The organism is Pseudonocardia xinjiangensis, assembly GCF_012911925.1.
In the GTDB taxonomy this organism is placed as follows: Bacteria; Actinomycetota; Actinomycetes; order Mycobacteriales; family Pseudonocardiaceae; genus Pseudonocardia; species Pseudonocardia xinjiangensis.
Genome location: NZ_JAAXKY010000032.1, coordinates 1 through 55,229 on the forward strand (window position 1 = coordinate 1; position 55,229 = coordinate 55,229).

Annotated in this window: 54 protein-coding genes; 31 read left to right on the forward strand and 23 right to left on the reverse strand. The window is 72.2% G+C overall.

The annotated features are described in order from the left end of the window. Both HF577_RS12335 and HF577_RS12340 read right to left on the reverse strand, forming a co-directional pair. Window positions 1-1,415: sensor histidine kinase (locus HF577_RS12335; protein ID WP_169395947.1), on the reverse strand; the 1,415-nt coding region annotated here is incomplete at its 3' end. Next, complete coding sequence (locus HF577_RS12340; protein ID WP_407692202.1) at window positions 1,412-2,143, reverse strand: response regulator transcription factor; 732 nt, start codon at window positions 2,141-2,143, stop codon at window positions 1,412-1,414. The genes HF577_RS12340 and HF577_RS12335, both read right to left, overlap by 4 nt. Window positions 2,144-2,286: 143 nt before the next feature. On the opposite strand from HF577_RS12340, the gene HF577_RS12345 reads away from it, so the two are divergent. After that, window positions 2,287-2,964, forward strand: a complete 678-nt coding sequence (locus HF577_RS12345; protein ID WP_169395949.1) for a DUF2461 family protein — start codon at window positions 2,287-2,289, stop codon at window positions 2,962-2,964. A 38-nt stretch (window positions 2,965-3,002) separates the two neighbouring features. On the opposite strand, the gene HF577_RS12350 is transcribed toward HF577_RS12345, so the two are convergent. Further along, a complete protein-coding gene (locus HF577_RS12350; RefSeq protein WP_169395950.1) occupies window positions 3,003-3,746 on the reverse strand; it encodes a siderophore-interacting protein in 744 nt (247 codons plus the stop codon). After that, a complete protein-coding gene (locus HF577_RS12355) occupies window positions 3,743-4,354 on the reverse strand; it encodes a TetR/AcrR family transcriptional regulator (protein WP_312859096.1) in 612 nt (203 codons plus the stop codon). The genes HF577_RS12350 and HF577_RS12355 overlap by 4 nt, the downstream gene beginning before the upstream one ends. 88 nt (window positions 4,355-4,442) lie before the next feature. Here HF577_RS12355 and HF577_RS12360 point away from each other — a divergent pair, with 88 nt between their 5' ends. From HF577_RS12360 to HF577_RS12390, 8 genes are all read left to right on the forward strand, one after another. Beyond that, a complete protein-coding gene (locus HF577_RS12360; RefSeq protein WP_169395951.1) occupies window positions 4,443-5,915 on the forward strand; it encodes a flavin-containing monooxygenase in 1,473 nt (490 codons plus the stop codon). A gap of 55 nt (window positions 5,916-5,970) precedes the next feature. Beyond that, on the forward strand, window positions 5,971-6,081 hold the full coding sequence (locus HF577_RS38220; protein ID WP_246266280.1) for a cytochrome P450: 111 nt from the start codon (window positions 5,971-5,973) through the stop codon (window positions 6,079-6,081). 111 nt (window positions 6,082-6,192) lie between these two features. Further along, complete coding sequence (locus HF577_RS12365; RefSeq protein WP_312859097.1) at window positions 6,193-7,140, forward strand: o-succinylbenzoate synthase; 948 nt, start codon at window positions 6,193-6,195, stop codon at window positions 7,138-7,140. Between the two features lie 193 nt (window positions 7,141-7,333). After that, complete coding sequence (locus HF577_RS12370; RefSeq protein ID WP_169395952.1) at window positions 7,334-8,287, forward strand: NAD(P)/FAD-dependent oxidoreductase; 954 nt, start codon at window positions 7,334-7,336, stop codon at window positions 8,285-8,287. 49 nt (window positions 8,288-8,336) lie between these two features. After that, window positions 8,337-9,746: an FAD-binding oxidoreductase gene (locus HF577_RS12375; protein WP_169395953.1), complete on the forward strand. Its 1,410-nt coding sequence runs from the start codon at window positions 8,337-8,339 to the stop codon at window positions 9,744-9,746. Continuing rightward, complete coding sequence (locus HF577_RS12380; protein ID WP_169395954.1) at window positions 9,743-11,167, forward strand: AMP-binding protein; 1,425 nt, start codon at window positions 9,743-9,745, stop codon at window positions 11,165-11,167. Before HF577_RS12375 ends, HF577_RS12380 begins: the two co-directional genes overlap by 4 nt. A gap of 86 nt (window positions 11,168-11,253) precedes the next feature. Further along, the gene (locus HF577_RS12385; RefSeq protein WP_169395955.1) at window positions 11,254-12,789 is read left to right on the forward strand and encodes a CYTH and CHAD domain-containing protein; all 1,536 of its coding nucleotides are present in this window, start codon (window positions 11,254-11,256) and stop codon (window positions 12,787-12,789) included. 319 nt (window positions 12,790-13,108) lie between these two features. Next, window positions 13,109-14,131, forward strand: a complete 1,023-nt coding sequence (locus HF577_RS12390; RefSeq protein ID WP_169395956.1) for a PHP domain-containing protein — start codon at window positions 13,109-13,111, stop codon at window positions 14,129-14,131. 344 nt (window positions 14,132-14,475) lie between these two features. Here the strand turns inward: HF577_RS12390 and HF577_RS12395 are convergent, their stop codons facing one another. Continuing rightward, window positions 14,476-15,411: a carbohydrate kinase family protein gene (locus tag HF577_RS12395; protein WP_312859098.1), complete on the reverse strand. Its 936-nt coding sequence runs from the start codon at window positions 15,409-15,411 to the stop codon at window positions 14,476-14,478. Window positions 15,412-15,538: 127 nt separating this feature from the next. Next, on the reverse strand, window positions 15,539-16,534 hold the full coding sequence (locus tag HF577_RS12400; RefSeq protein ID WP_169395986.1) for a LacI family DNA-binding transcriptional regulator: 996 nt from the start codon (window positions 16,532-16,534) through the stop codon (window positions 15,539-15,541). Between the two features lie 182 nt (window positions 16,535-16,716). On the opposite strand from HF577_RS12400, the gene HF577_RS12405 reads away from it, so the two are divergent. Genes HF577_RS12405 through HF577_RS12425 form a run of 5 tightly spaced genes read left to right on the forward strand, consistent with a single transcriptional unit; the run spans window position 16,717 to window position 21,160 of the window. After that, window positions 16,717-17,595, forward strand: coding sequence for a polysaccharide deacetylase family protein (locus HF577_RS12405; protein ID WP_169395958.1), 879 nt, complete (start codon window positions 16,717-16,719; stop codon window positions 17,593-17,595). Between the two features lie 45 nt (window positions 17,596-17,640). Continuing rightward, window positions 17,641-18,972, forward strand: coding sequence for an MFS transporter (locus tag HF577_RS12410; RefSeq protein ID WP_169395959.1), 1,332 nt, complete (start codon window positions 17,641-17,643; stop codon window positions 18,970-18,972). An 11-nt stretch (window positions 18,973-18,983) separates the two neighbouring features. Then, entirely contained in the window at window positions 18,984-19,748 is a 765-nt protein-coding gene (locus HF577_RS12415; protein ID WP_169395960.1) for an SDR family NAD(P)-dependent oxidoreductase, read from the forward strand. A 12-nt stretch (window positions 19,749-19,760) separates the two neighbouring features. After that, window positions 19,761-20,477, forward strand: coding sequence for an SDR family NAD(P)-dependent oxidoreductase (locus HF577_RS12420; RefSeq protein WP_169395961.1), 717 nt, complete (start codon window positions 19,761-19,763; stop codon window positions 20,475-20,477). 17 nt (window positions 20,478-20,494) lie between these two features. After that, window positions 20,495-21,160: a hypothetical protein gene (locus tag HF577_RS12425; RefSeq protein WP_169395962.1), complete on the forward strand. Its 666-nt coding sequence runs from the start codon at window positions 20,495-20,497 to the stop codon at window positions 21,158-21,160. Between the two features lie 6 nt (window positions 21,161-21,166). Here the strand turns inward: HF577_RS12425 and HF577_RS12430 are convergent, their stop codons facing one another. From HF577_RS12430 to HF577_RS12495, 14 genes are all read right to left on the reverse strand, one after another. After that, complete coding sequence (locus HF577_RS12430; RefSeq protein WP_169395963.1) at window positions 21,167-21,610, reverse strand: SRPBCC family protein; 444 nt, start codon at window positions 21,608-21,610, stop codon at window positions 21,167-21,169. A 42-nt stretch (window positions 21,611-21,652) separates the two neighbouring features. Next, window positions 21,653-22,210 (reverse strand): hypothetical protein, encoded by a 558-nt coding sequence (locus tag HF577_RS12435; protein WP_169395964.1) that lies wholly within the window; start codon window positions 22,208-22,210, stop codon window positions 21,653-21,655. A gap of 108 nt (window positions 22,211-22,318) precedes the next feature. Further along, window positions 22,319-23,248 carry a WXG100 family type VII secretion target gene (locus HF577_RS12440; RefSeq protein WP_169395965.1) on the reverse strand — a complete coding sequence of 310 codons (930 nt, stop codon included), beginning with the start codon at window positions 23,246-23,248 and terminating at the stop codon, window positions 22,319-22,321. After that, window positions 23,245-23,544: a type VII secretion target gene (locus HF577_RS12445; protein WP_169395966.1), complete on the reverse strand. Its 300-nt coding sequence runs from the start codon at window positions 23,542-23,544 to the stop codon at window positions 23,245-23,247. The genes HF577_RS12440 and HF577_RS12445 overlap by 4 nt, the downstream gene beginning before the upstream one ends. Further along, on the reverse strand, window positions 23,541-23,894 hold the full coding sequence (locus tag HF577_RS12450; RefSeq protein ID WP_169395967.1) for a YbaB/EbfC family nucleoid-associated protein: 354 nt from the start codon (window positions 23,892-23,894) through the stop codon (window positions 23,541-23,543). The genes HF577_RS12445 and HF577_RS12450 overlap by 4 nt, the downstream gene beginning before the upstream one ends. 78 nt (window positions 23,895-23,972) lie before the next feature. Continuing rightward, window positions 23,973-25,835, reverse strand: coding sequence for an ABC transporter ATP-binding protein (locus HF577_RS12455; RefSeq protein WP_211174161.1), 1,863 nt, complete (start codon window positions 25,833-25,835; stop codon window positions 23,973-23,975). Between the two features lie 464 nt (window positions 25,836-26,299). Next, a complete protein-coding gene (locus tag HF577_RS12460) occupies window positions 26,300-26,443 on the reverse strand; it encodes a hypothetical protein (RefSeq protein ID WP_169395969.1) in 144 nt (47 codons plus the stop codon). Between the two features lie 235 nt (window positions 26,444-26,678). After that, the gene (locus HF577_RS12465; RefSeq protein WP_169395970.1) at window positions 26,679-28,511 is read right to left on the reverse strand and encodes an ABC transporter ATP-binding protein; all 1,833 of its coding nucleotides are present in this window, start codon (window positions 28,509-28,511) and stop codon (window positions 26,679-26,681) included. A 129-nt stretch (window positions 28,512-28,640) separates the two neighbouring features. Then, window positions 28,641-28,799, reverse strand: a complete 159-nt coding sequence (locus HF577_RS12470) for a hypothetical protein (RefSeq protein WP_169395946.1) — start codon at window positions 28,797-28,799, stop codon at window positions 28,641-28,643. A 1,254-nt stretch (window positions 28,800-30,053) separates the two neighbouring features. Continuing rightward, window positions 30,054-31,163, reverse strand: coding sequence for a malate/lactate/ureidoglycolate dehydrogenase (locus HF577_RS12475; RefSeq protein ID WP_312859099.1), 1,110 nt, complete (start codon window positions 31,161-31,163; stop codon window positions 30,054-30,056). Window positions 31,164-31,196: 33 nt separating this feature from the next. Further along, on the reverse strand, window positions 31,197-31,832 hold the full coding sequence (eda, locus tag HF577_RS12480) for a bifunctional 4-hydroxy-2-oxoglutarate aldolase/2-dehydro-3-deoxy-phosphogluconate aldolase (RefSeq protein WP_169395971.1): 636 nt from the start codon (window positions 31,830-31,832) through the stop codon (window positions 31,197-31,199). A gap of 39 nt (window positions 31,833-31,871) precedes the next feature. Next, window positions 31,872-32,804 (reverse strand): PfkB family carbohydrate kinase, encoded by a 933-nt coding sequence (locus HF577_RS12485; RefSeq protein WP_169395972.1) that lies wholly within the window; start codon window positions 32,802-32,804, stop codon window positions 31,872-31,874. Beyond that, window positions 32,801-34,015 carry a D-mannonate dehydratase ManD gene (gene manD, locus HF577_RS12490; protein WP_169395973.1) on the reverse strand — a complete coding sequence of 405 codons (1,215 nt, stop codon included), beginning with the start codon at window positions 34,013-34,015 and terminating at the stop codon, window positions 32,801-32,803. Before manD ends, HF577_RS12485 begins: the two co-directional genes overlap by 4 nt. Then, window positions 34,012-35,385 (reverse strand): MFS transporter, encoded by a 1,374-nt coding sequence (locus HF577_RS12495; protein WP_211174162.1) that lies wholly within the window; start codon window positions 35,383-35,385, stop codon window positions 34,012-34,014. Before HF577_RS12495 ends, manD begins: the two co-directional genes overlap by 4 nt. 89 nt (window positions 35,386-35,474) lie before the next feature. On the opposite strand from HF577_RS12495, the gene HF577_RS12500 reads away from it, so the two are divergent. Then, window positions 35,475-36,191 (forward strand): GntR family transcriptional regulator, encoded by a 717-nt coding sequence (locus tag HF577_RS12500; protein WP_312859100.1) that lies wholly within the window; start codon window positions 35,475-35,477, stop codon window positions 36,189-36,191. 168 nt (window positions 36,192-36,359) lie between these two features. Here the strand turns inward: HF577_RS12500 and HF577_RS12505 are convergent, their stop codons facing one another. Beyond that, window positions 36,360-37,406, reverse strand: a complete 1,047-nt coding sequence (locus tag HF577_RS12505) for a LacI family DNA-binding transcriptional regulator (protein ID WP_312859101.1) — start codon at window positions 37,404-37,406, stop codon at window positions 36,360-36,362. A gap of 247 nt (window positions 37,407-37,653) precedes the next feature. Here HF577_RS12505 and HF577_RS12510 point away from each other — a divergent pair, with 247 nt between their 5' ends. Genes HF577_RS12510 through HF577_RS12530 form a run of 5 tightly spaced genes read left to right on the forward strand, consistent with a single transcriptional unit; the run spans window position 37,654 to window position 43,280 of the window. Beyond that, window positions 37,654-38,937 carry an extracellular solute-binding protein gene (locus HF577_RS12510; RefSeq protein WP_312859102.1) on the forward strand — a complete coding sequence of 428 codons (1,284 nt, stop codon included), beginning with the start codon at window positions 37,654-37,656 and terminating at the stop codon, window positions 38,935-38,937. Continuing rightward, a complete protein-coding gene (locus HF577_RS12515; RefSeq protein WP_169395991.1) occupies window positions 38,934-39,875 on the forward strand; it encodes a carbohydrate ABC transporter permease in 942 nt (313 codons plus the stop codon). Before HF577_RS12510 ends, HF577_RS12515 begins: the two co-directional genes overlap by 4 nt. Continuing rightward, window positions 39,875-40,771, forward strand: coding sequence for a carbohydrate ABC transporter permease (locus HF577_RS12520; RefSeq protein WP_169395975.1), 897 nt, complete (start codon window positions 39,875-39,877; stop codon window positions 40,769-40,771). Before HF577_RS12515 ends, HF577_RS12520 begins: the two co-directional genes overlap by 1 nt. Window positions 40,772-40,806: 35 nt before the next feature. Continuing rightward, window positions 40,807-42,192 carry a glycoside hydrolase family 5 protein gene (locus tag HF577_RS12525; protein ID WP_211174163.1) on the forward strand — a complete coding sequence of 462 codons (1,386 nt, stop codon included), beginning with the start codon at window positions 40,807-40,809 and terminating at the stop codon, window positions 42,190-42,192. Further along, complete coding sequence (locus tag HF577_RS12530) at window positions 42,189-43,280, forward strand: mandelate racemase/muconate lactonizing enzyme family protein (protein WP_169395976.1); 1,092 nt, start codon at window positions 42,189-42,191, stop codon at window positions 43,278-43,280. The genes HF577_RS12525 and HF577_RS12530 overlap by 4 nt, the downstream gene beginning before the upstream one ends. A gap of 74 nt (window positions 43,281-43,354) precedes the next feature. On the opposite strand, the gene HF577_RS12535 is transcribed toward HF577_RS12530, so the two are convergent. Then, window positions 43,355-44,140, reverse strand: a complete 786-nt coding sequence (locus tag HF577_RS12535) for a TetR/AcrR family transcriptional regulator (RefSeq protein ID WP_169395977.1) — start codon at window positions 44,138-44,140, stop codon at window positions 43,355-43,357. Window positions 44,141-44,215: 75 nt separating this feature from the next. Between HF577_RS12535 and HF577_RS12540 the strand changes: the two genes are divergently transcribed. From HF577_RS12540 to HF577_RS12555, 4 genes are read left to right on the forward strand one after another with little or no spacing between them, the layout of a single operon-like run. Further along, window positions 44,216-45,082, forward strand: coding sequence for an alpha/beta fold hydrolase (locus HF577_RS12540; RefSeq protein WP_246266281.1), 867 nt, complete (start codon window positions 44,216-44,218; stop codon window positions 45,080-45,082). Window positions 45,083-45,110: 28 nt separating this feature from the next. Beyond that, the gene (locus tag HF577_RS12545) at window positions 45,111-45,758 is read left to right on the forward strand and encodes a TetR/AcrR family transcriptional regulator (RefSeq protein WP_211174164.1); all 648 of its coding nucleotides are present in this window, start codon (window positions 45,111-45,113) and stop codon (window positions 45,756-45,758) included. Further along, complete coding sequence (locus tag HF577_RS12550) at window positions 45,752-47,530, forward strand: ABC transporter ATP-binding protein (RefSeq protein WP_169395978.1); 1,779 nt, start codon at window positions 45,752-45,754, stop codon at window positions 47,528-47,530. The genes HF577_RS12545 and HF577_RS12550 overlap by 7 nt, the downstream gene beginning before the upstream one ends. Continuing rightward, window positions 47,527-49,536: an ABC transporter ATP-binding protein gene (locus HF577_RS12555; protein WP_407692203.1), complete on the forward strand. Its 2,010-nt coding sequence runs from the start codon at window positions 47,527-47,529 to the stop codon at window positions 49,534-49,536. Before HF577_RS12550 ends, HF577_RS12555 begins: the two co-directional genes overlap by 4 nt. A gap of 21 nt (window positions 49,537-49,557) precedes the next feature. On the opposite strand, the gene HF577_RS12560 is transcribed toward HF577_RS12555, so the two are convergent. Then, the gene (locus HF577_RS12560; protein ID WP_169395979.1) at window positions 49,558-50,013 is read right to left on the reverse strand and encodes a winged helix-turn-helix transcriptional regulator; all 456 of its coding nucleotides are present in this window, start codon (window positions 50,011-50,013) and stop codon (window positions 49,558-49,560) included. A gap of 93 nt (window positions 50,014-50,106) precedes the next feature. Here HF577_RS12560 and HF577_RS12565 point away from each other — a divergent pair, with 93 nt between their 5' ends. The 7 genes from HF577_RS12565 to HF577_RS12595 all read left to right on the forward strand — a co-directional run. Then, window positions 50,107-50,817, forward strand: a complete 711-nt coding sequence (locus tag HF577_RS12565) for an SDR family oxidoreductase (protein WP_169395980.1) — start codon at window positions 50,107-50,109, stop codon at window positions 50,815-50,817. A 57-nt stretch (window positions 50,818-50,874) separates the two neighbouring features. Continuing rightward, a complete protein-coding gene (locus tag HF577_RS12570) occupies window positions 50,875-51,492 on the forward strand; it encodes an MEKHLA domain-containing protein (protein WP_211174165.1) in 618 nt (205 codons plus the stop codon). Window positions 51,493-51,510: 18 nt separating this feature from the next. Further along, window positions 51,511-52,440 carry a TIGR03619 family F420-dependent LLM class oxidoreductase gene (locus HF577_RS12575; protein ID WP_169395981.1) on the forward strand — a complete coding sequence of 310 codons (930 nt, stop codon included), beginning with the start codon at window positions 51,511-51,513 and terminating at the stop codon, window positions 52,438-52,440. A 75-nt stretch (window positions 52,441-52,515) separates the two neighbouring features. Further along, the gene (locus HF577_RS12580) at window positions 52,516-53,043 is read left to right on the forward strand and encodes a sigma-70 family RNA polymerase sigma factor (protein WP_169395997.1); all 528 of its coding nucleotides are present in this window, start codon (window positions 52,516-52,518) and stop codon (window positions 53,041-53,043) included. Next, the gene (locus HF577_RS12585; protein ID WP_169395982.1) at window positions 53,040-53,678 is read left to right on the forward strand and encodes an anti-sigma factor family protein; all 639 of its coding nucleotides are present in this window, start codon (window positions 53,040-53,042) and stop codon (window positions 53,676-53,678) included. Before HF577_RS12580 ends, HF577_RS12585 begins: the two co-directional genes overlap by 4 nt. A gap of 96 nt (window positions 53,679-53,774) precedes the next feature. Next, window positions 53,775-54,671 carry an SDR family oxidoreductase gene (locus HF577_RS12590; RefSeq protein ID WP_169395983.1) on the forward strand — a complete coding sequence of 299 codons (897 nt, stop codon included), beginning with the start codon at window positions 53,775-53,777 and terminating at the stop codon, window positions 54,669-54,671. Window positions 54,672-54,716: 45 nt separating this feature from the next. Beyond that, the coding region (locus HF577_RS12595; RefSeq protein ID WP_211174167.1) for a YihY/virulence factor BrkB family protein at window positions 54,717-55,229 on the forward strand (513 nt) is incomplete at its 3' end.

Below are 55,229 nucleotides of genomic sequence, written 5' to 3' on the forward strand. Positions count from 1 at the left end.
GGCGGGACGCTGGGGAGGTGCACGGTGAACGCGGTGCGGCCCGGGACGCTCGACACCGACACCGATCCGCCGTGTGCCGCCACCACCGCGTGGACGATCGCGAGCCCCAGCCCGCTGCTGCCGTTCGCCCGTGACCTCGACGAGGAGCCGCGCGCGAACCGCTCGAACACGTGGGGCAGCAGTTCGGGTGGGATGCCCGGCCCGTCGTCCACCACGTCCAGCCGGGCGCCGTCGGCCTCCAGGGCGAGTGCGACGGTCACGGCCGTGCCGGGCGGCGTGTGGGCACGGGCGTTGGCCAGCAGGTTGGCCAGCACCTGGGCCAGCCGCGAGGCGTCCCCGGGCACCGTCACCGGCTCCTCGGGGAGCGCGAGCTGCCACCGGTGGCCGGGACCGGCGGCGTGCGCGTCGCTCACCGCGTCGACGACGAGCCGGGTGAGGTCGACCTCGCGGCGCTCGAGCGGGCGACCGGCGTCGAGCCGGGCGAGCAGGAGGAGGTCCTCGACGAGCGTGGTCATCCGCTCGGACTGCGCGGAGATCCGCACCAGTGCGTACTCCGCGTCGGCCGGCAGCTCGCCCCGCCTACTCAGCTCGGCGTATCCGCGGATCGCGGCCAGCGGGGTCCGCAGCTCGTGGCTGGCGTCGGCGACGAACTGGCGCAGCCGCGTCTCGCTGTCCTGGCGGGCCTCCAGCGCCGCGCCGACGTGGTCGAGCATGTGGTTGAGGGCCGCGCCGACCTGACCCACCTCGGTGCGCGGGTCGGCGGCAGGCACCCGCTCGACCAGCGAGACCTCGCCCCGGTCCAGCGGGAGCGTGCTCACCCGCCGCGCCGTGGCCGCCACCCGTTCCAGCGGCCGCAGCTCGCGCCGCACCAGCACGGCCCCGGCGAGGCCCGCCCCCAGCAGCGTCACCGCCGCGACGATCAGCTCGGTCGTCACGAGCCGCGCCACGGTGTCCTGCACCTGGCGCTCGGACAGGCCCGTGATGATCACGTTGCCGTCCGGGCCCGGCAGCGCCTCGAGCCGGTAGACGCCCAGTGAGCCCAGGTCGGCGCTCACCGGCGGGTGGTCCACGACGACGGTGGTCAGGTCCGGGAACTCCATCGGGGACACCGGCTGCACCGCCCCGTCACGCGTGTACACCCACGCCGAGACGACCTGGCCGTGGCGCAGTACGGCGCTGAGACTGTCGGGCGGCCGCAGGCCGGGCCGGTCCCCGAGGTTGGGCAGGGGCAGCGGGTTGCCCGCGGAGTCGACGCGGGCGAGCACCCTGCTCGACACCCGCAGGTCCCCGTCGAGCCTGCCGATGAGGAAGCCGCGCAGCGTGAGGACGGTGACCAGCGCGACCACGGCCGTCGCAACGGCGAGGAGCAGCAGCAGCGTCGCGACGAGTCGCGTCCGCAGCGAGCGGCTCCTCACCCCCCGGCCGCCGGTTTGAGCACATAGCCGGCGCCGCGCACCGTGTGGATCATGGGCGGACGCCCGGCGTCGATCTTCTTCCGCAGGTAGGACACGTAGAGCTCGACCACGTTGGACTGGCCGCCGAAGTCGTAGTTCCACACGCGGTCCAGTATCTGCCCCTTGGACAGCACGCGCTTGGGGTTGCGCATGAGGTAGCGCAGCAGCTCGAACTCCGTGGCGGTGAGCTCGACGGGCGCGTCGCCCCGGCGCACCTCGTGGCTGTCCTCGTCCAGCACGAGGTCGCCCACCACGAGCTCGGAGCCCTGCCGGGCCGCGGCCATCCCGGAGCGGCGCAGCAGCCCGCGCAGCCGGGCCACCAGCTCCTCCAGGCTGAACGGCTTGGTGACGTAGTCGTCGCCACCCGCGGTGAGCCCGGCGATCCGGTCCTCGACGGCGTCCTTGGCCGTCAGGAACAGCACCGGCACGTCCGGGGTCTCCGCGCGCATCCGGCGCAGCACCTCGAGGCCGTCGAAGTCGGGCAGCATCACGTCGAGGACGACGGCGTCGGGCCGGAACTCGCGCGCGCCCCGGACGGCCGAGCTCCCGTCGGCGGCTGTGCGGACGTCCCAGCCCTCGTAGCGCAGGGCCATCGACAGCAGGTCGGAGAGTGAGGCCTCGTCATCGACGACCAGGATCCGGATCGCGCTGCCGTCGGCCCGCCGCAACGCCGTGGCCTGGTCCCTCATCGTCGACATGCTAGCCAGCGTCGCGCGCGGGACTGTGGCGCCGATGGGCGAAACCTGTGTGCCCGCTGTGGAACCGGAACGGCCGTCGCGTCGTCCAAGTGCGCATCGATCACGTGCGATCGACCGTACCCGAGGAGGGCGAGATGGACGCGTTCGACGGCTGGCCTGCCGACGCCACCACGTTCCTGGCCGAGATCACCGCCGACAACAGCCGGGAGTTCTGGGCGGCGCAGCGCCGCCGGCACGCCGCCGCGGTGCACGCCCCGATGAAGGCGCTCGCCGGGGAGCTCGAACCCGAGTTCGGGCCGGTGCGTGTGTTGCGCCCGGTGGTCAACCGCCGGTTCCGGCCGGACGCCCCGCCGTACCGCACCGACACCGGTGGGGTGGCCACCAGCGCAGGGGGCTGCGCGCTCGCCGTCGTGTTGTCGGCCACGGCGCTGTCGGTGACGGCGGGGCACTGGTCGTTCGACGCGAGCCAGCTCCGGCGCTTCCGCACCGCGGTGCACGGCACGGCGGGGGAGGAGCTCGCCGGGCTGCTCGCCGGCGTCGGCGAGGGTGCGCTCGACCCCGGCCGTCCCCTGGTCGGTGCGCCGCGCGGCGTCCGGGCCGACCACCCGCGGATCGTCCTGCTGCGCCGGCGCGGACTGCAGCTCACCCGGTCGCGGCCGGCCGGCCCCTGGCTCGCCACCCGCGAACCGCTGGCGTGGGTGCGGGCGGAGTGGCACGCGGCGGCCCCGGTGGTCGCCTGGCTCGACGAGCACGTCGGTGCGGCCGAGCGCGTCGAGCCGCGGCCCCGGCCCGTGCAGCCGGCCCCGGCGTGACCGCCCGGCTCACGAGAGCGCCGGTGGCGGTCAGGGCGTCAGCGGGCGCGCCAGTAGCCCGTGGCGTACACCCGGCGGCGGTCGAGGCCGCGGTCGTCGAGCAGGTGCTTGCGCAGGTCGCGCACGCAGGCCGACTCGCCGGAGAGCCACGCCTGCCCGGCGCCTGCCGGGAACGTCGCGGCCCGCACGGCCTCGGTCAGCGGGGTGCCCGGCTCCCGGTCGCCGCGGTGCACCCACCGCACGTCGGCAGCGCCGGGCAGATCCTGCTCCTCGCCGGAGTCGGCCACCTCGAGGAACGCGAGCGCGGGCACGCCGGGGGGCAGGGCGTCGAGCACCGTGGCCACGGCGGGCAGCGCCGTCTCGTCGCCGATGACCACGTGGAACTCGGCGGCCGGGTCGGGCTCGAACCGGCCGCCCGGCTCCGAGACGCCCACCCACGAGCCCGGCCGCGCGTCCCGGGCCCACGCCGCCGCCGGCCCGTGCCCTTCGTGGAGCACGAAGTCCACGTCGAGCTCGCCCGAGCCGGGGTCGAAGCGCCGCACGGTGTACGTGCGGATCGCGGGGCGGCGCTCGCCGGTGGGCCACAGCGGACCACCCGAGGTGGCCCGGGGCACCGCGGGCCGGTCCTGCCCGGGCACGGGGAAGAACATCTTGATCCGGCGGTCGGGCCCCTCGCCGCCGAAGCCGGCCAGCTCCTCGCCGCCGAGCGTCACGCGGACCATCCGGGGGGTGATCCGCTCGCTGCGCCGCACCTGCAGCAGCCGGGGTGCCGTCGTCGTCATCGTGACGATTGTGCCGCTGCGCCGCCCAGGGCAGCGAGGCCCGTCCAGACGAGGTCCATCAGGTACTCCGTGGCCTGTTCGCTGGTCACGGTCCGCGCGCTGCCGCGCCACAGGGCGAGCCGTTCGCACGCGCCGACGATCACCTGCGCCCATCCGGTCAGCCGCTGCGGGTCGGCGTCGGGCGCCTGGGCGGCGAGCAGGGCGGCGATGAAGTCGGTCTGCTGCGCGCGGATGCCCTCCAGGGCATCGCCCGCCACCGTCGACTCCGAGTACAGGAACGTCCAGGCCGGCTCGCGCTGCTCCAGGTACGCGAAGAAGGCCAGCGTCCCGCGCCGGAGCATCTCCTCGGGGCCGTCCGCCGAGGCCGCGGCCGTGGTGGTCACCTCGAGCAGCTCGGCGCGGGCGCGCGCGATGCAGGCGAGGAGCAACCCGTCCTTGGACCCGAAGTGGGCGTAGAGCACCGGCTTTGTCACGCCCACCCGCTCGGCCACCATGTCCATGGAGGCGGCCTGGTAGCCGCGCTCGCCGAACACCGCGACGGCCGCGTCCAGGATCTGCCGCTCGCGGTCGGCGCGGCTCACCCGGCGGCGAGGTGTCCTGGGCTCCACGCGGCCAACCTACCGCAGGTAGGAAGGAACCTACCGGCGGTAACCTACTCGTGGTAACTTCCGGGGAGCCGTCGATCGGAGGAACAGGATGAGCGCGCCGACCGCTGACACCACCGTGGACATCGCGATCGTCGGCAGCGGTTTCGCCGGCCTCGGTGCCGCCGTCCGGCTCGCGCACGCCGGCCGCAACGACTTCGTCGTCCTGGAGAAGGCCGACTCGGTCGGCGGGACGTGGCGCGACAACACGTACCCGGGCTGCACGTGCGACGTGCAGTCGGCCCTGTACTCGTTCTCGTTCGCGCCCAACCCCGACTGGACCCACCGCTTCGCCCGGCAGCCGGAGATCCGCGCGTACCTGGAGGGCGTCGCCGACCGCTTCGACCTGCGCTCCCGCATCCGGTTCGGAGCCCGGGTCACGTCGGCCGAATGGACCGGAAAGCGCTGGACCCTGCGGATCGCCGACGGCTCCACCGTCAGCGCACGCGCGGTCATCTGGGCCCCCGGGGGGCTGCGCGAGATGTCGGTCCCGGACATCGAGGGGCTCGCGGAGTTCCGGGGCACCACGTTCCACTCCGCGCACTGGAACCATGACCACGACCTGCGCGGGCGCCGGGTCGCGGTGATCGGCACGGGCGCGAGCGCGATCCAGTTCGTCCCGGAGATCCAGCCCGACGTCGAGCACCTCACGCTCTTCCAGCGCACCGCTCCGTGGGTGGTGCCCAAGCCCGACGGCGAGGTCTCTCCCATGCTGCGCCGGCTCTACCGGGCCGTGCCGCTCCTGCAGAAGCTCAAGCGCGCCACGGTCTACGCGCGCGGTGAGGCCGTGGTGGCCTTCTTCCTCCGCACGAGCCGCACGAAGATCCTGGGGAAGGTGGCGCGCGCCTATATCGACCGGGTGTTCGCCGACCGGCCCGATCTCCGGGCGAAGGTCACACCCGACTTCGCGTTCGGCTGCAAGCGTGTCCTGCTCTCCGACGACTACTACCCGGCGCTCAAGCAACCGAACGTCGACGTGGTCACGGAGAAGATCGTCCGCGTCACGGAGTCCGGCGTGGTGACGGCCGACGGCGTCGAGCACGAGGTCGACACGATCATCTTCGGCACGGGTTTCAAGGTCGCGGCGAGCTTCCTCGACTCGATGGCGGTCACCGGCCGCGACGGCGTGAGCCTGAGCGAGGTGTGGCGCGACGGCGTCGAGGGCTTCCTCGGCACCACGGTTGCCGGGTTCCCCAACTTCTTCGTGATGACCGGTCCCAACACCGCGATCGGGCACACGTCGCTGGTGGTGATGATCGAAGCCCAGCTGAACTACGTCCTGGACGCGTTGCGGCTGCTCGACCGCACCGGCGCAACGGCCCTGGACACCCGCCGCGACCGGCAGGACGCCTACAACGCCGCCACGCAGCGGAAGTTCGCCGGCACGGTGTGGACGGCCGGTGGGTGCCAGAGCTGGTACCTCGACGAGGACGGCCGCAACCGCACCATCTGGCCGAACTTCACGTTCGTGTTCCGGCGCCGCACCCGCAAGGTCCGCCCGGCCGACCACGAACTGCTGGTGTGAGGCGCCGCCATCGGGAGGATCGCGGCGGACCGTCGCTTTCGTTCGCCTTCCCGGGTTGAGGCCGGCCGTTGCCGAGGAGAAGCTGGAGTGGCAGCCGGGTCTGCTGATGCACGGGGTCCAGCACCTGCCAGTGGTGTTCGAGAAGGCGGTTGCGACGCAGCAGTAGCACCGATCGCTCCGTCCCTGGCTCGGCCCCGGCCGACCGGGTTCTCGTGGCAGGACCGCCCGGGTGGTACGGCCGTCGAAGGCCGTCTGCGGCCGCTCTACGGTGGGGATCGTGGTCGATGCCGCCGTCTATGCCATCCCCATGACCGCCCGGTTCCGCGGCATCACCGTGCGGGAGGGGATGCTGCTGCGGGGCCCGGCCGGGTGGGGCGAGTTCTGCCCCTTCACCGAGTACGACGACGCCGAGTCGGCCCCGTGGCTGGCCGCCGCCGTGGAGGCCGCAGAGGAGGGCTGGCCGGAGCCCGTCCGCGACCGGGTGCCGGTGAACTGCATCGTCCCGGCGGTCGGGCCGGAACGCGCGCAGGAGATCGTGCGGGCGTCGGGCTGCTCCACGGCGAAGGTCAAGGTGGCCGACGCGCCCGGCTCGCTGCCGGACGACCTCGAACGCGTGGCGGCGGTCCGCGACGCCCTCGGCCCCCACGGCGCGGTGCGGGTGGACGCCAACGCGCTCTGGGACGTCGACGACGCGGTCACCGCGATCCGGGCACTGGAGCGCGCGGCAGGCGGGCTGCAGTACGTCGAGCAGCCGTGCCGCACGGTCGAGGAGCTCGCGGCGGTGCGGCGCCGGGTCGACGTGCCGATCGCGGCCGACGAGTCGATCCGCCGGGCCGAGGACCCGCTGCGGGTGGCCGTCGCGGGCGCGGCCGACATCGCCGTGCTCAAGTGCGCCCCGCTCGGCGGGGTCCGCCGCGCGCTGGCCGTCGCCGAGGCGTGCGGGCTGCCGTGCGTGGTGTCGTCCGCGCTGCAGACCAGCGTGGGGCTGGCGGGGGAGCTGGCGCTGGCGGGAGCGCTGCCCGACCTGGACTTCGCGTGCGGGTTCGGCACCGGCGCCCTGCTGGCCACCGACGTGGTCGCCGACCCCCTCCTGCCCCGCGACGGCTGGCTCCCCGTGCTGCGCCAGGCACCCGAACCGGTGCTCCGCGATGCTGTGACCGCCGACCCCGAGCGCACGCGCTGGTGGCAGGACCGGCTGGCGCGGGTGACGGCCGGGGTGCACTGACCCCGGACCCGCGAGCGGGAACGGGCGACTCGCGCGACCGGAACGGGCGACTCGCGGGCGGGAGCTCCGAACTCTTCCCGCGAGTCGCCCCGAAATCGTGCGCGAGTCGCCCGGATTCGGTGCGCGAGTCGCCCTCTCCGGTGGGTGACCCGGTACTCGCGCCGGCAGGGGCGGGGCCAATACGGTTCGGGACGTGTCGGTACTGGTGGTCGGAGCGGGGCTGGCGGGCGTGGCGTGCGCTGTGGAGCTCACCGCGGCGGGGGTGCCGGTGCAGGTGCTGGAGCGCGCCGCGTCCGTCGGGGGCCGGATGGCCAGCAGGACGGTCCACGGTCGGCCCGTCGACATCGGTGCGGCCTACTTCACCGTCCGGGACCCGGAGTTCGCCGAGGTCGTGGCCCGCTGGCGGACGGCGGGCCTGGCCCGGCCGTGGACGTCCGAGCTCGCGGTGCTCGGCGACGGCACCCGCGGCCGGTCACCGGGGCCGGTGCGCTGGGCGGCGCCCCACGGGCTGGCGAGCCTCGTCGCGGAGCTGGCATCCGGACTGGCCGTCGAGCTGGAGCACGAGATCCACCACGTGGGTCCCGGACCCGTGGTGGACGGCAGGCCCGCCGACGTGGTCGTGCTCGCGATGCCCGACCCGCAGGCGCTGCGCCTGCTCGACCCGGCCTCGCCGGCCGTCCCCGAACTGGCCGGCCGGGAGTGGCGGCCGGTGATCACCGTCGTCGCGGGTTGGCCGTCGCGGGAGTGGCCGGAGATGCCCGCGGCGTTCGTCAACGACCACCCCGTCCTGTCGCTGATCGCCGACGATGGGGACCGCAGGGGTGACGGCGCGGCGGTGCTCGTGGCCCACACCACCGCCGACGCCGCCCGGCGGCACGAGAGAGACCCCGCCGGTGCCGTCGGGCCGGTCGTCGGGGCCGTCCGGGAGCTGCTCGACGTGCCCACCGCACCGTCCTGGACCGCCGTGCACCGCTGGGACCACGCCGCGCCCGCCGCCGCCCGGGACCAGCCCTTCCACCTCGGTGACGACGGCATCGCCGTGGCAGGCGACTCCTGGGGCAGCTCGCGGGTGGAGACGGCGTGGCGGTCCGGGACGTTGCTGGGCCGGGCGGTGGCCGCCCGGCTCGGTGCGGCCCAGCCCCGCTGAGTCGCGGCAGGAGGAGCGGATCAGCCGGTCGACTGACTAGCGTCACCTCATGGCCGTTACCTCCGACGCGTCCGCCCCGCCCGATCCCGTCGTCGCCGAACTGCTCGCGGCGCTTCCCGCCGACCGCGTGCTCCTGGATCCCGACGTGATGGCCACCTACCAGCACGACGAGGCGGAGTGGGCGGAGTTCGGGCGGGCCGCCGCGGTGGTCCGGCCGCGCAGCACGGAGGAGGTCGCCGCGGTGGTGGCCGCGTGCGCCCGGCACGCCCGCCCGCTCGTACCCCGCGGTGCGGGCACGGGCCTGTCCGGTGGCGCCAACGCTGTGGACGGGTGCGTGGTGCTGTCCACGGAGCGGATGCGCGAGATCGTCGAGATCAACGCGGCGGAGCGGCTCGCGGTGGTGCAGCCGGGGGTCGTGAACGACGACCTGCGCGCGGCCGTCGCCGAGCACGGCCTGTGGTACCCGCCCGACCCCGCGAGCTCCCTGTGGTCGACGGTCGGCGGCAACGTCGCCACCAACGCGGGCGGCTTGTGCTGCGTGAAGTACGGGGTGACGCGCGACTACGTGCTCGCGCTGGAGCTCGTCACGGCGGCGGGCGAGGTGGTGCGCGTCGGACGGCGCACCGCGAAGGGGGTGGCCGGGTACGACCTGGCCGGGCTGATGGTCGGATCCGAGGGCACCCTCGGCGTGATCACCGAGGTCACCGTGAAGCTGCGGCCGCTGCGCACGAGCCCGCGGCGCACGGTCGTCGGGTTCTTCGACACCCTCGCCGCGGCGGGCGACGCCGTCTCCCGGGTCACCGCGCGCGGCGTGCAGCCCGCGGCGTTCGAGCTGATCGACCGGGTCTGCCTGCATGCGGTCAACGCGTGGAAGCACGCCGGCCTCCCGGAGACCGCCGCGGCGCTGCTGCTCGCCCAGACCGACCTCCCCGATCCGGCGGGACAGCAGGAGGCCGAGGCCATCCACGCCGAGTTCGTGGCGGCGGGGGCGAGCGACGCGATGCTGTCCACCGACGAGGTGGAGGCCGACGCGCTGTTCGAGGCCCGCAGGCTCGCCTACCCCGCGATGGAGCAGCTCGGTGGGGCGATCCTCACCGAGGACGTCTGCCTCCCGCGGGGCGAGCTCGCCGAGATGCTCGCCCGCATCGAGCAGATCGCGGCCCGCCACGACACGCCGATCGCCACCGTGGCGCACGCGGGCGACGGCAACCTGCACCCCATGTTGCTCACCAGGCACGGCGACGAGGCTGGGAAGGCACGGGCGCAGGCGGCGTTCGAGGACATCCTGGACGCCGCGCTGGAGCTCGGTGGCACCGTCACCGGTGAGCACGGGGTCGGCCTGCTGAAGCTGTCCGGGATGCGGCGCGAGCTCGGCCCGGAGGTCGTCGCGATGCAGCGGGCGATCAAGGCCGCCCTCGACCCGCAGGGAATTCTCAATCCGGGCAAGGTGGTCGGGTGACCCGTCTGCTTCCCCACCTTCACGACCCTCAGGACCGTCCCGCGTTGCGCTTCGGCGCCGGGGACTCGAGCCTCGCGCTGAGCTACCCGGAGCTGGCCGCCGCCGCAGGTGGCCTCGCCGGTTCCCTGGCCGGCCGCGGACGGGTGGCCGTGCACGCCACGCCGACCCTGCATACCGCGGTCGGGGTCACCGCGGCGCTGCTGGCCGGCGTCACCGCCGTGCCGCTGAACCCGAAGCTGGGGGAGCGGGAGCTCGGGCACGTCCTCGCCGACTCGGCGCCCGAGCTCGTGCTGACCGCGCCCGGCGCCCAGCTACCCGGGCCGCTCGCGGCACTTCCCCGGCTCGACGTCGACCTGGCCGGCTCCGGGGCGGTGCCTGCCGGGGAGCCGCCGGCGAGCGCGCCCGCCCTCGTGATCTACACCTCGGGCACGACCGGTCCGCCCAAGGGAGCGGTGCTGTCCCGCGGCGCCGTCGCGTACAACCTCGACGCGCTGGCCGACGCGTGGGCGTGGACCGCCGAGGACCTGCTGGTGCACGCGCTGCCGCTGTTCCACGTGCACGGCCTGGTGCTCGGGGTGATCGGGCCGCTGCGCCGGGGTGGCAGCCTGCACCACATCGGCACGCTGGATGCGACCACCCTGGCCGGGGCGGGCGCCACGATGGTCTTCGGGGTGCCGACCCAGTACCACCGGCTGGCCGACCAGCTCGAGACCGACCCGGACGCCGCTGCCGCGGTCGGCCGGGCGCGGCTGCTGGTGTCCGGCTCGGCGGCGCTCACCGCCGTCGACCACGCCCGGTTGCGCCGCGCCACCGGGCTTGCGGTGCGCGAACGGTACGGGCTCACAGAGACGCTGATCCTCACCGCCGCCCGCGCGGAGGACGAGCCGGAGCCGGCCACCGTCGGGCGGCCGCTGCGGGGCACCGAGGTGCGTCTCGCGCCCCTGGCCGGGGAGCAGGCCGACGGGCTGGGCTCCGTCGAGGTGCGCGGGCCGGGGCTCTTCGACGGCTACCTCAACCGGCCCGACGCCACGGCCGCCGCGCACACGGCGGACGGCTGGTTCGTCACCGGCGACATCGGGCGCTGGACGGAGAGCGGCGTTCTGGCGCTCGTGGGACGCAGCGCCACCGACCTGATCAAGTCGGGCGGCTACAAGATCGGCGCGGGGGAGATCGAGAACGCGCTGCTCGAGCACGCGGGCGTCGCCGAGGCGGCCGTCGTCGGAATGCCCGACGACGACCTGGGCGAGCGGATCGTGGCGTTCGTCGTGCCGGCCGGGGTGGCGCCTGCCGAGCGGGAGCTGGTCGACCACGTCGCCGCTTTGCTCGCTCCCCACAAAAGGCCCCGGGAGGTACGGTTCTGCGAGGCGCTGCCCCGTAATGACATGGGCAAGGTGATGAAGGCCCGGCTCCCGCGGGACTGAGGCGCCGGTTGGTGCGGTCGAGTGATCCTGGCCGCAGACGGCTCTACAGACCGATTGACGAAACGTCACTGGGGGCACCCGATCGAATGACGGACACGACGACGCGCACCTGGAACCGCACCTACCGCGGACCCGCAGGCACGGGAGCTCCCCGCCTCGCGGCACTGCTCGGCGTCCATCGGGACGAGGCCACGCCGCAGCAGGTGCTCGAGACGGAGCGGTTCGACACCGACGACCATCGCCTCAGTGCGGCCGACATCCGGCTCACCCTGCACCGCGGGGGGGAGGAGCAGGACCAGTGGCACCTCGACCTGCCGGACGGTGACGAGGCCGAGCAGCTGCGTGTCCCGCTGGCACCCGACGCCGGGGCCACCCCCGAGGTGCCGGCCGAGCTTCAGGAGCTGATCCGTGGGGTCGTCCGTGACCGCGCGGTCCGGCCCGCCGGCCGGATCCGTCGCGTACGCACGGAGACCCGTCTGCACGGCGACGCCGACCGGCTGCTCGCCGTGGTCGTGCACGACGACGTCACGCTCGCCACCCTGGGCCGGGCCACCGAGGTCGAGGCCTGGACCGAGGTGGAGCTGCACCGGGCGGAGGCCGACAACGCGCTCATCACCGAGCTCGAGAACCGGTTCGCCGAGAGCGGGCTCCGCCCCGCCGCACCTGCTGCCGAGGAGGAGCTCGAACGCCTGCTCCGTCCGGCACCCAAGGTCCGCAAGCGGCGCAGTGGGCCGCGCGGCTCGGCCGGAGCGGTGTTGCTGGACTACCTCGCCGCCCAGGCCGACCGGCTGGCCGCCGAGGAGCTCCGGGTGCGCCGCGGCGGCCCCGACTCCGTCCACCAGCTGCGCGTCGCGTCCCGCCGCATGCGCAGCGCACTGCAGGCCTACCGCCCGCTGCTCGACCGCAGGCGCACCGACCCGATCGTCGACGGCCTCCGGGAGCTGGGCCAGGAGCTCGCCCCGGCCCGGGACGCCGAGGTGCTGCACGAGCGGATCTCCGACGGGCTCGCCGGGCTCCCGCCCGAGCTGCTGCTCGGGCCGGCGCAGGCGCAGATGACCAGGCACTTCGCCCGCGTCGAGGCCGAGGCCACGGCCGCGGTGCTCACCGCACTGGACGGCGAGCGCTACGCCACGCTGCGCACGGCGATCGACGCGCTGCTGGAGCGGCCTCTGCTGACGAAGCGTGCCGCCCGGCCCGCCCGCAAGGAGCTGCCCGCGCTGGTGGCGCGCACCGCCAAACGGCTGGAGGACGCGGTCGGCATCGCCACCGACCCCGCGGCGCCTGCCGACCACCGCGACACCGCGGTGCACACCGCCCGCAAGGCGGGCAAGCGGCTCCGGTACGCCACGGAGGTGGCCGAGTCGGTGGCCGGGAAGGACGCCAAGCGGTTCGCGAAGTCGCTGAAGGGCTTCCAGTCGGCGCTCGGTGAGCACCAGGACACCGTGGTCGCCCGCGAGGCACTGCGTGAGCTGGGCTCCCTGGCCCACCCGGCCGGGGAGAACGGCTTCAGCTTCGGACTGCTCTACGGGCGCGACGCCGCCCGCGCCGAGCAGATCGAGCGCGAGCTCCCGGAGCTGTGGGCGACGGCCTGGTCGCGCCGCAACCGCCGCTGGCTCCGCTGACGTCCCACCCGCCTTCACCGGACGGGCGACTCGCGCGCGCGGAACGGGCGACTCGCGCGCCTGGAACGGGCGACTCGCGCGTCCAGAACGGGCGACTCGCGCGTCCGGAACGGGCGACTCGCGCGTCCGGAACGGGCGACTCGCGGGCTGGCCGTTCCGGTGCTCCGCGAGTCGCCCCTTCTCACCCCGCGAGTCGCCCCGTTTCCGTCCGCGAGTCGCCCCTTCCGTTCCGCGAGTCGCCCTGAATCCGGGCACGAGTTGCCCCGGGATCCGTGAGTGACGGGGGACGGGGGGTCGCCGTCGTGCGACCATCGCCGCTGTGAGCGAACCCCGGGACGCCGTGGCCGACCTGCGACGGATCGCCTTTCTGCTCGAGCGCGCACACGAGTCCACCTACCGCGTGCGGGCGTTCCGCACCGCGGCGGCGGTGCTGGGTGGGCGGGACGCCGACGAGATCGCCGGCCTCGTCCGGTCCGGCGAGCTGGTGCGGCTCAAGGGCGTGGGTGAGGTAACCGCCCGCTGCGTCACGGAGTCGGTGGCCGGGGAGGAGCCGGTGTACCTGCGGAGGCTGGAGGCGACGGAGGGCACGCCGCTCGACGAGGCCGCCGCGGCGCTGCGGTCGGCCATCCGCGGCGACTGCCACAGCCACACCGACGCCTCCGACGGCGGCTCCCCGCTGCGGGAGATGGTGCTGACGGCGCAGGAGCTGGGCCACGACTACCTGGTGATCACCGATCACTCGCCCCGGCTCACCGTGGCCAACGGGTTGTCGGCCGAGCGCCTGCGCGCCCAGCTCGCCCAGGTCGCGGAGCTCAACGTCGAGCTCGGCGACGGGTTCCGCGTGCTCACGGGGATCGAGGTCGACATCAACGAGGACGGCTCGCTCGACCAGGACGAGGACCTGCTGGCCGAGCTGGATGTCGTCGTCGCGTCGGTGCACTCGAAGCTGCGGATGCCCCGGATCGAGATGACCGAGCGGATGCTCACGGCGGTCGCGAACCCGCTGGTCGACGTGCTCGGGCACTGCACGGGCCGGATGGTCACGGGCGGCCGCAAGCGGCCGGAGTCGGAGTTCGACGCAGGCGAGGTGTTCGCCGCCTGCGCGGAGTACGGCGTCGCGGTGGAGGTGAACTCGCGCCCCGAGCGGCTCGACCCGCCGAAGCGGCTGCTGCGGCTGGCCGTCGAGGCGGGCTGCTCGTTCACCATCGACACCGACGCCCACGCGCCGGGGCAGCTCGACTGGCTGGGCAACGGGTGCGAGCGCGCGGCCGCCTGCGGGGTGCCGCCGGACCGGGTGCTGAACACCTGGACCGCCCAGCGGCTGCTGGAGCGCACCCGCTGATCCGGCCACCCGGCAGCGGATCCCGCCCTCCGGTGTGACGTAAATCCGACCCGACCGAGTGGTCGCCCTGTGCACCGGGACGACTACCGGGGAGGATGATCGTCTACATCATCAGGGGAGGGGTGGCAGGCCGCCACCGGCGACCGATAGGTTTTCCGCCCCGGTCCGGTGACCCTGATGGCGAATGTGGACGACGTCGGAGAGGCTGGCACGGGACAGCACGACCACCCACCCGGAGCGCGCGCTCCGGGTCGGCAACCCCGGGTAGGGCCGGGGACCACGAGCCGTGGGCGGCGGGGGGCGAAAGGATCTGGGGCCGTCACCCGCCGCCCACGTACCACGAGTCACACCTGCCGGGCGAGCAGATCGTCGGCGGAGGGCGGGTCGGCGCCGCGGCGGGAACAGGTGATCGCCGCGGCGGTGACGGCCTCGTCGAGCAGGGTGTCGAGCGTGTCGGCGGCCATCGCCCGGAGCTCGGCGCGCGCCGGGGCGCCGAGCAGCCCGCGTCGGTGCAGCCCCGCGAGCAGGGCTGCGGAGAACGTGTCGCCCGCCCCCACCGTGTCGATGACGTCGACCGTGACGCCCGGGCGTCGCGACCGCACGCCGGACGCGGTGCCGGCGAGCGCACCCCCGGCGCCGAGGGTGACGGTGACGAGGGCGGGTCCGCGGCCGAGCCAGTCCTCCAGCACGGCCTCCGGAGTCGAACCGGGCACGAGCCACTCGAGATCCTCTGAGCTGACCTTGACCACGTCGGCCACGGCGAGCAGCTCGTGGGCGCCGGCGAGCACGTCGCCGGGATCACCCATGAGCAGCGGACGGCAGTTCGGGTCGTAGCTGATCGTGGCGGTGGCCGCGGAGCGGGTGAGCAGCTCGCGCAGGACGCGGGCGCCGGGCGGGGTGGTGAGGGCGAGCGACCCGGAGTGCAGCGCGACGACGGGCCCGTCGAGGGCGCCGGCGAGCTCGTCGGGCGTCCACTGCCAGTCGGCCGTGCCCGCGATGCGGAAGTCGTAGCTCGGCACGCCGTCGGCGTCGACGGCGACCATCGCGAGCGACGTCTGCTCCTGCGCGCGCACCGCGTGGTCGAGCTCCACCCCGTTGGCGGTGAGGTGCTCGCGGACGCGGCGGCCGAGCATGTCGTCGGCGATGCGGGCCAGCAGCCGGGACGGCACGCCCAGCCGGGACAGGGCCACGGCGACGTTGGCGGGGCTCCCGCCCGGCGCAGGCTCGAAGTAGTCGCCGACGGGCGCCGGGACGAGGTCGACGAGCGCCTCACCTGCCACGGCGACGATGCCGGACTCGCTGGGTGGACTGATGACGGCTCCCCTCGTCGGGGCGGACCCGTGCCCGCCGCCGATCATGCTGACGGGTGGACGACGCTTCGCGCCACTGCGCTGCCCAGCCCGGTGATCAGCCCGGTGGTGCCGGGGCGGTGGAGGCGCGCACCACGAGCTCGGGGCGCAGCCGCTCGGACTCCGCCTGCTCACCCCGCAGCAGCCGGGTCAGCAGATCGACCCCTCGACGGCCCACCTCGCGCATGGGGGAACGCACGGTGGTCAACGGCACCGGCAGCTCGGCCGCCAGCGGGGTGTCGTTGAAGCCGGCCACGGAGATGTCCGTGCCCGCCCGCAGGCCGCGGTCGCGCAGGGCGCCGAGCACGCCGATCGCGGCGAAGTCGTTCACCGCGAAGATCGCACTCGGCGGCGGACCGCAGGCCAGCAGCTGTTCGGCCGCCGCGCGGCCGCCCGGCGCGTCGAACCCGGACGCGACGACCCGCGGGGCGGGGATCTCGATGCCGGCCGAGGCGTAGGCCGCGACGAAGCCGGCGGTGCGGTCGATCCCGGTACTCGCGTACGGCTCACCGGCGACGACGGCGACGTCCCGGTGCCCGAGCGCGAGCAGGTGCTCACCGACCATGCGGCCGCCGAGATGGTCGTCGCACGTCACCGACGGCAGGTCACCGGCGCGGCGGCTCACGAGGACGAAGGGCACGCCCCGTGCGGTGACCTCGGCGAGGAACCGCGCGTCGGCGTAGGCGTCCCCGAAGATCATCCCGTCCACGCGGCGGGCGAGCACCATCTCGGTGCGGCTGCGCTGGATCCCCGGATCGTCGTGGGTGTTGGTGACGAACGTGGACAGCCCGTGGCCGGCCGCGGCCTCCTCGATGCCCTCGTAGATCAGCGCGAGAACGATGTCGCTCAACCGCGGGACGAGTACGCCGATCAGGTTGCTGCGCCTGGTCCGCAGGCCCGTGGCGTGGGGGTTGGGCCGGTAGCCGAGCTCGTCGGCCAGCCGGCGAATCCGTTCGACGGTGGCCGGACCGGCCGCTCGTCCGCTTTCCCCGGACGTACCGTGCAGAACTCTCGAAACGGTCGATACATGTAATTCGAGTTGATCGGCGATCATCCGCAGCGTGATCGGGAATGATCTGTTCGCGCTCACCGATTGCACTGCCTTCCCTACCGCCGGTTTTCGCGACCGTAACAACGGATCATTGACATCCGCCGCCCGGGGCTGGAATGTTACCCGAACGTTTGGGTTGCGAACGGCTGTGCCGCCGTCCCCAGTAAAGCCGGAAGGACCGATAGATGCCCAAGGAAATCTTCGTCGCATTCGGGGTCGATGTCGACGCCGTGGCCGGGTGGCTCGGCTCCTACGGCGGGGAGGACTCGCCGTGCGACATCTCGCGCGGCATGTTCGCGGGCGAGGTGGGGGTGCCGCGGCTGCTGAAGCTGTTCGAGCGCAAGAACCTGCGCACCACCTTCTTCGTGCCCGGGCACTCGCTAGAGACGTTCCCCGACCAGACCAGGATGATCGTCGACGCCGGGCACGAGGTGGGGGCGCACGGCTACTCGCACGAGAACCCGATCGCCATGACGCGCGACCAGGAGAGCGCGATCCTGGACCGCAGCATCGAGCTCATCGAGAAGCTCGCCGGCAACCGGCCCACCGGCTACGTGGCGCCGTGGTGGGAGTTCTCCCCGGTCACCAACGAGCTGCTGCTCGAGCGGGGCGTCAAGTACGACCACTCGCTGATGCACAACGACTTCTCCCCGTACTACGTGCGGGTCGGCGACAGCTGGACGAAGATCGACTACTCGCGGCCGGCCGAGGAGTGGATGAAGCCACTGGTGCGCGGCGAGGAGACCGGCCTCGTCGAGATCCCCGCCAACTGGTACCTCGACGACCTGCCTCCGATGATGTTCGTCAAGGCGAGCGCCAACAGTCACGGGTTCGTCAACCCGCGCCAGCTCGAGGAGATCTGGCGTGACCAGTTCGACTGGGTCTACCGGGAGATGGACTACGCCACGTTCACGATCACCATCCACCCGGATGTCTCCGGGCGCCCGCAGACGCTGCTGATGTTGGAACGGCTGATCGAGCACATCAATGGACACGACGGCGTGCGCTGGGTCACGTTCGACGAGATCGCTGATGACTTCCTGAATCGTTTCCCGCGGTCCTGAGAGTCCGTTTCCCCCGTTTTCAACCATTCTGAAGAGGGCACCGCCATGTCCGCTGTACCCGAGACGGGCGCCACTCGCGCGACCAGATCATTTCCGCGAGTAGGGGTTCGGGCCACCCGCAAGGCGACGATCATCGCCTTCTTCGCCTGGCTGTTCGCGGTCTTCGACTACATCATGTTCGGCACCTTGCTACCGCAGATCGCCGGCAGTTTCGGGTGGACCGACGCCACGGCGGCACTGGTCTCCACCCTCGTGTCCGTGGGCACCGCGGTCATCGCGCTGGCCGTGGGGCCGATCGTCGACCGCATCGGGCGCCGCAAGGGCATGATCCTCACCGTGTCGGGCACGGCGGTCGCGTCGGCCCTCTCGGCGGCGACGCCCGGCGCGGGCTACCTGATCGGGGTGCGGTCCCTCGGCGGCCTCGGGCTGTCGGAGCAGGCCGTCAACGCCACCTACCTCAACGAGCTCTACGCCGTCACCGACGACGAGGTGATCAAGCGGCGCCGCGGCCTGGTCTACAGCCTCGTGCAGGGCGGCTGGCCGCTCGGGGTGCTCCTGGCCTCGGCGTGGGTCGCCATCTTCCTGCCGCTGATCGGGTGGCGGGGCTGCTTCCTGCTCGCGGTGTTCCCCGCGGCACTCATCGCCCTGATGCGCCGCGGCCTGCGCGAGAGCCCGCAGTTCGAGCTCGAACTGAAGCTGCGCGCTCTGCGCAAGGAGGGCAAGACCGCCGAGGCGGCGGAGCTGGCGCGCTCCTACGGCGTCGACGACCAGCCCGCCGCCCCGCTGGCGGCGATCTTCCGGGGGCAGGCGCTGCGCAACACGCTCGTGCTCGGCTTCGCCTGGTTCATCAACTGGTTCGGTATCCAGCTGTTCAGCGTCCTGGGGACGAGCGTGCTGACCGAGGGCAAGCACGTGAGCTTCGAGAACTCGTTGGTGCTCCTCATCGTGGTCAACGCCGTGGGCTACCTCGGTTACATCGCGCACGGCTTCCTCGGCGACCGGCTGGGCCGCCGCAACGTGATCGCGTTCGGCTGGATCATCTCGGGGATCCTGTTCGCCCTGATGCTGACGGTCGCCAACGGCACGGTCAGCGTGGTGGTGCTGTACTCACTCGGCATGTTCTTCCTGGTCGGCCCGTACGCCGCGATGCTCTTCTACATGGGCGAGTGCTACGACACGACATGCCGGGCCACGGGCACCGGCTTCCTCAACGCACTGTCCCAGCCCGGCGCGATCGTGGCCGGGGCCATCGTCACGGGGATGCTCGCGAGCGGCTCCACCTGGGGTCACGCCGCGCTCCTGGTCGGCGCGGTCGGCACGTTCGTGTCCGGGTTCGTCATGTTCGGTGCCCGCAAGGCACCGCTGCTGCAGTGTTGATCGGAGGATCGATGTCCGAACCGGCACGAGTCGCGGTCATCACCGGCGCCGCGAGCGGGATCGGCCGGGCGCTGGCCGTCTCCTATGCGGAAGCCGGGGTGCGCACGGTGGTCGGCACCTTCCCCGGCGACCCGCACGACCCGCACGAGACCGCGAAGGCGGTGGCCGAGGCGGGCGGCGAGTGCGTGGTCCACGAGGTGGACGTGCGCGATCCGCGGCAGGTCGACGCCTTCGCCCAGCGCGCCGTGGACGAGTGGGGGCGGCTCGACATCGCGGTGGCCGCCGCCGGCGTGCTGCGCCGCGCGGCGCTGGCCGACCTCACCGACGACGCGTGGGACGACATGCTGTCGGTCGATCTCACGGGGGTGCTGCGCACGCTGCGGTCGGCCGCGGCGCGCATGGACGGCGGCGCGATGGTCGCCGTGTCGTCCATCGCGGGCGGCGTCTACGGCTGGGGCGACCACGCTCACTACGGGGCGGCCAAGGCCGGCGTGCTCGGGCTGTGCCGGAGCCTCGCGGTGGAGCTCGCACCGCGCGGGATCCGGGTCAACACGGTGATCCCCGGCTACGTGGTCACACCGCAGTCGCTGGACCCGGTGAACTCGCTGGGACCGGAAGGCCTGGAACGCGCCGGGCGGGACATCCCGCTGGGCCGCGCGGGCCGTCCCGACGAGGTGGCGGCGGTGATCCGGTTCCTGACCTCGGAGCAGGCGTCCTACGTGACCGGTCAGACCATGGTCGTCGACGGCGGGCTCACCGTCCGCATGCCCGCATGACGGGGGCGTCCGATGGCTGAGCCGCACGAGCGGGGCGTCCTGGCCGGCCGCACGGCGCTGGTCGTCGGTGGCGGCAGCGGGATCGGCCGAGCCATCGCCGAGGCGTTCGCCGCGGCCGGTGCGGACGTGGTGGCCGCCGACCGGAAGAACGCGCAGGTGGTCATCGACGTCACCGACGAGGAGTCGGTGCGCACCGCGGTCGCCGAGGCGTCCGCCCGCCTGGGCCGGATCGACGTCCTGGTCAACTCCGCGGGCATCCTGACCGAGTCGCCACTCGTCGAGATGGATCTCGCCACCTGGTCCGCGACGCTCGCGGTCGACCTGACCGGGGTCTTCCTCTGCTGCCGGCACGTGGTGCCCGGCATGGTGGAGCGCGGCTTCGGCCGCGTCATCAACATCGCGTCGCAGCTCGGCATCAAGGGCGGCCGCGACCTCACGCACTACTCCGCGGCCAAGGCGGGCGTCATCGGTCTGACGAAGTCCCTCGCCCTCGAGGTCGCCGAGCACGGGGTGCTCGTCAACGCCATCGCGCCGGGGCCCATCGAGACGCCGCTGGTGGAGGGCATCACCGAGGAGTGGAAGGCCGCGAAGCGCAAGGAGCTTCCGCTCGGCCGGTTCGGGCTCCCCGAGGAGGTCGCGCCCACCGCGGTGCTGCTCGCCAGCGATCCCGGCGGCAACCTGTTCGTCGGCCAGACGCTCGGGCCGAACTCCGGGGACGTGATGCCGTAGTGGCACGGGAACACTGAATGTGCGGTGCGTGCGGGGACCGGACCGCGTCGGACTGGGGGAGACCCTGGTTCTCCGACCTCGCGGCGCGGACCGCCGCGGTCACGGCGCTGCTGCGGCTGGTCACCCGGCCCGGGGTGCGGGCCGCCGCGCGCAGCGGCGGCTGGCTGGTCACCGGACCGACCGGCGCGACGACGGTGTGCGGCGGCCTGAGCGCTCTGGTCGCCGCTGTGCGGCCGTTCGGGCCGGCCGTCCCGGAGTTCGACCCCGCCGCGTCCGGGCGCCTGGCCGTTCCCGAGCAGGACGGCCGCGAGGGGCTACGCCTGCGCGTGGATCCGGGCGCGCCGCGGACGGCCCTGCGCCCGGGCCTCACCGCGATGGTGGTGCCCGACGACGACACCGCGCTCCGGGTGCTCGCCGCGCTCTCCACACCGCCGTGGTCGCTGCGGTACTACCTGCGCGAGCTGAGCGGTGTCGGTGCCCCGTGGGGGCGGCCCGGCTCCGTGCTCACCGGCACCGCGGTCGACGTCGTGGTCTGGCTGGAGTGGGCCAGGCAGGCGGGAGCCTTCGACGCCGGGACGGTCGCCGCGCGGTGCCCGCTCGACGACCGGCGGGAGCTCGACGTGGAGATCCGCGCCGGTCACGTCGTGCGCGCCCGCTGGGAGCCGGCGTCCCCGGCGAGCTGACCGGACTCAGCTGCGCACGACCCCCACGAGGTTGGACAGCACGCCGTCGTGGATGCGCTGCAGTCCCTTCGGCGCGAACGTCCGCTCGAAGAAGCCGCCGATCCCGCCCGCGCCGTTCCACGTGGTCTCCACCGCCACGACGCTGCGGTCGGCGCCTGCCGGCGTGACCGTCCACGTCGTGACCATGCTGGAGTTCGTGTCCCGCTCGACGATGCGGTCCTCCGCCGGGACGCCGACCTCGACCAGCTGGTCGCGCACCCGCTTCTTCGTGGCCTGCAGGGTCCAGTGCACCCGCGTGCCGGCTCCGGTGCCACCTGCCTCCACGCGGTAGTCGCGATAGTGCTCCGTGAGAATCGTCGGCCGCACCGTCTCGTAGTCCGCGAGCGCCGCCCGCACGCGCTCCGCCGGGGCCTCGATGGTGCGTGTCGACCGGGCCGTCACCTGTGCCATGGCCCCATCCTGCCCCGGCGCCGCGCTGCGGTCCGACCGGGATCAGGGTGTGGCGGGCGCCTTCTTGCCCTCCGGGGTGGCCGCGAACCACTTGCCGCCCACGCCCTGGCCCGTCGCGGTGCCCGGGGCGGTGTCGCCCGAGTAGCGGTAGAGCGCCCACCCGGCGAGCGTGAGCTGGCTCGTGCCGTCGGAGCGTTGCACCATGCCGATGAGCGACTGGTTCACGCCCTGCAGCGACAGCTTGCCCTCGGGGTCGACGATGATCGGCGGCCACTTCGCCGCGCACTCGCCCTCGCACGTCGCCGTCGGCGGCTTCGCCTTGTCCTGGTCGAACCGGTAGAGGGTGAAGCCCTCCGCGTCGGTGACGACCGGGCCGACCTCGGGCAGGACGCGCGCGGCCAGCACGGTGCCGCCGGTGGCCGCGCCGGCGCCGGAGGCACCACCCGCCTTGCCGGACGGGGACTGGGCGGGAGCCGACAGTGGGGAGGGGGACGAGCTGTAGCCGTATCCGTCATCGCCGGTGGTGATGCCCCCGCACGCGCTGAGCGCGAACGTGAGGGTGGCCATTGCGGCGATCGGCAGGATCCGGGGTAGGCGCATGGGGGAGCTCCTCGATCAGGCGGCCGGTTCGGGGCCGGCCGTCTCCTCACACACGTATGTCCGTGGGGGTGGGTTCACCCCATTTCCGGGTGCCGGGCGACGGGTCGGTCAGCGGTCGGGCGGCTCCTCGGCCGGCGGTTCCTCGGATGGCGGCTCGTCGAGCTCCGCGCCGGAGACCTGCTTGCCGGCCTCCGTGACCTCTGCCGCCGGTACCTTCTCGAGGGACTCGTGCATGTGGGACGCCGTGGGCCGCGCCTCGACCATGGCGTGGCGCATGCCGTCGACGAGCCGGCCCACCGTGTCCCCGGCGTCCGACAGCTCGTCGAGCAGCCGGGCGAGATGCTCGGTGATGAGGCGCGCCAGGCGGTAGGCCTCCAGCGCGATGGCGGTGACCGCCACTGCCGTGGACGCGCCGGCGGTGACCGTCGCCGCGGCGAGCGCGGAGATCGCCTGGCGCACGGCCCAGGCGAGGAAGTCGGCGATGAGGTCCCGGACCAGGGCACGGACGGTCCCCACGGCCGCTCCCGAGCCGAGCACGACGTCGGCCACGCCGTCGGCCTGCCCGGCCACGTCGACGACCGATCGCGTGTACCGGTGCACCGCGGCGCGGTAGGCCTCGCCCGCCTGCCCGCTCCAGCCGGGCACCCCGGTGGCGGTCTGGTCGGCGGCGACGCTGCGCAGCTCCGCCGCGATGTTGCTCCACGTCCGGGCCTGGGCGATCACCTGCTGAGGGTCGCCCGCCAGCGCGTCGAGGGGCTCGCGCAGGAACCAGACGTGCTCGATGAGCCAGCCCGCTCCCGACGACAGGACCTCGTCGAACGGGTCGGTGACGGCTCCGAGCGTGTCGAGGCCTGCTCCGGCTGCGGCGAAGGCGATCGTCAGGCCGTCCGGTTGCTCCTGGGCCACCGCATCCCCGAGATCGGCCCAGCTCGACGCCAACCCGGTGCCCTCCAGGACGGGGATCTCCCCGTCGGGCTCCGCGACGAGCGTGGTGCTGCCCGGTGGGGTGGGCTCCGCGGGTGGTCCGGGCTCGCTCACCGTCCGCCTCCGAACCCGGCAGCGGTGCCCTGCTCGAGCTCCCGGTAGGCGGCGGCGCTGGCCCGCACCCCGTCGGCGATCGACCCGGCCTGCTCGGTCAGCGCGGCGACCACGACCGACCCGGCGCGCGCCGCCTCGCTCGCGGCGCCGGCGAAGACCTGGCCGATCACCCCATAGGCGGCCGGGTCGAGCGGCCGGGCGGCAGCAGCCACCGCCCGCATCCGCGCGGCCAGCGCGTCGACCTGCCCCGCGTGGGCGTGGAGCACCCCGTCGTCGACCTCGAACCCGCCGGTCATCGCTCGCCCTCGCTGCGCTGGGCCGGCAGGTAGGACCCCAGCATCCGCGTGGCTTCCGGGCCGATCAGCGGGGAGACGGCCGCGGCGGCGCGGCGAGCCGCCTCCCCCTTCGCCTCCTGGGCCGTGGCCACGACGGCTGCGGCGAGCTGCACGCGGGTCATGGTCTCGGTGCGCTCGGACAGCACCAGCCGGTGCAACGCGCCCGCCGGGTCGACCGTGACGGTGACCGCCCCGTCCCGGCTCGTCACGGTGGCCGACGCGTCCGCCAGTGCCTTCTGCGCCTGTGCCGCCCGGGCTCCGAACTCCTGCAGCCGCTCCTGGTAGGAGGCCAGCCACTGTGCTCCGTCCATGGGGCGGACGGTACGGAGGGGAGCAGCGTCCCCGAGGCGATTCGGCAGAACTCGTCGAGATCAGGAGCCGTCGCCCCCTTACCGCGGTACGGGCTCCGGGACGGGTGCCATGCCGTGCAGGTGGTAGAGCTGGGCGTAGCCGGGACTGGCCGAGAGGAGTTCGGTGTGGGTGCCGGCCCCGGTGATGCGGCCGTCCTCGAGGTACAGGATCCGGTCGGCGTCGGTCACGGTCAGCAGGTTGTGCGAGATGATGATGGTGGTGCGCCCGGCCATGAGGCGGCGCAGTGGTACGAGGATGCGCTGGGTCGACTCGGCGTCGAGGCCGGTGGTGGGCTCGTCGAGCAGCAGCACCGGGCTGTCGCGGATCATCGCCCTGGCGATGGCGACCCGCTGGCGCTGCCCGCCCGAGAGCAGCCGGCCGCGTTGTCCGATGCGGGTGTCGTAGCCGTCGGGCAGCTGGTCGATGAAGGAGTTCGCGTCGGCAGCGGTCGCCGCCTTGATGAGCTCCTCCTCGGTGGCGCCGGGGCGGCCCCAGAGGATGTTGTCGCGGATGGTGCCGTCGAAGACGAGCGTCTCCTGCAGCACGGGTGTGATGTTGCGCCGGAGATCGGTCAGGGTCAGCTCCCGCAGATCGCGCCCGTCGAGGGTGATGGAGCCCGAGTCGGGGTCGAAGAAGCGCAGGAGCAGCTTCGCCAGCGTCGACTTGCCGGCCCCGCTCGCGCCGACCAGCGCGATCCGCTGCCCCGGTTCGACGACGAAGTCGATCCCGGACACGGCCGGGCGCCCGGCGTCCTCGTACCCGAACGAGAGGCCACGCACCTGGAGCGAACCTCGGGCCCGGGTCAGCGGAGCCGGGTCGTCGGGCTCCACGACGGCCGGGGTGAGGTCGAGGAGCTCGATGACCCGCTCGGCACCGGTGCTGGCGGAGAACAGCCTGTTGGTCAGCTTCCCGAGTCCCTGGATCGGACCGTAGAGCTGGGTCAGGTAGGCCACGAAGGCCAGCACCCCGCCGAGGGTGATGTTGTTGTTGGCGAGCTCCCACACGGCGAACCCCACCACCAGCAGCACACCGACCACCTCGAGCAGGTTGGTCAGGGGGGAGAACATGGCCTGCAGGCGGGTGGCACGCATCTGCGCGCGATAGGCGGCGAGGTTCTCCGTGTCGAACCGGCTCTGCTCCTCGTCCCAGCGGTCGTAGGCGCGCACCAGCGCGGCGTTGCTGAAGCTCTCCTCGGCGACTGCGGTGATGGAACCGGCCTTGCGCCGCCTCTCACCCGAGGCGATCTTGATCCGGCTGGAGAAGGACCGCGCGACGAGGACGAATCCCGGCGTGGCGACCAACGAGACCAGCGCGAGGCGCCAGTCGAGATAGAACAGCGCGGCGACGAAGAACGCGAGCTCGAAGACGTAGGTCAGCCCCGCTCCGACGCCGGAGAGGATGAGCTGCTCGATCGCCGCGATGTCGCCGGTCAACCGGGAGAGGATGTCGCCCAGCTCGTTGCGGTCGAAGAAGGTCGACGACTGGCGGTGCAGGTGGCCGAAGACCCGGCTCCGCAGGTTCAGGATGAACCGTCCGCCGACCCAGGCCGCCAGATACTCGTCGAAGAAGCCCACGATGCCGCCGACCACCGTCAGCACCAGGTAGGCGCCTGCGACCTTCGCGAAGAGATGGAAGTCGTGCGGTTGCAGCACGTCGTCGATCAGGATCTTGAGGAGATAGATCGTGGCGGCGCTCATCAACGGACCGACCACGATGAGCAACAGGCTGGTCCACACCCAGCCCCGATACGGGCGGGTGTCGGGCCAGAAGCGACGGAAGATGCTGGTCAGGCTCACCGGCGGTGCCTCCGGCAGGAGGTCCGTGGCCACCAGTAGCCGTGTGACGGACAGGCGCGGCGCCGGCGCGTCGGGCGCCTGCGTGGTGTGGCGTGCGTTCATCATCTCAACCCAGGGCCGGCGGAATCAGGACCGGCGGCCGTGGTGGTAGCCGCCGTGGTGGACTTGCCGTGGTGGTGGTCCGGCACGAGAAGAATTGCGCAGCACGCAGCTATTGCCGACGGGGCGACAGGTGAGCCCCTGCGCGGCGGCGAACCGGAATTCGACGCGGGAGCACGACTGCTGCGGCGGGACTCTCCTCAGCGGTTCGGAGTAGGCCGCCGATTCGTTCCGGGCGAAGAAAGTCGGCATCCGGAAACGTGGGCAGTCGGTCGGCGCGCGGCTGCGTCATTCCACCGGAGCGGCGCCGGACGCACGGGACGGTCGGTGTACCGATGGATCCTCACCGGCCCGGCGGATCGCGGGTCGTCGGTGTATCCGCTGGTACTGCCTCCGTGTGCGGCCTGGGTGGCCCCGTACACAGCGGGTGGGGCCACCCAGGGCCGTCATTCATTCAGTCATGCAGTCAATCAGTCGTCGTCGTCATCGTCGTCGTCGTTGTCGTCGTACCAGTAGCCGTCGTGCCACTTGTGGTCGTTGTCGTACCACCCGTCGTGCCACTTGCGCTTGCTGGCGCTGCCGATAACGAACAGACCGATCCCGCGAGCCTTCATGTGCTAGCTCCTCCTGCGTTGTTTCCGAGCGCCGTATGGCGCTCTACTGCAGGGAACGTGACCCGCCGATGCGCGGATCAACAATTCTGTGGGCGTCACCCGAATAGACCTAAGAGTTATCCCGCTCTTCGGGGGCTCTTGGTTCACCCGTTAGGCAAGGCGTGCATTTGTGTCCTGCATGATATCGGTCATCAAAGTGATATGACGGAACTGCCGGCGCGCGTTGCGCCAGCGGTCACCGCGGGTCGAGCGCCAGCACGGTGGGCACGGGCTCCGTGGCGGGTTCGATCTCTGCCAGGGCCGGTGTCGTGCCCTGCAGGTGGTAGAGCCGGGCGTAGCCGGGACTGGCCGAGAGGAGTTCGGTGTGGGTGCCGGCCGCGGCGATGCGGCCGTCCTCGAGGTACAGGATCCGGTCGGCGTCGGTCACCGTCAGCAGGTTGTGCGAGATGATGATGGTGGTGCGCCCGGCCATGAGCCTGCGCAGCGGCGCGAGGATGCGCTGGGTCGACTCGGCGTCGAGGCCGGTGGTGGGCTCGTCGAGCAGCAGCACGGGTGCGTCGCGGATCATCGCTCTGGCGATGGCGACCCGCTGGCGCTGGCCGCCCGAGAGCAGCCGGCCGCGTTGCCCGACGCGGGTGTCGTAGCCGTCGGGCAACTGCGTGATGAACGAGTGCGCGTCGGCCGCCGCCGCCGCTCGCACGAGCTCGTCCTCGGTGGCGCCGGGGCGACCCCACAGGATGTTGTCGCGGATGGTGCCGTCGAAGACGAGCGTCTCCTGCAGCACGGGGGCGATGTTGCGCCGGAGGTCGGCCAGTGCCAGCTCGCGCAGGTCGTGGCCGTCGAGGCTGATGGATCCGGTGTCGGGGTCGGAGAAGCGCAGGAGCAGCTTCGCCAGTGTCGACTTGCCTGCTCCGCTCGGACCGACCAGCGCGATCCGCTGCCCGGGCTCGACGGAGAAGTCGATCTCCGACAGCGCCGGGTGATCGGCGTCCTCGTAGCGGAACGAGAGGTTGTGCACCTGCAGCGCACCGTGGGCCCGGGCCAGCGGCAGCGGGTCCGCGGGCTCGACGACGGCCGGGGTGAGGTCGAGCAGCTCGATCACGCGCTCGGCACCCGCGCTGGCGGAGAACAGCTCGTTGGCCAGGTCGCCGAGGGCCTGGATCGGCCCGTAGAGCTGGGTCAGGTAGGCCACGAAGGCCAGCACGCCGCCCAGGGTGACGTTGCCGTTGGCGAGCTCCCACACGGCGAACCCGACCACCAGCAGGACGCCGATCACCTCGAGCAGGTCGGTCAGCGGGGTGAACATGGCCTGCAGGCGGGTGGCCCGCATCTGCGCGCGGAAGCTGGCGAGGTTCTCGGTGTCGAACCGGGCCTGTTCCTCGTCCCAGCGGTCGTAGGCGCGCACCAGCGCGGCGTTGCTGAAGCTCTCCTCGGCGACCGAGGTGATGGAACCCGTCTTGCGCCGTTTCTCGCCCGAGGCGACCTTGATCCGGCTCGAGAAGGACCGGGCGACGAAGAGGAACCCTGGTGCAGCGATCAACGCGGCCAGCGCGAGGCGCCAGTCCAGATAGAACAACGCGGCGACGAAGAACACGAGCTCGAAGACATAGCTCAGCCCCGACCCGACGCCGGAGAGGATCAGCTGCTCGATCGCCGCGATGTCGCCGGTCAACCGGGAGAGGACGTCGCCCAGCTCGTTGCGGTCGAAGAATGTCGAGGACTGTCGGTGGAGGTGGCCGAAGATCCGGCTCCGTAGGTTCAGGATGAACCGTTCGCCGACCCAGGCCGCCAGATACTCGTCGAAGAAGGCCACGATGCCGCCGACGAGCGTCAGCCCGAGATAGGCGCCCGCCACCAGCGGGAAGAGGTGGAAGTCGTGGGGCTGGAGCACGTCGTCGATCAGGATCTTGAGGAGATAGATCGTGGCGGCGCTCAACAGCGGACCCACCGCGACGAGCACCAGGCCGAGCCACAGCCGGCCCCGGTAGGGCCGGGTCTCGGGCCAGAAGCGACGGAAGATGGTGCGAAGGCTGACCGGCGGAGCCTCCGGCAGGAGGTCGGTTGCCACCAGCAGCCGGGTGACGGACAGGCGCGGCGCCGGCGGTTCAGGCGCTTGCGTGGCGTGGCGTGGGTTCATCATCTGGGTCCGGGACCACCGGGTGGCCCCGCCCGTCATGGGCGGGGCCACCCCGGTAGATCAGCGGTGGTAGCCGTGGTCGTGGTAGCCGTAGCCACGGCCCCGGTAGCTGTGGCGGCGGTAGCCGTAGCCGTGGCCCCGGTAGCCGTGGTCGCGGTAGCCACCGCGGCCGTACCTACGGCGGAAGTCGGCAATCAGCTTGATCTTTCCTGCACTCATGTGAGTACCCTTTCTCTCTTTCCGTTCAGAACACCGTGTGGCGTTCTAACTGGAGAACATACCTGGGGCCGGAGTTCATTCCACCGGCCACGCATCAGTTTGTTGAAGTGACTCTCTTCACGGCCTGCTTGTGTGTTCAATTATTAAAGAAGCGGTCGAGACTCTGTTTCGCGGAGCCGGTGGTTCCGCTTCGCCGGACGGCTGCCGGTCAGTATTTGCATCTCGTCGTGTTTTGCAGTCGGCTGCGTGCTCGGCTGTCGATGTGCCGAGTCGGCCGGGCGCGCCGCCGAGAATCTCCGCATCGTCCGGCGCGGCCACCTCGAGGCGGCTGCCGCAATCGGCGGAGGTGGCCCGAACGTAATCCCCAGTGCCCTGATCGGTCGCTTTCCGGCCTCGGACGTGACAATTCACGGAGTGCCGTGGTGGCGACGACGGCGGGAGCGGTCGTGCAGTGCCGACAGTCGGGCCCGGGACCGGTGGCAGGTGATCCACGCCTGGCCCGGTGTAGCTACGCGTCGTGGTGGAGACAACGGACGACGCGGACGAACCTGCTGGTAGCGGCCCCTGCGGGCGAGGCCGGGAGGCGGCCCCGCCCGTAACGGGCGGGGCCGACCGATCCGTCAGTAGTACTCCCAGTATCCGCGGTGGTAGTGGCGGTACCGGTCCCAGTACGGCTTGCGCCAACGACGACGACGCCTGGTGACCACGAGCTTCATCGTGAGACTCCCTTCCGTTTAACTTCCGAACGCTGTGTTGCGTTCTAACTCTAGAACGTACCTGGAGCGCGAGTGGATCCGGATTTAGGCCAGTGTTACCCGAATGGACTAGCGCCTCTCATTGCTTGCGAGGTGCGCACAATACCCCGATCTTCCGGATCTGACTGTGTGCCACGTATGAATCCGCCCAGTAAAGAGATCGTCGAGGGTTTCCCTCGATCGGGATATGTGTCCGGCGCTGACCAGGCATTTCTTGTCGGCCTCGGCGTGAGCCCTGCCGGAATCGGTCGAGGCGGGCCCGGAAGAGTCCGTGACGAATCGCGCGCATCGATCGGATCGGGCCGACCGGATGATCAACCCGGAAGTCGCGTTCCGGGGGTGGTGTCGATGTGGCCACCATCGCACCGACCCGATCGGCCCCTCGGTGTGTCGCGGGGAAACGGCCGGGCGCAGACCGCCCGGCTCGCATGTCTTTCACACAATCCGTTCGAAACCGGTCCGAGGTGCCGAAGAGGCGGACCGGGCCCATCGGTGATGATCAGGCGGGCACGCCGAGACCCGCAGCGGTCCGCCGGAGCGCGGCCCAGGTGTCGACGGGCAACGGCACGCCCTCCGCCAGCCGGGCCGCGCGGGTCCGGGCCTCCGGGTCGCCCGGGGCGAGCACCGGCAGGCCCGGGTCGATCGGGCGGGCGCCGAGAACCCAGTCGAGGTACTCCCGGCCGATCCGCTCGAACTCGGCCTGCGTGCCGAAGTGGGCGGGGGAGAGGTAGACCGAGAGCATCCCGTTGGCGATGCCGCGCCGGTCGCCGTCGAGCGGCCCCGCGCACCCACCCCCGGTCAGGGCACCCGCGAGCAGCTCGCACATCAGGGCGAGACCCGAGCCCTTGTGCTCGCCGAACGCGCGGATGGCGCCCGGGCCACCGCCGGGGCTGCGGAGGTCGGTGCTGGTGTACTCGCCGTACAGGACATGGGGGTCGCCGGAGCGTTGCCCGTCCGGGCCGATGAGGGCGTCCGGCGGCAGCGGCTTGCCGCCGTAGGAGGCCACCTGCACCTTGCCCTCGGCCACCAGCGACGTGGCGAAGTCCAGGACCACCGGGCGCTGCGGGAGCGGCAGCCCGATCGTGAACGGCGCCGTGGAGAAGCGGCGCTCGACCGCCCCGAACGGGGCCACCAGCGGCGAGCCCGCCACGTTGACGAAGTGGATCGAGATCAGCCCGGCCGCGATCGCGGTCTCCGCGTACGCGCCGACGCGTCCGATGTGCCCGGCGCCGCGCAGCGCCACGATGCAGGTGCCGTGGTCCCGGGCCCGCTCGATTCCCAGCTCCACGGCCTGCGATGCGACGGTCTGGCCGAAGCCGAGCTGCCCGTCGAGCACCACGAACGCGCCGCCGTCGGTCACCACCTGCACGTCGCGTCCGGGATGGACGTACCCGGAGCGCATCCAGTCGACGTAGATCGGTACGCGCACCACGCCATGGCTGTCGTGCCCGGTCAGGTTGGCGCCGACGAGCTCACGGGCGATGCGCCCGCCCTCCTCGTCGTCGCAGCCCGCCGCCACGAAGATGTCGCGCACCATCGATTCCAGCGCGCCCGCCGCCACCAGCTGCACCCGAGCGTCGTCCACCGTGTCTGCCTCATCGCCTGCCACGGCGACCAGGATGGCGGATCACCGCCCGGATCATCAGTCCTGCGGTTCGTCGGGCCACGCACCGAGGCAGAGCCGCGAGATGTCGTCCCACCGGCCGGCCCGCACCAGATCGGACGGCGTCAGCCAGCTGCCTCCGACGCAGGGGACGTTCGGCAGGGCCAGGTAGTCGCCCGAGTTGGAGGCGTCCACGCCCCCCGTGGGGCAGAAGCTGATCTCGGGCAGGGGCCCCGCGAGCGCCTTCAGATACCTCGGCCCACCAGCCGGGCCCGCCGGGAAGAACTTCATCTCGGTGATGCCGTGGCGCAGCAGGGCCAGCGCCTCGGTCGCCGTGGCCACCCCGGGCAGCACGGGCACGCGTTCGGCCAGCATCGCGGTGACCAGTGGCTCGGGGGAGCCGGGGGAGACCAGGAAGCGGGCGCCCGCAGCCACGGCCATGGCCGCCTGCTCGGGCCGGGTGATCGTGCCCGCCCCGACCACCATGTCGGGCACTTGCTCGGCCACCCTGGCGATCGACTCCAGCGCCGTGGGCGTGCGCAGGGTGATCTCCATGACGGGGACGCTCCCGGCCAGCAGCGCCCGCGCGAGCGGGACGGCGGCCTCGGCGTCGTCGAGGACCACGACCGGGATCACCCGGCTGCAGGCCATCACCTCAGCTGCCGATGTCGACATGCGGTACCTCCTCGGGGTCGGTGGGCACGGTCGAACGGGTCATGCTGCTCCGGCGTGCGCGCGGACCTGCTGCAGGTCCGCGATGAGCCCGGTGCCACCCTGCCCGCCCACCGCGAGTGACGCCGCCGCGGTGCCCAGCCGCACGGCGTCCTGCAGGTCGTCCCCGAGGGCGAGGCGGGCGGCGACGGTGCCGACGAAGACGTCGCCCGCCCCGGTCTGGTCGACCAAGGCGGGGGCCGGGACGGCCGGGACCCACTGGTCGGGCGCACCCCTGCCGGGCGAGACATGGACGCCCCGCTCCCCGCAGGTGACGGCGACCGCACCGGCGCCGAGCTCCCGCAGCCTGGTGACGGCGGCAGCGGGGTCGCCGGTGCCGAGCAGGGCGGCGGTCTCGGCGGGGGCCGACGGGGTGAGCAGCGCGGCGAGCGGAGCGAGGTCGGTGAGCACGGCCGCCGCGGCGGCCGAGGTGGTGAGCCGGGGACGGAAGTTCGGGTCGTAGACGAACCGGCGGCCCAGCTTCGCCGCCGCGAGCACGGCGTCCCGGGCCGAGGTCGAGAGTGCCGCCGTGATCCCGCTCGCGAGCACCGCGCCCGCTGTGGCGAGCGTGTCGGCGTCGAGGTCACCCGGGGAGAGCCCGGCCCCCACCGAGCCCGCCCTGGCGTAGCTGAACTGCCGCTGACCGGACGGGTCGCTGTGCAGCAGGTAGACGCCCTGCTGGCCGCGGACCCGGCGCACCAGCGCGTCGTCGACGCCGAGCGCGCGGATCCGGGCGACGACGGCGTCGCCGAGCTCACCGGTGGCGACGCGCGCGACGATCGCCACCCTGGCTCCGGCGGCGGCCGCCGCGGCGGCGGCGTTCACCACGTCGCCGGAGACGCCGAGGGTGGCCGCCACCCCGTGGCCGAACGGTTCGGTGGTGGCGACCTCGACGAGCGGCTCGCCCAGGAGGACCACGTCGTAGTGCGCGCTCACCAGTCGTGCACCGACCCGTCGAGGCGCCGGTTCACCGGCAGCTGCCGCGGGTCGTACGGGAAGCGGGCCGCCGCCTCCTCGTCGACCTCGACGCCCAGACCTGGCGCGTCCCCGGGATGCATGTATCCGTCCTTGAAGCTGTAGGAGGTGCGGAACACCTCGCCTGCGGGTTCGCGGTGGCCCATGTACTCCTGGATCCCGAAGTTCGGTACCGACAGGTCGACGTGCAGTGCGGCAGCCATCGCCACCGGGGAGAGGTCGCCCGGCCCGTGGGAGCCGGTGCGCACCCCGTACAGGTCGGCGAGGGAGAAGATGCGGCGCAGGTGGGTGATGCCGCCGGCGTGGGTCACCGAGGTGCGGATGTAGTCGATCAGCCGCTCGGTGATCAGCTGCTGGCAGTCCCAGATCGAGTTGAACACCTCGCCGACGGCCAGCGGCGTGGTGGTGTGCTCCCGGATCACCCGGAACGCCGACTGGTCCTCCGCGGGGGTCGGGTCCTCGAGCCAGAACAGGCGGTGCGGTTCGAGGTCGCGGCCGAGCCGGCCCGCCTCGATGGGGGAGAGCCGGTGGTGCACGTCGTGCAGCAGGTGGAAGTCGAACCCGAAGCGCTCCCGGACGGCGCCGAGCATCTCGGGGGCGAAGCGCATGTAGGGCCCGGTGTCCCAGAGGTGCTCGGCGGGCAGCGACGACGAGGCGGGCTCGTAGAGCTTTCCGTCGGGGGCGGGGACGCCGTAGGTCCCCTCCAGCCCGGGCACCGCCGCCTGGGCCCGCACCGCGAGGTAGCCATCGTCGAGACGGCGCGCGACGTCGTCGAGCAGGGCGGGGACGTCGGAGCCGCTGGCGTGGCAGTAGACCAGCACGCCGTTGCGCGCCGCACCGCCGAGCAGCTGGTAGACCGGCAGCCCGGCCACCTTCCCCTTGATGTCCCACAGCGCCATGTCGACCGCCGCGATCGCCGTCATCGTCACCGGGCCGCGCCGCCAGTAGGCGCCCCGGTAGAGCAGCTGCCAGGTGTCCTCGATGCGGGCCGGGTCGCGGCCGACGAGCAGCGGGCACACGTGCTCGGTGAGGTAGGCCGCCACGGCGAGCTCGCGGCCGTTGAGGGTGGCGTCGCCCCAGCCGACGACGCCGTCGGAGGTGGTGATCTTCAGGGTCACGTAGTTGCGCCCCGGGCCCGAGACGAGCACGCGGGCGTCGGCGATCGTGGTCACGAGTCCTCCTTGTTGCCTCGGCCGGTCCAGTCGGCGTACTCGCGGCCTCCGAGCAGCCCCGGTGCGGTCTCCGGCATCCGGAGGAGCGCAACGATACTGATCATGGTCAACGCGGCGACGTAGACCGCGACCCAGGTGAACGCGCCGTCGGCCGCCACCAGCAGGGCGGCCGCCACGACCGTGAACGGGCCGCTGGCGATCATCGCCCCGAACTGCCAGACGATCGACACCCCGCTGTAGCGGGCCGAGGACGGGAACAGCTCGGGGAAGTAGGACGCCTGCGGCGCGTACGTCCCGCCGTGCCCGAGCGCGAGACCCGCAACCAGCAGCAGCGTGATGACGGCGACGTCGCCGGTGCGGACGGCGAGGAACGCGGGCACCACGAGCACGAGGTTGAGCACGGCGGCGCCGAGGAGGACCGGGCGCCTGCCCACCCGGTCGGTGAGCCTGCCGATGATCGGGATCAGGATCAGCTCGGCGATGATCGCGATGATCACCGCGTCCAGCACGATCGCCGTGTCGACGCCCTGGCTCTTGGCGTAGGTGACCAGGAAGATCGTGTAGAAGGGGAAGACGGCGGCCTCCACGAACTTGGTCAGCGTGCCGCCGATCACCTCGCCGCGGTTGTCCCGCACCAGCGTGGCGAGCGGGGATCTCACCGGCTGCCGCTCCTTGACCGCCCGGAACGCCGCCGACTCCGGCACGCGGAGGCGGATGTAGAGCCCGATCACCACCACCACGGCACTCAGCAGGAACGGCACGCGCCAGCCCCACGAGAGGAACTGCTCGTCGGTGAGCCGGGCGTCGAGCACGGCGAACAGCGCCGTCGGGATGAGGTAGGCCGCGGGGGAGCCGAGCTGCACGAAGCTGGTGACGAAGCCGCGGCGCTCCGGCGGGGCGGCCTCCGCGGTCAGCAGCACGGCCCCGCCCTGCTCGCCGCCGACGCCGAACCCCTGCACGAGGCGCACGATCACGAGGATGACCGCGGCCCAGATGCCGATCTCGTCGTAGGTGGGCATCAGGCCGACCGCGAACGTGCCGATGCCCGTCAGCAGCAGCGTGTAGACCAGCGTGCGCTTGCGGCCGACCCGGTCGCCGACCCAGCCCCAGAAGATCCCGCCGAACGGGCGGGCGAAGAAGCCGACGGCGTAGGTGGAGAACGCCGCGAGCGTCCCGACCAGCGGGTCGACCTCGGGGAAGAAGACCGTGTTGAAGACCAGCGCCGAGGCCGTGCCGTAGATGAAGAAGTCGTAGTACTCGGCGATCGTGCCGATCACGGACGCGGCGACCGTGCGGCGCAGCATCGCCGGGGTCGTGGCGGGCGCCCTGGCGTGGTCCCCGCCGGGCGCGGGATCGAGTTCGGTCGGCATCGACTCTCCTGTGGCAGCGGGCATTGTCATACGATCCACTGCCATACAAGCACTACCATACTGGCGGAGGCAACCGGTACGGTGGCCCGGTGGGACGGGGGGAGCCAGGGCACCGGTCGGCACGCGTCGTCGTGTACGAGCAGCTGCGCCGCCGGATCGTCAGCGGCGAGCTGCCGCCCGGCGCCCCGCTCTCGGAGAACGACCTGGCCGCCGAGCTGTCCGTGTCGCGCACCCCGGTCCGCGAGAGCCTGATCCTGCTCGCCGACGAGGATCTCGTGCAGGTCTTCCCGCAGCTCGGCTCGTTCGTCTCCCGGGTCGACATCCGCCACGTCGCCGATGCGCAGTTCGTGCGGGAGGCGATCGAGATCGCCTCCCTCCGCGACGCCGCCGACCGCCTCGACGCGCCGGCCCTGGCCGCCCTGCGCGACGTGCTCGCCCGGCAGCGCGCCGCGGGCGACGACGTCGAGGAGTTCTTCCGGCTCGACGAGGAGTTCCACCAGATGCTGCTCGGCGTCGGCGGCCACGCCGGGGCGTGGCGGGCCGTCCAGTCGGCGAAGGTCCACCTCGACCGCGCCCGCCGCCTCGGGCTCCGCACGGTGAGCCCCGTCGCCCCCCTGGTCGCCCAGCACACGGCCGTGGTCGACGCCCTCGCCGCGGGCGACCCGGAGGCGGCCGAGACGGCGCTGCGGGAGCACCTGCGCGCGGTGTTCGACGACATCGAGCGGATCCGCGAGCGATCCCCCGAGCTGTTCACGAGCGAGGGGACGAGCCGCCCGGCGCGTCGCAACATCACCGTCTGGCGCTGACCCCGCCCCCACCCCCCGCGAGTCGCCCAGAACCGGTGCGCGAGTCGCCCAGAACCGGTGCGCGAGTCGCCCGGAACCGGTGCGCGAGTCGCCCGATGAGCGCGACGAGATCCGCGGATCGGCCCGGTGGAGGGCGGACAGGTGGGTCTCGCAGCGATCAGTGGGTGGTCAGCGGGCCGCGGAGTGCTCGACCGCGACCCGGCGGGGCTCGGCGGGTGGGGCGGCGCACGAGCCCCGCACCACGAGCCGGGTGGGTAGTCGCACGTGCGTCTGAGGCAGGTCGCGGCCGGCCAGCAGCTCCACGAGCATCTCGATCGCGCGCTGGCCCATCAGCTGCAGCGGCTGCTCGATCGTGGTGAGCCCGGGCTCGGTCATCGCGCTCTCGGGGACGTTGTCGAACCCGATGACCGACAGGTCGCCGGGTACCCGCAGGCCCAGCGCCATGGCGACGTCAATCGTCGTGATCGCGGAGACGTCGTTAGCGGCGAAGATCGCCGTGGGCCGGTCGGGCAGGGTCAGCAGCTGCCGGGCTGCGTCCTCGGACGCCGAGTCGTCGTAGCCGCCTGCCCGCACCAGGTCCGGGTCGGGGGTGATGCCGGCGGCCTGGAGGGCGCTGCGGTAGCCCTCCTCGCGCTGCGGGCCGGACTCGAGGTCGCGCGGTGGCCGCCTGAGCAGGCCGATGCGCCGGTGCCCCAGGCCCAGCAGGTGCTCGACGGCGAGCTGGGCGCCACGGAAGTTGTCGGAGTCGACGGTGGGGACCTCCGAGCCGGTGTGGGGGTCGACGGCGACGACGGGGGTGGAGAACGGGGCGGTGTCCACCGTGGGCGTGACCATCACCGCGCCGTCGATCAGCGTGCCGGAGAGCCGGGACAGGTAGCGGTGCTCCCAGCCCATGCGCTCGGCGCCCTTCCCGCCTGCGGCGTAGACGACCAGCTCGTACCCGGTGCCCTTGATGGCGCGGGCCGCGCCCTTGAGCAGCTCGGCGCTGTAGGGCTCGATGTCCCACACGAGTACGCCGATGACGTTGGTGCGGTGGTTGCGCAGGCTGCGCGCGACCAGGCTCGACTCGTACCCGAGCTCGGCGATCACCGCGCGCACCCGGTCGACGGTGCTGGTGGCGACGCCGTAGCGGTCGTTGAGCACCTTGGAGACCGTCGAGACCGACACGCCGGCCCGGGCGGCGACATCGTGGATGGTCACGCGGCTGTAGCTCACGGGGGCAGACTGTAGCGTGTAGAAAACGTTATCGATAACGATTGACACGCTCCGCGACACGTTGCAAGATCCCTGCAGTTCCAGTCCAGCGGGCTGAGATTCCACCTAGCGGAAAAGTTCGGCAGGGCACCGGTGCCAGTCGTCTGACGTCGGTGCCGCGCGATCACCGACGTGCCCCGGGTCCACCGTCGGGACCGGGGTCAGAGAGGCGGACAGAGTGAAGGCATCGGTCAGGACGCGGAGGGCCGTGGCCGCGGTGGGAGTCGCCGTGGCGCTCGCCGGCGCAGCGGCCTGCGGCACCGCGGGGCCCCAGGCGAGCGGCGGGGGCGTCGCCTCGGCGTGGATCATCAGCGGGGTCACGGAGAAGGCGTTCGACAACTCCTTCGACGCCTGGGACTCCGCCCATCCCGACCAGAAGTTCGCCATCCAGTCGTTTGCGAACGACCCCTACAAGCAGAAGATCCGCACCGCCGTCGGGGCTGCCGACGCCCCCACGCTGATCTACGGGTGGGGCGGCGGGGTGCTGCGGTCCTACGTGCAGGCCGGCTCGGTGGACGACATCTCCGACCTCGCGGCCGACCCCGCGCTGAAGGGCCGCTTCCTGCCCTCGGTGGCGGCGGTCGGGCAGGTGGACGGCAAGACCTACGCCGTGCCCAACAACGGGGTGAAGCCCGTGATGTTCTATTACAACAAGGACCTGTTCGCGAAGATCGGCGCCCAGCCCCCCGCCACCTGGGGGGAGATGATGGCGCTGGTGCCGCGGTTCCAGGCCGCCGGCGTCTCGCCGTTCGCCGTGGCCGGCCAGCCGAAGTGGCCGCTGCTGCCGTGGTTCACCTACCTCGTCGACCGCATCGGCGGCCCCGACGTGCTGAACGGGATCGTCGCGAACAAGCCGGACGGCTGGTCCGACCCCGCGGTGCTCCAGGCGAACCGGATGATCCAGGACCTGGTGAACAAGGACGGGTTCATCAAAGGCTTCGCGTCCGTCTCCACCGACAGCGGCGCCGACGTCGCGCTGCTCTACACGGGCAAGGCCGCGATGACCCTCGGGCTGCCCGCCACCTACCAGACGATCAAGACGGGCGACGCGCAGTTCGTCGCGGACGGCAAGCTCGGCTACTTCGCGTTCCCCGCCGTGGAGGGCGGCAAGGGCGACCCGGCGGACGTGGTGGGCAACCCGTCGAACTACTGGTCCATCTCCGCGAAGGCCACCCCGCAGGAGAAGCAGGTGGCGCGCGACTACATCAAGAGCAACCTGCTGAACGACCAGTACTCGGCGGACCTGCTCGCCGTCGGCAACGTGCCCCCGGTGGCCGGCCTCGACGACAAGCTCGCGGCGTCGACCGACCCCGCCTACTTCCGGGCCGTCTACGACGCCACGGCGAAGGCGCCGAACTTCCAGCTGTCGCTGGACCAGGCGCTGACCCCGGCGCAGGGTGACGCGCTGCTGACCAACCTGCAGCAGGTCTTCCTCGGCCAGATCACGCCCGAGCAGTTCTCCACCGCGATGAACGCCACGATCGGCAGCTGAGCGCCGTGACCGTCTCGACTGCATCGACCCCGGCCCCGGCGCTCGTCCGGGAGCCGGAGGGCCGACCGCAACGCAAGGGCGCCAGCGGGCTGCTCGCCGTGCCCGCGCTCGCGTTCTTCGTGGTCTTCGCGCTCGTCCCGCTCGCCGGTGCCGTGGTGCTGAGCTTCGCCGACTGGGACGGGCTGGGCGAGGTCGGCTGGGCGGGCTGGCGCAACTGGTCCGGCGTGCTCACCGACCCCGTCACCGGCCAGGCCCTGCTGCTGACGCTGAAGATCATGGTGGTGTCCTGGCTGGTCCAGACCCCGATCAGCCTGCTGCTCGGCGTGTTCACCGCGGGCACGCAGCGCTACCGCGCGCTGCTGGCGGTGCTCTACTTCGTGCCGCTGCTGCTGTCCTCCGCCGCCGTGGCCATCGCGTTCAAGGCCATCCTCGACCCGAACTTCGGGATCGGTGGGGCCCCAGGGCTCGGCTTCCTGGCGCAGGACTGGCTCGGCGACCCCGACCTCGTGCTCTACGTGGTGATCTTCGTGATCGCCTGGCAGTTCGTGCCGTTCCACACGCTGCTCTACCAGGCGGGGGTCCGGCAGATCCCGACCTCGCTCTACGAGGCGGCCACGATCGACGGCGCGAGCACCTACCAGCAGTTCCGCCACATCACGCTGCCGCAGCTGCGCTACACCATCGTCACGTCCTCGACGCTGATGCTGACCGGTTCCCTGACCTACTTCGACGTGGTGTTCGTGCTCACCGGCGGCGGTCCGGGGACGGCGACGCGGTTGCTGCCCCTCGACATGTACCTCACCGGGTTCTCGGCCAACGACATGGGCGGGGCCAGCGTGCTGGCCGTGATCCTCGTGGTGGCGGGGCTGGGACTGGCCTTCGTGCTGACCAGGTTCTCCGGCTTCGCCCGCATGAGCAGCGAGCAGGAAGGGCTCTGATGGCAGTCACGGTCACGGCGGGGGAGCGGTCGGTGCGGCAGCGCCCCGGGCCGGCACCCGTCCGTCGCTCACGCGGTCTGCGGCGCCCGCCCAACGTGCTCGCCGGGCTCGGCGGCTTCGTCTGGCTGGCGGTGATCATCCTTCCGATCTACTTCGTGGTGATCTCCAGCCTCCGCAGCCAGGCCGGGTTCTTCTCCACGAACCCGCTGGTCCCGCCCACCGACATCACCTTCGACAACTACCTGCTGGTGCTGCAGAGCGGGTTCGGCCTGTACTTCCTCAACAGCGTGATCATCACGGTGTCCGCCGTGGCGGCGACGGTGGCGATCTCGCTCATGGCCGCCTACGCGGTGGTGCGGGGCAACGGCCGGTTCGTCCGCTCGACGTTCTCGGTGTTCCTGCTGGGCCTGGCGATCCCGACCCACGCGACGATCATCCCGCTCTACTACATGATCACCAGGACGCACCTGTACGACAGCCTCGCCGCGCTGGTGCTGCCGTCCATCGGGTTCGCCGTGCCGATCACCGTGCTGATCCTCGCGAACTTCATGCGCGACATCCCGAACGAGCTGTTCGAGTCGATGCGGCTCGACGGCGCCGGTGACTGGCGCATCCTGTGGAACCTCGTGCTGCCGCTGGCCCGCCCCGCGCTGGTGACCGTGGCGATCTACGACGGCCTGCACGTGTGGAACGGGTTCCTGTTCCCGCTGATCCTCACCCAGAGCGCCGACAAGCGCGTGCTGCCGATGGCGCTGTGGACGTTCCAGAGCGAGTTCACCGTGAACGTGCCCGGCGTGCTCGCGGCCGTCGTCCTGTCGACGCTGCCGATGCTCGCCGCGTACGTGCTGGGCCGCCGCCATCTCGTGCGCGGTCTCACCGCCGGCTTCGGCAAGTGACCCCGATCCCGTTCGACGAAGGAGAGTCCCACCCCATGCACGACGAGTCCGTGATGATCCGGGTCGACGGCGACCACCTGGCCACCGCAGCAGGTGTTCCCGTGCGGCTGCGCGGGGTGGGTCTGGGCGGCTGGATGAACATGGAGAACTTCATCACCGGCTACCCCTCCACGGAGGAGTTGCAGCGCAAGGCGATGCGCTCGGTGCTCGGCCCGGAGGTGGCCGACGCGTTCTTCGACCGCTTCCTGGAGGTGTTCTTCACCGACGAGGACGCCCGGTTCCTCGCCGAGCGCGGGATGAACTCCGTGCGACTGCCGTTCCACTACCGCCACTTCGAGGACGACGCCCGGCCGCTGGAGCTGAAGGAGGAGGGCTTCCGGCTGCTGGACCGGGCGATCGACGCGTGCGCCCGCAACGGCCTCTACACGGTGCTGGACCTGCACGCCGCGCCCGGCTTCCACAACCAGCGCTGGCACAGCGACAACCCCACGCACCGGTCGTTCTTCTGGACCCATCGCCACTTCCAGGACCGGGTGGTGCACCTGTGGGAGGCGCTCGCCGACCGCTACAAGGACAACCCGTGGGTGGCCGGCTACAACCCGCTCAACGAGCCCGCCGACTCCGACGGCGAGGCGATCGGCCCGTTCTACGAGCGGCTGCACAAGGCCATCCGCGCGGTGGACCCCCACCACGTGATCTTCCTCGACGGCAACCGGCACGCCACGGAGTTCGACGCCTTCGCCGATCCGTGGGAGAACACGGTCTACACGGTGCACGACTACGCGTTGGCCGGGTTCGCCGACAGCGGTGACTACCCGGGGATCTCCCGCGGGCAGTACGTCGACCGCGACTACATCGAGCAGCGTTTCCTGCAGCGCTCGGAGTACATGCGCCGCACCGGCACGCCGATCTGGGTGGGCGAGTTCGGCCCGGTCTACAGCGGTGACCCGGTCCGTGACGACGCCCGCTACCGGGTGCTCGACGACCAGCTCGACATCTACGACGAGCACGCCGCCGGCTGGAGCCTGTGGACCTACAAGGACATCGGGCTGCAGGGCGTGGTGCACGCCGCGCCGGACTCGGCGTACCTGCAGCGGATCGCGCCGGTGCTGGAGAAGAAGGCCCGGCTCGGCGTGGACGTCTGGGGCGGCGTCGACACCGGGGTGCGCCACATCCTCGACCCGATCGAAGCCACGGTGGCCGAGGAGTTCCCCGACTTCGACCCGCTGCCGTTCGGGCAGCAGCAGTGGATCCACGTGCTGGTGCGCCACATCCTGCTGGCGGAGCCGATGGTGCACGACTTCGCCCGCTGCTTCGCCGGGATCGACGCCGAGCAGGCCCGGGCGCTGGCCGACTGCTTCGCGTTCGGGCAGAGCGTGGTGCGGACCAGGCTCGTCGAGGTACTGGAGAAGCACCTGTGAAGATCACCCGGATCGAGACGCTGGTCCGCGGGCCGCTCGCGATCGTGCGGGTCGGCACCGACGACGGCGTGGTCGGCATCGGGCAGACCGCGCCCTACGAGGCCGCCACCAGCGCACACGTGCTGCACACGATGGTGGCCCCGCTGTTCATCGGCCGGGACCCCTGGGACGTGGAGGCGCTGGTCGACGAGTGCCTGCGCGTGCACTACAAGTTCCCGAGCAGCTTCCTGCACCGCGCGCTCGCGGGCGTCGACACCGCGTTGTGGGACGTGCTGGGCATCGTCACGGGGCAGCCGGTGGCGAAGCTGCTGGGCGGGCACGCCCGGGCGTCGGTGCCGATGTACGCCTCCAGCATGCTGCGCTCGGTCACCCCGGAGCAGGAGGCCGAGCGGCTCGCCGGGTTCGTCGCGGAGCAGGGTTTCCGCGCGGTGAAGATCCGTGTCGGCGAGGCGATGGGCCGCGACGCCGACGCGGCACCGGGCCGGACGGAGCGGATCGTCCCGCACGTGCGCGCGGTGCTGGGCGACGGCGTCGACCTCTCGGCGGACGCCAACGGCGGCTTCTCCGTGGGCCGCGCGATCCGCGTGGGCCGGCTGCTGGAGGAGCACGGCTACTTCCACTTCGAGGAGCCCTGCCCGTTCCCCGAGCTGGAACAGACCGCGCAGGTGGCCGCCGCGCTGGACATCCCCGTCTCGGGTGGGGAGCAGGACATCTCGCTCACGCAGTTCCACCGCATGATCACCGGCCGGGCCGTCGACATCGTGCAGCCCGACATCGGCTACATCGGCGGGGTCTCGCGGGCGCGCAAGGTGGCCGTGCTGGCCGAGGCCGCCGGGATCCCGTGCACGCCGCACTGCGCCAACGACTCGCTGCTGCAGGTGTTCTCGCTGCACCTGGCGGCGGCCATGCCCGCGTGCACGCAGTACCAGGAGTGGAGCATCGAGACCACGCCGTGGACCCGCGGGGTGTACGAGCCGATGCTCCGGGTCGTCGACGGCCACGTCGACGCACCCACCGCCCCGGGGTGGGGGGTGGCGCTGGACCCGGCGTTCGTCCGGGATGCCGAGCTCACCACCTCGGCGGCCTGAGGCTCCCGGGCGGCGCCGACCAGGGGACGCGGCGCCGCCCGGTGCCCGATGGTGCGGCGAGCTCGACGTGAGCGTCAGGGGGCAGGGTCTCCGTGGGCCGCCTCGACGCCGTCGAGCAGCACCGCGAGGCCGACGGCGAGTGCCGCCCGTGCCTCGCGTTCCAGGTAGGGCGTGGGATCGTCGGCCGGGTGCTGCGCGCCCGCACTCCCGAGCCACGTCGACTGGGGGAAGCGGTCGGCGAAGTCGGGCACGATCTCGGCGAGCACCGCGGCGCGGCCGGCCCACCACTCCTGCTCGGAGCCGCCTTCGGCCGCGGCGCGCGACTCCGCGATCGTCCCGGCCGTCCCGCGGACGATGTGGAAGAGCATGCTCACCACCCGGCGCAGCACCTCGGGGCTCGAACCGGTGGAGCGCAGGATCCCCACCACGTCCTCGAGCACGGCCTGCTCGTGCGGCCCGAGCACCGGGCGCGCGAAGGACACCTGCAGCGCCCACGGGTGCCGGACGTAGAGCGCGACGAGGTCCTCGGCCCAGGCCGTGACGCCCGCGCGCCATCCCGCAGGGAGTGCGTGGTCTCCCGGCAGCTCGGCGTGGACGCCGTCGTAGATCAGGTCGATCAGCTCGTTCTTGCCCGGCACGTACGTGTAGAGCGCCATCGCCGTGACGCCCAGCCGCTCGGCCACCGCGCGCATGGACAGCCCGGCCACACCGGTCTCGTCGGCCGCCGCGACGGCCGCCGCGACGATCGCGTCGACGCCGAGGCCCGGCCGGGGGCCGGGGCGCCGCGCCGGTGGAGCCGGCTCCCGCCAGAGCAACGGCAGTGATCGCGCGGCGTCGCCGGAACCCGCGAGAACAACCACGACGACAACTCCTTACGCCGTAAGCTAATGTGCGCTCCCTGTTGCTCTACAGCATAAAGAGTTGGGAGATGCCGGATGCCGATGCACCGAGCGCGACTGCACGACGGGGCGAGCATCGAGGTGGAGGTCCGGGGCGCCGGGCCTGCGGTGCTGCTGCCGGTGAACCCCCGCCCGGTCGAGGGGCCGCAGGCCGATGCGATGCGCGAGTGGGGTGTCGACCCGGCACTCGGGCGAGGGCTCGTCGACGGGCTGGCCGACGCGTACCGGGTGGTGGCCTTCGACTACGAGGGCCACGTGTTCGCCACGCCCAAGCCGCACACGCTGACACCGGCGAACGTCGTCAGGGACATGCTGGCCGTGGCCGACGCCGCCGGCGTCGACCGGTTCGCCTGGTACGGCTACTCGTGGCTCGCGCTGAGCGGCCTGCAGATCGCCATCCGCACCGACCGGCTGTGGGCGCTGGCGATGGGAGGCTTCCCGCCGATCGGCGGCCCGTACGCCGAGATGCTGCAGGTGACGCTGGCGACCCACCGGATGGCCACCGAGCTCCGGCCGGTGCCGACACCGTCGGGAGCCGGGCCGTCGCCGGACGAGATCGACTGGTCGACGGTGGACACCGGGGTGAGCGAGCCGCAGGCCCGCCAGTTCGTGACGCTGTACGAGGCCCTCCAGGACTTCGACGACGCCGCCGTGCAGCCGGGCCTGACATGTCCGCGCCTCTGCTTCGCCGGCTCGGCCGACGAGATCGAGTACGGGGAGCGCTGGGGCGGCGTGCACGTGAGCATGGCCGGTCCGCTGGCCGGGCGACGCGCCGAACTGGAGGCCCACGGCTGGCAGGTGCATGTCCTTCCCGGGCTCGACCACACGTCGGCCATGCAGGTCACGAACGTCCTGCCGGTCCTGCGGCCCTGGCTCGCGGCGGCGGCGGAACTGATTTGTTAATGAGTGCACGCTCATTTACCGTGCGTGTGTGAGCTCCGACGGCAGGCGCGCCCCCCGGATGGCGCCCGACGACCGCCGGGCCGCCATCGTGGCCGCCACGCTCCCGCTCGTGCTGCGCCACGGGTACGCGGTGACCACCCGCCAGATCGCCCAGGCGGCCGGGATCGCCGAGGGCACGATCTTCCGGGTCTTCCCCGACAAGGAGTCGGTGGTCCAGGCCGTCGTGGCCGACGCGTTCGACCCGGCGCCCACGCTGCGCGACCTGGCCGCCGTCGACCGGGCTCTGCCGCTCCGCGAGCGGCTCACCGCAGCCGTCACGGTGCTCCAGCGTCGCCTGACGGACGTCTTCGGCCTGCTCAACGCGCTGGGCTGGACCGGGCCGCCGCACCGGGAGGGGCGAGCTGCCGGGCCGGCCCCGCCGGGCCGGGCCAACCCGACCGAGATCAACGAGCGGTTCCGGGCCGCCGTCGTCGACCTGGTCGGCCCCGACGCGTGCCGGCTGCGTGTGCCGGCTGCCGAACTCGCCCATGTCCTGCGGCTGCTCGTCTTCTCCGGCACCCACCCGCTCATCGCCGACGGGCGCCAGCTCTCCGCCGAGCAGATCGTCACCGTGCTGCTCGACGGCCTCTCCGCACCGCTCCCCGCACGCCCCGACCCAGAGGACCACCCATGCTGATTCGCCTGTTGCGCGAGCGGCTGCGCCCCTACACCCGGCCGTTGCTGGTGGTCGTGGCGCTGCAGCTGCTCGGGACGATGGCGTCGCTCTACCTGCCGAGCCTCAACGCCCGCATCATCGACCAGGGCATCGCCCGCGGCGACACGGGCTACATCGTGACCGTCGGCGCGTGGATGCTGCTCGTCGCGCTGGTCCAGATCGTGTGCTCGGTCGCGGCCGTGTACGTCGGCTCGCAGACCGCCATGGGCTTCGGCCGGGACGTCCGGGGCGCGTTGTTCCACCGGGTGGGGGAGTTCTCCGCGCGTGAGGTCAACCGGTTCGGCGCCCCGTCGCTGATCACCCGCGGCACCAACGACGTCCAGCAGGTCCAGATGCTCGTGCTGCTGTCCTGCACGATGCTGGTGACCGCGCCGATCATGTGTTTCGGCGGGGTGATCATGGCCCTGCAGGAGGACGCGCAGCTGTCCTGGCTGGTGCTGGTCTGCGTCCCCGTGCTGGCGCTCTCGATCGGGGCCGTGATCGTGCGGATGGTCCCGGGCTTCCGCAGCATGCAGACGCGCATCGACGACGTGAACCGCATCCTCCGTGAGCAGATCACCGGCATCCGGGTGGTCCGGGCGTTCGTCCGCGAGCCGGAGGAGACGGCGCGGTTCGCCCGGGCCAACACCGACCTCACGGACGTGGCCCTGCGGGTCGGGCGCCTCCAGGCCAGGATCTTCCCGATCGTCATGCTCGTGCTGAACATCTCGAGCGTGGCGGTGCTGTGGTTCGGCGCCGGGCGGATCGACACGGGGCAGATGCAGGTCGGCGCGCTCACCGCGTTCCTGACCTACCTCACCCAGATCCTCATGGCCGTCATGATGGCCACGTTCATGGTGATGATGATCCCCCGCGCGGCCGTCTGCGCGGAGCGCATCAACGAGGTGCTCGACACCGAGTCCTCGGTGGCCCTCCCCGAGACGCCCGTCGTCCCGCAGGTCGCCACGGGGGTGCTGGAGCTGCGTGGGGCGGGCTTCGCCTATCCGGGTGCGGCCGAACCCGTGCTGCGCGACGTCACCTTCACCGCGCGGCCGGGCACCACCACGGCGATCGTCGGGAGCACCGGCGCGGGCAAGACCACCCTGCTCGGGCTCGTGCCCCGCCTGTTCGACGCGACGGGCGGCGCGGTCCTGGTCGACGGCACCGACGTGCGTGAGCTCGACCCCGAGTACCTCTGGGGCCGGGTCGGGATCGTGCCGCAGAAGCCCTACCTGTTCTCCGGCACCGTGGCGAGCAACCTGCGCTACGGCAACCCCGACGCCACCGACGACCAGCTGTGGGCGGCGCTGGAGGTGGCCCAGGGCGCCGACTTCGTGCGCGCCATGCCCGAGGGCCTCGACGCGCCGATCACCCAGGGCGGCACGAACGTCTCCGGCGGCCAGCGCCAGCGGCTCGCCATCGCCCGGCTGCTCGTCAGGGCCCCCCAGGTCTACCTCTTCGACGACTCGTTCTCCGCGCTCGACCTCGCCACCGACGCCCGGCTGCGCGCGGCACTGCGACCCGTCACGAAGACGGCGACGGTGCTGGTGGTGGCGCAGCGGGTGGCCAGCATCCGGGACGCCGACCAGATCGTCGTGCTCGACGACGGTGCCGTCGTCGGCATCGGCACCCACGACGAGCTGCTCGCCGGCTGCCCCACCTACGTCGAGATCGTCGCGTCCCAGTTCAGTGCGGAAGAGTTCGGTGCAGAAGAGCTCGGTGCCGTCCGGATCAGTGCAGAGGAAATGGCATGACCAGCCCGTCCCCGACCACCGTCCCGCCGGGCAAGGGCGGCGACGACACCGGCCGTGCGGCACGGGAGATGACAGCCGCTCGCCGGGGCGGTGGGCCGCCGTGGGCGTCGGCCGGGATGCCGGCCGAGAAGTCGATGGACTTCGGCCCGTCGGCGCGCAGGCTGTTCGGCAGGCTCGCGCCCGAGCGGGCCGGGGCGATCGTGGTGGTCGTACTCGGCATCGTCAGCGTGACGCTCTCGGTGATCGGCCCGAAGATCCTCGGCCACGCCACCGACGTGATCTTCACCGGCGTGATCGGGCGGCAGCTGCCTCCCGGCATCACCACGGCCGAGGCGGCCGACGCGGCGCGTGCCGCGGGCAACGAGACCTTCGCCAACGTGATCGAGGGCCAGTCGGTGGTGCCCGGGCAGGGCATCGACTTCGGGTTGCTCGGTCAGGTGCTGCTCGGCGTCGTCGCGATCTACGTGGCCGCCTCGCTGTTCGGCTGGCTGCAGGGGTACCTGCTCAACGGGATCGTCCAGCGCACGATCTTCTCGTTGCGCCGGGAGGTGGAGGACAAGCTCAACCGGCTGCCGCTGCGCTACTTCGACCGCCAGCAGCGGGGCGAGGTGCTCAGCCGGGTCACCAACGACATCGACAACATCTCCCAGACCCTGCAGCAGACCATGAGCCAGCTGCTGACGTCCGTGCTCACGGTGGTCGGTGTGCTGGCGATGATGCTGGTGATCTCACCGCTGCTGGCGCTGGTCGCGCTCGTCACGATCCCGGTCTCGGTGCTGGTCACCCGGGCCATCGCGAAGCGGTCGCAGAAGCAGTTCGTGGCGCAGTGGCGGGGCACCGGCGTGCTCAACGCCCACATCGAGGAGGCGTTCACCGGTCACGAGCTGGTGCGGGTGTTCGGGCGGCGCCGTGAGGTGGAGGCGGACTTCGCGGCGAAGAACGAGCGGCTGTACGACGCCAGCTTCCGGGCGCAGTTCATCTCCGGGATCATCATGCCGTCGATGATGTTCATCGGGAACCTGAACTACGTGCTGGTGGCCGTGGTCGGTGGCCTGCGGGTGGCGTCGGGCTCGATGAGCCTCGGCGACGTCCAGGCCTTCATCCAGTACTCGCGCCAGTTCACCCAGCCCCTGACCCAGGTGGCCTCGATGGCCAACCTGCTGCAGTCCGGGGTGGCATCGGCCGAGCGGGTGTTCGAGCTGCTCGACGCCGAGGAGCAGGTGCCCGACCCGGCCGTGCCCGCGGTGCCGGCCACGCGCCAGGGCCGGGTGGTCTTCGAGCACGTCTCGTTCCGCTACCAGCCGGACGAGCCCCTCATCGACGACCTGTCGCTGACCGCGGAGCCGGGCCAGACCATCGCGATCGTCGGGCCGACCGGGGCTGGCAAGACCACGCTGGTCAACCTGATCATGCGGTTCTACGAGCTCGGCTCCGGCCGGATCACCCTCGACGGCGTGGACACCGCGACGATGGACCGCGCCACCCTGCGCTCCGGCGTCGGGATGGTGCTGCAGGACACGTGGCTGTTCGGCGGCACGATCCGCGACAACATCGGCTACGGCGACCCCACGGCGAGCGAGGAGCAGATCCTGGCGGCGGCCCGGGCGACCTACGTGGACCGCTTCGTCCGCAGCCTGCCCGACGGCTACGACACGGTGATCGACGACGAGGGCGGCAACGTCAGCGCGGGCGAGAAGCAGCTGATCACGATCGCGCGGGCGTTCCTCGCCGACCCGACGCTGCTCATCCTCGACGAGGCCACCAGCTCGGTGGACACGCGTACGGAGGTGCTGGTGCAGCGGGCGATGGCGGCGCTGCGGTCGGACCGCACCAGCTTCGTGATCGCCCACCGGCTCTCGACGATCCGGGACGCCGACCTGATCCTCGTGATGGAGTCGGGGCGCATCGTCGAGCAGGGCACGCACGACGAGCTGCTGGCCGCCCGCGGGGCCTACCACGAGCTGTACGCGGCACAGTTCTCGGCGGCGTCGGCGCAGGCCGACTGAACCCGGCTGTGCCGGAGAGGCTCAGGCGGGGTCGGAGGCCATCTTGATGAATGTCACCTCGTCCACGGGCACCTCGCGACCGGTGTCGTCGATGAACCCCACGTGCACCGGGTGGTCGCCGTCCACGGTGCGCCGCACCGCCGTGGGTCCGAGCTCGTAGGGCCGGTGCTCGTCGCCCCACTGCTGCAGGGCGCCGAGCACCAGCCGCAGGTCGCGGCCCGCGGGCGTCAGGTGGTAGCTGTCGCGGACGCGCGCGCCCGGCTCGCGATAGGGGTGCTTCTCCAGCACGCCCGCCTCCACCAGCGTGGCCAGCCGGTTGCTGAGCACGTCAGGGGCCACGCCGAGCGTGGCGCGGAAATCGGCGAACCGGGTGATGCCCTCGAAGGCCTCGCGCAGGATCAGGAACGTCCAGCGCTCACCCAGCACCTCGAGCGAGCGCGCGATCGAGCACATCCTGTTCTTCTCCGCGGGCGTCATGTGTCCAGTCTAACCCTGACTTGCCATACCCTACTGAGCTAGCTTAGTTTGAAATAACTACTCAGGTTGACGGTCAGGACACAGGAGGACGGCATGGACATCCAGAACTCGGTCGCGGTGGTCACCGGTGCGAACAGGGGGCTCGGCCGGCAGCTCGCCGCGCAGCTCGCGGCGCGAGGGGCGAGGGTCTACGCCGGAGCGCGCAACCCCGCCTCGATCGACCTGCCCGGCGTGGTGCCGCTGCAGATCGACATCACCGACCCGGCGTCGGTCGCGGCGGCCGCGGCCGTGGCGAGCGACGCGACCCTGCTCGTCAACAACGCCGGCATCGACACGTTCACCGACCTGCTCGACGGCGACCTCGACAAGATCCGGCTCGACATGGAGACGGCCTACTTCGGCACGCTGCAGACCACCCGTGCGTTCGCGCCGGTCATCGAGGCCAACGGCGGCGGCGCCGTGCTGAACGTGCTGTCCGTGCTGTCCTGGGTGCACGTCGCGCCGCACGAGGCGTACTCCGCCGGCAAGGCCGCGAGCTGGGCGATGACCAATGCCCTGCGAGTGCGGCTCGCGCCCAAGGGCATCACGACCACCGCCCTGCACGTCGGTTACATGGACACCGACATGGCAGCCAACGCCACCCTCCCGAAGAGCGACCCGGCGCTCGTTGCCGCCCTCGCGCTGGACGGGGTGCAGGCGGGCGCCCACGAGGTGCTGGCGGACGAGCTCAGCAGGACCGTGCAGGCCGGCCTCGCGGGCGGCGTCGCGGCGCTGTACCCGCAGCTGGCTGCCACCTCGTCCTGAGTCCTACCGCCGCCGGCCTCGGACCGGCGGGGGCTCGGGCAGTCCGAGGTCGAGAGCGTGGTCGACGAGCAGGGCCGGGAGATCAGGGCCACGGTCCCCGGCCTCGGCCGGAGGAACAGGTGCCTCCGGTCGGCCGTTCTCGTCGGTGTGGATTCGACGCTCGGACCTGTCCCCGGTGACTCGGGCTCCCGCCTCCCGTCCTCGGCGGAGGACCCCGACTTCTTCCGGCTGCTGGTGGACAGCCACCAGCGGTTCGTCGGAGCGCCGCTGGTCGACCCGGCGGCCACCGCGCGCTGGCTCTACGAGGACGCGCCGTTCGGCCTGCTGGCGCACGACGCCGACGCCGATCCCCGGTTCGTCTACGCGAACCGGACTGCGCAGCGGTGTTTCGAGTACGGTTGGGACGAGTTCACCGGACTGAGATCCCGGCTCTCCGCCGAGCCGGACCGCCAGGAGGACCGCAACCGGTTGCTCGCGGAGGTCCGGGAGCACCAGTTCTCCACCGGCTACCGGGGGCTTCGCATCGCGAGATCCGGTCGGCGGTTCTGGATTGAAGACGTCACCATGTGGAACCTCGTGAGTGTCGGCGGCGTCCGGATCGGACAGGCAGCCGTCTTCTACCGGTACTCCGACGCGTCGACAACCCGGCCGGAGGTCGGGCGGACCGCTTTCTAGGAAAGCAGGGACAGTGACGTGAGGTTCGGGCTGGGTCTTCCCCAGCGCACCGACCGGTACGACATCGAGAGCGACGTCGCGCGCATCGCCCGGGGGGCGGAGCGTGCGGGGTACTCGAGCCTCTGGGTCTACGAGCGGGTGCTGTTCCCCCTTCCGGCCGCCGGTGGCCGCAACGGCGTGCCGGGTCTGCCGTGGTCCGACGGTTACCGGACCTGCGCCGACCCCTTCACCGTCCTCGCGCTCGCATCGGTGGCGACGCAGGACGTGCGGCTGGGCACCTGCGTCATCGTGGCCCCGTTGCATTCGTCCCTGCACCTGGCCAGAACCCTGGCCACCCTCGACCTCGCCAGTGGCGGGCGGGTGGTCGCCGGCTTCGGCTGCGGCACGTCGAGTGACGAGTACCGCGGGGCCGGCGCGGACTTCGTCCACCGCGGCCGCTCCCTCGACGAGGCGGTCGACGCCTGCCGCGCGCTGTGGGGGCCCGACCCGGTGTCGTACCGCGACTCGCGGATGGCCATCGAGAACGCGCTCGTGTCGCCGAAGCCCGCGGCGCCGCTCCCGGTGCTGCTGGGTGATGGGACCACCCGCCGGTCGATCGAGCGCATCGCCGGCAAGGCCGACGGGTGGCTGCCCATGGGCACGTCCGCGGGGGCGATCGAGAAGGGCTGGAAGCAGATCCGCGACCGCGCGGCGGAGCTCGGCCGGGACCCCGGGCTCCTCGAGCTGATCCCGCGCGCGAACGTCGTCTTCCGGCCACCGGTGGCCCGGGCCGACCGGCAACCGTTCCACGGATCGTTACAGCAGGTAGTCGACGACATCGCCGGCCTCGCCGAGCTCGGCGCCACCGAGGTCCTCATCGATCTCACCTGGACGGCCCGGGGCGGTGAGGAGCTGCTCGACCTGGCACTGCAGGTGCTGGGTGAGCTCGACGCTGCCGGACTGCACTGATCAGCGGTTACATGGCTTGGGTCACAAAATGCGTGAGGGTTGAACTACTTCTTCGCGTGGCCCGTTCTCCGGTGTGTGACCGTATCGCAGAGCGCCGTTCACGCGGAGACGTTCGTCCGAGCGCTGTACGAGGACGTCGCTGGACCGCTTTATGGTTACGTTGTGCGGTTGACCGGCGACCGGGCAAGGGCTGAGGAAGTCGTGCAGGAGACGTTCGTCCGGGCCTGGCGGCGCGCCCACAAGCTCAACCGCGGCCCCGAGGAGCTGCGGGGCTGGCTGTTCACCACGGCCCGCAACCTCGTCACCGACCTGTGGCGCTCCGACGCCGCACGCCCGACGACCGTCTCGGACGAGCGCGCCCTGGGCGCGGCACCCGCTGCCGACGACCTCGAACAGGCGGTGCAGCGCTGGACGGTCGCCGACGCGCTCGATCGGCTGAGCATCGAGCACCGCACGGTCCTGGTCGAGACGTACTACGAGGGACGGTCGGTGAACGAGGCCGCGCAACGGCTCGGCATTCCCCCCGGCACCGTCAAATCCCGCACGTACTATGCGCTGCGCGCGCTTCGACTGGTGCTGGAGGAGATGGAGGTGGCCCGGTGACCGACGGCGAGTGCAGGCGGCTCGAGCTCGGCGCCTACCTCGTCGGCAGCCTCGAACCGGACGAGCGTGCCGTCGTCGACCAGCACGTCGCCGACTGCGGCGAGTGCCTCACCGAACTGGCCGAGCTGGCCCCGATCCCGGCGCTCCTCGGGAGCCTCAACCCCGCCGAGGCGCGCCAGCGGCTGCTGGTGCCGGGCCCCGGTCTCCTGTCGCGGGCGATCGAGGCGGTGAAGGAGGACGACGATCTCCACAGCCGCCGGCTGCGCAGATGGAAGCTGGTGGCCTCGGCGGCCGCCGCCGTGGCCATCGCCGCCGCCCTGCCCCAGGTGATCCCGACCGCCGCCGCCACCCCGCTGGCCGTCGCGACCGGCGTCACCGCAGCGGGCATGGGGACCATGGAGCAACGGACGTGGGGCACCGCGGTGCAGCTCCAGCTCACCGGGCTGCCTCCGGCGCCGGGCTATCGCGCGTACGCCACCGCCCGCGACGGGCACACCGAGGTGGCGGCCAACTGGGGGGCCACCCCGGGCGGCCGGGTCACCATCAGCGGAGCCACCGCCATTCCCCGCAGCCAGCTGGCTTTCATCCAGGTCCGCACGATCGACGGGCGACCGCTGATGACGCTGCCCTGCTGACACCGCCCTGCTGAAGCCGGACCCGGATCCGAGGATTGCGATCGTTCCTGCGGGGAACGTTGCGCGCAGATGGCGCGACGCGAACGGAGACGATCGATGAGCAAGGACCAGTTCACCCCGCGGGACCCCGGCGAGCAGCACGGCGCCCCGGGAAGTGGCGACGAGACCGTGGCGTACCCGGGCCGCACGGGGGAGCTGGACGTGCGTCCCGACCACGGCGAGGAGACCTACCGGGGCACCGGGCGCCTGGAGGGCCGGAAGGCCGTGATCACCGGCGGCGACTCCGGAATCGGCCGGGCCGTCGCGCTCGCGTTCGCCCGGGAGGGCGCCGACGTGCTCATCTCCTACCTGGAGTCGGAGGAGAAGGACGCCCAGGAGACCGTCCGGCTCGTCGAGGAGGCGGGTCGCACGGCGGTGACCGTGCCCGGTGACCTCCGCGAGGAGGCGCAGTGCCGGGCGGTGGTCGACCGGGCGGTGCAGGAGTTCGGCCGGATCGACGTGCTGGTGAGCAACGCCGCCTACCAGATGTCGCAGGACGGCGGCATCGACGCCATCACCACCGAGCAGTTCGACCGCGTGATGAAGACGAACGTGTACGCGATGTTCTGGCTCTGCAAGGCGGCGATCCCGCACATGCCGGAGGGGTCGTCGATCATCACGACCTCGTCGGTGCAGGCCTTCAACCCCTCGCCGCACCTGATGGACTACGCCACGTCCAAGGCGGCGATCGTCAACTTCACCAAGGCGTTGGGCAACGACCTCACGGAGAAGGGCATCCGGGCCAACTCCGTGGCTCCCGGTCCGGTGTGGACACCGCTGATCCCGGCGACGATGCCGGAGGACAAGCTCGAGTCGTTCGGACAGCAGTCGCCGCTGGGGCGGGCCGCGCAGCCTGCGGAGCTCGCCCCCATCTACGTGTTCCTGGCCTCCCAGGAGTCGAGCTACATCACCTCGGAGGTGATCGGGGTGACCGGCGGTTCTCCGATCACCTGATCGGCGTTCGATGATGACCCGGCGCGGGTACCGACAGGCGTGGGGATGATCGGGAAAGTCGACGACTACCAGCGACGACACCGCTGGCTCGGGGTGCCGCTCGCCGTGGTCTACAAGTTCGTCGACGACCAGGGCTCCTACCTGGCCGCGCTGATCACCTACTACGGTTTCCTGTCGCTGTTCCCGCTGCTGCTGGTCATGTCGACCGTGCTCGGGTTCCTGCTGCCGGGCAACCCCGGGTTGCAGCAGCAGCTGATCGACAGCGCGTTGTCGCAGTTCCCGATCATCGGTGACCAGCTCACCAGCACGGCGCAGCCGCTGCGCGGGTCGGGCTTCGGGCTGGCGATCGGGATCGTGGTGTCGCTGTACGGCGGCCTCGGGGTGGCGGTCGCCGTGCAGAACGCGCTCAACCAGGTGTGGGGGGTGCCGATCAACAAGCGGCCCGACCCGTTCAGCGCGCGCCTGCGCAGCCTGCTGATGCTCGCCCTGCTCGGCCTCGGGGTGCTGGTCACGACGGTGCTGTCGGCGCTCGCCGCGGGGGCGGGCACCGTCGGGGCG

What these genes read in the sequence shown, in the direction of transcription:
- eda (WP_169395971.1), bottom strand. Translation starts at nt 31,832, where the DNA reads ATGTCGACATCGGCAGCTGAGGTGATGGCCTGCAGCCGGGTGATCCCG.
- HF577_RS12430 (WP_169395963.1), bottom strand. Translation starts at nt 21,610, where the DNA reads ATGGCACAGGTGACGGCCCGGTCGACACGCACCATCGAGGCCCCGGCG.
- HF577_RS12435 (WP_169395964.1), bottom strand. Translation starts at nt 22,210, where the DNA reads ATGCGCCTACCCCGGATCCTGCCGATCGCCGCAATGGCCACCCTCACG.
- HF577_RS12420 (WP_169395961.1), top strand. Translation starts at nt 19,761, where the DNA reads ATGGCTGAGCCGCACGAGCGGGGCGTCCTGGCCGGCCGCACGGCGCTG.
- HF577_RS12560 (WP_169395979.1), bottom strand. Translation starts at nt 50,013, where the DNA reads ATGACGCCCGCGGAGAAGAACAGGATGTGCTCGATCGCGCGCTCGCTC.
- HF577_RS12360 (WP_169395951.1), top strand. Translation starts at nt 4,443, where the DNA reads ATGAGCGCGCCGACCGCTGACACCACCGTGGACATCGCGATCGTCGGC.
- HF577_RS12375 (WP_169395953.1), top strand. Translation starts at nt 8,337, where the DNA reads ATGGCCGTTACCTCCGACGCGTCCGCCCCGCCCGATCCCGTCGTCGCC.
- HF577_RS12540 (WP_246266281.1), top strand. Translation starts at nt 44,216, where the DNA reads ATGCCGATGCACCGAGCGCGACTGCACGACGGGGCGAGCATCGAGGTG.
- HF577_RS12555 (WP_407692203.1), top strand. Translation starts at nt 47,527, where the DNA reads ATGACCAGCCCGTCCCCGACCACCGTCCCGCCGGGCAAGGGCGGCGAC.
- HF577_RS12400 (WP_169395986.1), bottom strand. Translation starts at nt 16,534, where the DNA reads ATGATCGCCGATCAACTCGAATTACATGTATCGACCGTTTCGAGAGTT.
- HF577_RS12445 (WP_169395966.1), bottom strand. Translation starts at nt 23,544, where the DNA reads ATGACCGGCGGGTTCGAGGTCGACGACGGGGTGCTCCACGCCCACGCG.
- HF577_RS12460 (WP_169395969.1), bottom strand. Translation starts at nt 26,443, where the DNA reads ATGAAGGCTCGCGGGATCGGTCTGTTCGTTATCGGCAGCGCCAGCAAG.
- HF577_RS12495 (WP_211174162.1), bottom strand. Translation starts at nt 35,385, where the DNA reads ATGCCGACCGAACTCGATCCCGCGCCCGGCGGGGACCACGCCAGGGCG.
- HF577_RS12410 (WP_169395959.1), top strand. Translation starts at nt 17,641, where the DNA reads ATGTCCGCTGTACCCGAGACGGGCGCCACTCGCGCGACCAGATCATTT.
- HF577_RS12525 (WP_211174163.1), top strand. Translation starts at nt 40,807, where the DNA reads ATGCACGACGAGTCCGTGATGATCCGGGTCGACGGCGACCACCTGGCC.
- HF577_RS12520 (WP_169395975.1), top strand. Translation starts at nt 39,875, where the DNA reads ATGGCAGTCACGGTCACGGCGGGGGAGCGGTCGGTGCGGCAGCGCCCC.
- HF577_RS12425 (WP_169395962.1), top strand. Translation starts at nt 20,495, where the DNA reads ATGTGCGGTGCGTGCGGGGACCGGACCGCGTCGGACTGGGGGAGACCC.
- HF577_RS12550 (WP_169395978.1), top strand. Translation starts at nt 45,752, where the DNA reads ATGCTGATTCGCCTGTTGCGCGAGCGGCTGCGCCCCTACACCCGGCCG.
- HF577_RS12345 (WP_169395949.1), top strand. Translation starts at nt 2,287, where the DNA reads ATGGACGCGTTCGACGGCTGGCCTGCCGACGCCACCACGTTCCTGGCC.
- HF577_RS12340 (WP_407692202.1), bottom strand. Translation starts at nt 2,143, where the DNA reads ATGAGGGACCAGGCCACGGCGTTGCGGCGGGCCGACGGCAGCGCGATC.
- HF577_RS12350 (WP_169395950.1), bottom strand. Translation starts at nt 3,746, where the DNA reads ATGACGACGACGGCACCCCGGCTGCTGCAGGTGCGGCGCAGCGAGCGG.
- HF577_RS12565 (WP_169395980.1), top strand. Translation starts at nt 50,107, where the DNA reads ATGGACATCCAGAACTCGGTCGCGGTGGTCACCGGTGCGAACAGGGGG.
- HF577_RS12405 (WP_169395958.1), top strand. Translation starts at nt 16,717, where the DNA reads ATGCCCAAGGAAATCTTCGTCGCATTCGGGGTCGATGTCGACGCCGTG.
- HF577_RS12450 (WP_169395967.1), bottom strand. Translation starts at nt 23,894, where the DNA reads ATGGACGGAGCACAGTGGCTGGCCTCCTACCAGGAGCGGCTGCAGGAG.
- HF577_RS12385 (WP_169395955.1), top strand. Translation starts at nt 11,254, where the DNA reads ATGACGGACACGACGACGCGCACCTGGAACCGCACCTACCGCGGACCC.
- HF577_RS12455 (WP_211174161.1), bottom strand. Translation starts at nt 25,835, where the DNA reads ATGATGAACGCACGCCACACCACGCAGGCGCCCGACGCGCCGGCGCCG.
- HF577_RS12470 (WP_169395946.1), bottom strand. Translation starts at nt 28,799, where the DNA reads ATGAGTGCAGGAAAGATCAAGCTGATTGCCGACTTCCGCCGTAGGTAC.
- HF577_RS12415 (WP_169395960.1), top strand. Translation starts at nt 18,984, where the DNA reads ATGTCCGAACCGGCACGAGTCGCGGTCATCACCGGCGCCGCGAGCGGG.
- HF577_RS12590 (WP_169395983.1), top strand. Translation starts at nt 53,775, where the DNA reads ATGAGCAAGGACCAGTTCACCCCGCGGGACCCCGGCGAGCAGCACGGC.